The 55,678-nt window shown below is 65.5% G+C and carries 52 protein-coding genes and 1 pseudogene (1 of these 53 cut by a window edge); 31 read left to right on the top strand and 22 right to left on the bottom strand.

The features are described 5' to 3' along the window. The 9 genes from sbcB to asnS all read right to left on the bottom strand — a co-directional run. Window positions 1-666, bottom strand: partial view of an exodeoxyribonuclease I gene (sbcB, locus tag ACZK2G_RS14335; RefSeq protein ID WP_337302662.1) — the 5' portion only. The gene continues 774 nt to the left of window position 1, outside the view; only the first 666 of its 1,440 coding nucleotides appear in the window; the start codon lies at window positions 664-666; its stop codon lies off the left edge, out of view. Beyond that, on the bottom strand, window positions 666-2,033 hold the full coding sequence (locus ACZK2G_RS14330) for an FAD-dependent oxidoreductase (RefSeq protein WP_046982633.1): 1,368 nt from the start codon (window positions 2,031-2,033) through the stop codon (window positions 666-668). The genes sbcB and ACZK2G_RS14330 overlap by 1 nt, the downstream gene beginning before the upstream one ends. A gap of 31 nt (window positions 2,034-2,064) precedes the next feature. Beyond that, window positions 2,065-3,339 (bottom strand): kynureninase, encoded by a 1,275-nt coding sequence (gene kynU, locus ACZK2G_RS14325; protein WP_478473669.1) that lies wholly within the window; start codon window positions 3,337-3,339, stop codon window positions 2,065-2,067. Between the two features lie 162 nt (window positions 3,340-3,501). Next, on the bottom strand, window positions 3,502-4,023 hold the full coding sequence (locus ACZK2G_RS14320; protein WP_253079002.1) for a 3-hydroxyanthranilate 3,4-dioxygenase: 522 nt from the start codon (window positions 4,021-4,023) through the stop codon (window positions 3,502-3,504). Between the two features lie 19 nt (window positions 4,024-4,042). Next, window positions 4,043-4,705 (bottom strand): carbonate dehydratase, encoded by a 663-nt coding sequence (gene can / locus ACZK2G_RS14315; RefSeq protein ID WP_014037740.1) that lies wholly within the window; start codon window positions 4,703-4,705, stop codon window positions 4,043-4,045. A 72-nt stretch (window positions 4,706-4,777) separates the two neighbouring features. Further along, window positions 4,778-5,416, bottom strand: coding sequence for an FMN-binding negative transcriptional regulator (locus ACZK2G_RS14310; protein ID WP_428709344.1), 639 nt, complete (start codon window positions 5,414-5,416; stop codon window positions 4,778-4,780). 7 nt (window positions 5,417-5,423) lie between these two features. After that, a complete protein-coding gene (locus ACZK2G_RS14305) occupies window positions 5,424-5,738 on the bottom strand; it encodes a hypothetical protein (RefSeq protein ID WP_426355589.1) in 315 nt (104 codons plus the stop codon). Window positions 5,739-5,745: 7 nt separating this feature from the next. Further along, window positions 5,746-6,045, bottom strand: coding sequence for a hypothetical protein (locus tag ACZK2G_RS14300; protein ID WP_005417403.1), 300 nt, complete (start codon window positions 6,043-6,045; stop codon window positions 5,746-5,748). A gap of 32 nt (window positions 6,046-6,077) precedes the next feature. Continuing rightward, the gene (gene asnS, locus ACZK2G_RS14295) at window positions 6,078-7,472 is read right to left on the bottom strand and encodes an asparagine--tRNA ligase (protein ID WP_046982630.1); all 1,395 of its coding nucleotides are present in this window, start codon (window positions 7,470-7,472) and stop codon (window positions 6,078-6,080) included. Window positions 7,473-7,600: 128 nt separating this feature from the next. On the opposite strand from asnS, the gene ACZK2G_RS14290 reads away from it, so the two are divergent. From ACZK2G_RS14290 to rplI, 5 genes are all read left to right on the top strand, one after another. Then, window positions 7,601-7,939: a HesB/IscA family protein gene (locus ACZK2G_RS14290; RefSeq protein WP_006376495.1), complete on the top strand. Its 339-nt coding sequence runs from the start codon at window positions 7,601-7,603 to the stop codon at window positions 7,937-7,939. Window positions 7,940-8,018: 79 nt separating this feature from the next. Next, window positions 8,019-8,561, top strand: coding sequence for a CbrC family protein (locus tag ACZK2G_RS14285; protein WP_478473668.1), 543 nt, complete (start codon window positions 8,019-8,021; stop codon window positions 8,559-8,561). Between the two features lie 229 nt (window positions 8,562-8,790). Beyond that, window positions 8,791-9,228, top strand: a complete 438-nt coding sequence (gene rpsF / locus ACZK2G_RS14280) for a 30S ribosomal protein S6 (RefSeq protein WP_006376493.1) — start codon at window positions 8,791-8,793, stop codon at window positions 9,226-9,228. Between the two features lie 11 nt (window positions 9,229-9,239). Then, complete coding sequence (gene rpsR, locus ACZK2G_RS14275) at window positions 9,240-9,470, top strand: 30S ribosomal protein S18 (protein ID WP_002804494.1); 231 nt, start codon at window positions 9,240-9,242, stop codon at window positions 9,468-9,470. 104 nt (window positions 9,471-9,574) lie between these two features. Beyond that, on the top strand, window positions 9,575-10,027 hold the full coding sequence (gene rplI / locus ACZK2G_RS14270) for a 50S ribosomal protein L9 (protein WP_046982628.1): 453 nt from the start codon (window positions 9,575-9,577) through the stop codon (window positions 10,025-10,027). A 130-nt stretch (window positions 10,028-10,157) separates the two neighbouring features. Here the strand turns inward: rplI and ACZK2G_RS14265 are convergent, their stop codons facing one another. Both ACZK2G_RS14265 and ACZK2G_RS14260 read right to left on the bottom strand, forming a co-directional pair. Further along, window positions 10,158-10,592 (bottom strand): hypothetical protein, encoded by a 435-nt coding sequence (locus tag ACZK2G_RS14265; protein WP_478473666.1) that lies wholly within the window; start codon window positions 10,590-10,592, stop codon window positions 10,158-10,160. A gap of 9 nt (window positions 10,593-10,601) precedes the next feature. Next, the gene (locus ACZK2G_RS14260) at window positions 10,602-11,189 is read right to left on the bottom strand and encodes a DUF1963 domain-containing protein (protein WP_154231510.1); all 588 of its coding nucleotides are present in this window, start codon (window positions 11,187-11,189) and stop codon (window positions 10,602-10,604) included. A 313-nt stretch (window positions 11,190-11,502) separates the two neighbouring features. Here ACZK2G_RS14260 and smc point away from each other — a divergent pair, with 313 nt between their 5' ends. Continuing rightward, window positions 11,503-15,006, top strand: a complete 3,504-nt coding sequence (gene smc / locus ACZK2G_RS14255; protein ID WP_426355591.1) for a chromosome segregation protein SMC — start codon at window positions 11,503-11,505, stop codon at window positions 15,004-15,006. Between the two features lie 46 nt (window positions 15,007-15,052). Beyond that, on the top strand, window positions 15,053-15,793 hold the full coding sequence (zipA, locus tag ACZK2G_RS14250) for a cell division protein ZipA (RefSeq protein ID WP_046982626.1): 741 nt from the start codon (window positions 15,053-15,055) through the stop codon (window positions 15,791-15,793). 74 nt (window positions 15,794-15,867) lie between these two features. On the opposite strand, the gene ACZK2G_RS14245 is transcribed toward zipA, so the two are convergent. Next, entirely contained in the window at window positions 15,868-16,992 is a 1,125-nt protein-coding gene (locus tag ACZK2G_RS14245) for a pyridoxal phosphate-dependent aminotransferase (protein ID WP_046982625.1), read from the bottom strand. 284 nt (window positions 16,993-17,276) lie between these two features. On the opposite strand from ACZK2G_RS14245, the gene ligA reads away from it, so the two are divergent. From ligA to ACZK2G_RS14210, 7 genes are all read left to right on the top strand, one after another. After that, the gene (gene ligA / locus ACZK2G_RS14240; protein WP_478473663.1) at window positions 17,277-19,742 is read left to right on the top strand and encodes an NAD-dependent DNA ligase LigA; all 2,466 of its coding nucleotides are present in this window, start codon (window positions 17,277-17,279) and stop codon (window positions 19,740-19,742) included. Window positions 19,743-19,792: 50 nt separating this feature from the next. After that, entirely contained in the window at window positions 19,793-20,278 is a 486-nt protein-coding gene (locus ACZK2G_RS14235; RefSeq protein ID WP_006376440.1) for a GNAT family N-acetyltransferase, read from the top strand. Further along, the gene (gene epmA, locus ACZK2G_RS14230) at window positions 20,275-21,231 is read left to right on the top strand and encodes an EF-P lysine aminoacylase EpmA (RefSeq protein ID WP_136638257.1); all 957 of its coding nucleotides are present in this window, start codon (window positions 20,275-20,277) and stop codon (window positions 21,229-21,231) included. The genes ACZK2G_RS14235 and epmA overlap by 4 nt, the downstream gene beginning before the upstream one ends. A gap of 139 nt (window positions 21,232-21,370) precedes the next feature. Continuing rightward, window positions 21,371-22,102, top strand: coding sequence for a DUF3011 domain-containing protein (locus ACZK2G_RS14225; RefSeq protein ID WP_046986789.1), 732 nt, complete (start codon window positions 21,371-21,373; stop codon window positions 22,100-22,102). Between the two features lie 47 nt (window positions 22,103-22,149). Next, on the top strand, window positions 22,150-23,214 hold the full coding sequence (gene mtnA / locus ACZK2G_RS14220) for an S-methyl-5-thioribose-1-phosphate isomerase (protein WP_478473662.1): 1,065 nt from the start codon (window positions 22,150-22,152) through the stop codon (window positions 23,212-23,214). A gap of 243 nt (window positions 23,215-23,457) precedes the next feature. Further along, window positions 23,458-26,172 (top strand): DNA gyrase subunit A, encoded by a 2,715-nt coding sequence (gene gyrA / locus ACZK2G_RS14215; protein ID WP_478473661.1) that lies wholly within the window; start codon window positions 23,458-23,460, stop codon window positions 26,170-26,172. A 132-nt stretch (window positions 26,173-26,304) separates the two neighbouring features. Next, window positions 26,305-28,827 carry a membrane-bound PQQ-dependent dehydrogenase, glucose/quinate/shikimate family gene (locus tag ACZK2G_RS14210; protein ID WP_478473660.1) on the top strand — a complete coding sequence of 841 codons (2,523 nt, stop codon included), beginning with the start codon at window positions 26,305-26,307 and terminating at the stop codon, window positions 28,825-28,827. 41 nt (window positions 28,828-28,868) lie between these two features. Here the strand turns inward: ACZK2G_RS14210 and ACZK2G_RS14205 are convergent, their stop codons facing one another. Beyond that, the gene (locus tag ACZK2G_RS14205; RefSeq protein ID WP_478473658.1) at window positions 28,869-29,858 is read right to left on the bottom strand and encodes a zinc-dependent alcohol dehydrogenase family protein; all 990 of its coding nucleotides are present in this window, start codon (window positions 29,856-29,858) and stop codon (window positions 28,869-28,871) included. A gap of 122 nt (window positions 29,859-29,980) precedes the next feature. Between ACZK2G_RS14205 and ACZK2G_RS14200 the strand changes: the two genes are divergently transcribed. The 3 genes from ACZK2G_RS14200 (at window position 29,981) to ACZK2G_RS14190 (ending at window position 32,942) form a co-directional block, all read left to right on the top strand. After that, window positions 29,981-30,886, top strand: a complete 906-nt coding sequence (locus ACZK2G_RS14200; RefSeq protein ID WP_337302667.1) for a LysR substrate-binding domain-containing protein — start codon at window positions 29,981-29,983, stop codon at window positions 30,884-30,886. A gap of 51 nt (window positions 30,887-30,937) precedes the next feature. After that, window positions 30,938-31,447 (top strand): DUF4952 domain-containing protein, encoded by a 510-nt coding sequence (locus tag ACZK2G_RS14195; protein ID WP_295380632.1) that lies wholly within the window; start codon window positions 30,938-30,940, stop codon window positions 31,445-31,447. Between the two features lie 64 nt (window positions 31,448-31,511). Then, window positions 31,512-32,942 carry a serine hydrolase domain-containing protein gene (locus ACZK2G_RS14190; protein ID WP_478473657.1) on the top strand — a complete coding sequence of 477 codons (1,431 nt, stop codon included), beginning with the start codon at window positions 31,512-31,514 and terminating at the stop codon, window positions 32,940-32,942. Window positions 32,943-32,958: 16 nt separating this feature from the next. Here ACZK2G_RS14190 and ACZK2G_RS14185 read toward each other — a convergent pair whose 3' ends face one another. From ACZK2G_RS14185 to ACZK2G_RS14170, 4 genes are all read right to left on the bottom strand, one after another. Continuing rightward, window positions 32,959-33,351, bottom strand: a complete 393-nt coding sequence (locus ACZK2G_RS14185) for a DUF3037 domain-containing protein (protein WP_478473656.1) — start codon at window positions 33,349-33,351, stop codon at window positions 32,959-32,961. After that, window positions 33,329-34,105: a HipA family kinase gene (locus ACZK2G_RS14180; RefSeq protein ID WP_478473654.1), complete on the bottom strand. Its 777-nt coding sequence runs from the start codon at window positions 34,103-34,105 to the stop codon at window positions 33,329-33,331. Before ACZK2G_RS14180 ends, ACZK2G_RS14185 begins: the two co-directional genes overlap by 23 nt. A 69-nt stretch (window positions 34,106-34,174) precedes the next feature. Further along, complete coding sequence (locus tag ACZK2G_RS14175) at window positions 34,175-35,599, bottom strand: XVIPCD domain-containing protein (RefSeq protein WP_478473653.1); 1,425 nt, start codon at window positions 35,597-35,599, stop codon at window positions 34,175-34,177. Window positions 35,600-35,611: 12 nt separating this feature from the next. Next, the gene (locus ACZK2G_RS14170; protein WP_478473652.1) at window positions 35,612-36,118 is read right to left on the bottom strand and encodes a hypothetical protein; all 507 of its coding nucleotides are present in this window, start codon (window positions 36,116-36,118) and stop codon (window positions 35,612-35,614) included. Window positions 36,119-36,689: 571 nt separating this feature from the next. Here ACZK2G_RS14170 and ACZK2G_RS14165 point away from each other — a divergent pair. The 3 genes from ACZK2G_RS14165 (at window position 36,690) to ACZK2G_RS14155 (ending at window position 40,175) form a co-directional block, all read left to right on the top strand. Next, the gene (locus tag ACZK2G_RS14165) at window positions 36,690-37,019 is read left to right on the top strand and encodes a hypothetical protein (protein WP_006376346.1); all 330 of its coding nucleotides are present in this window, start codon (window positions 36,690-36,692) and stop codon (window positions 37,017-37,019) included. Between the two features lie 157 nt (window positions 37,020-37,176). Further along, window positions 37,177-39,639, top strand: coding sequence for a S9 family peptidase (locus tag ACZK2G_RS14160; RefSeq protein WP_478473651.1), 2,463 nt, complete (start codon window positions 37,177-37,179; stop codon window positions 39,637-39,639). Window positions 39,640-39,854: 215 nt separating this feature from the next. Beyond that, window positions 39,855-40,175: a hypothetical protein gene (locus ACZK2G_RS14155; RefSeq protein WP_478473650.1), complete on the top strand. Its 321-nt coding sequence runs from the start codon at window positions 39,855-39,857 to the stop codon at window positions 40,173-40,175. A gap of 13 nt (window positions 40,176-40,188) precedes the next feature. Here the strand turns inward: ACZK2G_RS14155 and ACZK2G_RS14150 are convergent, their stop codons facing one another. After that, window positions 40,189-41,172, bottom strand: coding sequence for a hypothetical protein (locus ACZK2G_RS14150; RefSeq protein WP_046986801.1), 984 nt, complete (start codon window positions 41,170-41,172; stop codon window positions 40,189-40,191). 138 nt (window positions 41,173-41,310) lie between these two features. Between ACZK2G_RS14150 and ACZK2G_RS14145 the strand changes: the two genes are divergently transcribed. The 3 genes from ACZK2G_RS14145 to ACZK2G_RS14135 all read left to right on the top strand — a co-directional run bounded on the left by ACZK2G_RS14145 (window position 41,311) and on the right by ACZK2G_RS14135 (window position 43,728). Further along, window positions 41,311-42,276 carry a DUF2268 domain-containing putative Zn-dependent protease gene (locus tag ACZK2G_RS14145; RefSeq protein ID WP_046986802.1) on the top strand — a complete coding sequence of 322 codons (966 nt, stop codon included), beginning with the start codon at window positions 41,311-41,313 and terminating at the stop codon, window positions 42,274-42,276. 49 nt (window positions 42,277-42,325) lie between these two features. Continuing rightward, window positions 42,326-43,129 carry an SGNH/GDSL hydrolase family protein gene (locus ACZK2G_RS14140; RefSeq protein ID WP_478473648.1) on the top strand — a complete coding sequence of 268 codons (804 nt, stop codon included), beginning with the start codon at window positions 42,326-42,328 and terminating at the stop codon, window positions 43,127-43,129. 80 nt (window positions 43,130-43,209) lie between these two features. Then, entirely contained in the window at window positions 43,210-43,728 is a 519-nt protein-coding gene (locus ACZK2G_RS14135) for a hypothetical protein (protein WP_478473646.1), read from the top strand. Between the two features lie 576 nt (window positions 43,729-44,304). On the opposite strand, the gene ACZK2G_RS14130 is transcribed toward ACZK2G_RS14135, so the two are convergent. Continuing rightward, complete coding sequence (locus tag ACZK2G_RS14130; RefSeq protein ID WP_478473645.1) at window positions 44,305-45,165, bottom strand: LysR family transcriptional regulator; 861 nt, start codon at window positions 45,163-45,165, stop codon at window positions 44,305-44,307. A gap of 105 nt (window positions 45,166-45,270) precedes the next feature. On the opposite strand from ACZK2G_RS14130, the gene ACZK2G_RS14125 reads away from it, so the two are divergent. Then, window positions 45,271-46,404, top strand: coding sequence for an agmatine deiminase family protein (locus ACZK2G_RS14125; RefSeq protein WP_478473644.1), 1,134 nt, complete (start codon window positions 45,271-45,273; stop codon window positions 46,402-46,404). Between the two features lie 6 nt (window positions 46,405-46,410). On the opposite strand, the gene ACZK2G_RS14120 is transcribed toward ACZK2G_RS14125, so the two are convergent. Further along, a complete protein-coding gene (locus ACZK2G_RS14120) occupies window positions 46,411-46,956 on the bottom strand; it encodes a thioesterase family protein (protein WP_046986807.1) in 546 nt (181 codons plus the stop codon). Between the two features lie 69 nt (window positions 46,957-47,025). Between ACZK2G_RS14120 and ACZK2G_RS14115 the strand changes: the two genes are divergently transcribed. The 6 genes and pseudogenes from ACZK2G_RS14115 to ACZK2G_RS14090 all read left to right on the top strand — a co-directional run bounded on the left by ACZK2G_RS14115 (window position 47,026) and on the right by ACZK2G_RS14090 (window position 50,733). Continuing rightward, complete coding sequence (locus tag ACZK2G_RS14115) at window positions 47,026-47,601, top strand: TetR/AcrR family transcriptional regulator (RefSeq protein ID WP_088026467.1); 576 nt, start codon at window positions 47,026-47,028, stop codon at window positions 47,599-47,601. A gap of 52 nt (window positions 47,602-47,653) precedes the next feature. Beyond that, the gene (locus ACZK2G_RS14110) at window positions 47,654-48,037 is read left to right on the top strand and encodes a nuclear transport factor 2 family protein (protein WP_478473643.1); all 384 of its coding nucleotides are present in this window, start codon (window positions 47,654-47,656) and stop codon (window positions 48,035-48,037) included. A gap of 131 nt (window positions 48,038-48,168) precedes the next feature. Then, window positions 48,169-48,434, top strand: a pseudogene (locus tag ACZK2G_RS14105) (hypothetical protein); the annotation flags it as partial. 52 nt (window positions 48,435-48,486) lie between these two features. Continuing rightward, window positions 48,487-49,332 (top strand): energy transducer TonB, encoded by an 846-nt coding sequence (locus ACZK2G_RS14100; protein ID WP_136638240.1) that lies wholly within the window; start codon window positions 48,487-48,489, stop codon window positions 49,330-49,332. Further along, window positions 49,332-50,201: a hypothetical protein gene (locus ACZK2G_RS14095; RefSeq protein WP_136638239.1), complete on the top strand. Its 870-nt coding sequence runs from the start codon at window positions 49,332-49,334 to the stop codon at window positions 50,199-50,201. The genes ACZK2G_RS14100 and ACZK2G_RS14095 overlap by 1 nt, the downstream gene beginning before the upstream one ends. Window positions 50,202-50,214: 13 nt before the next feature. Continuing rightward, window positions 50,215-50,733 carry a hypothetical protein gene (locus tag ACZK2G_RS14090; protein ID WP_136638238.1) on the top strand — a complete coding sequence of 173 codons (519 nt, stop codon included), beginning with the start codon at window positions 50,215-50,217 and terminating at the stop codon, window positions 50,731-50,733. A 46-nt stretch (window positions 50,734-50,779) separates the two neighbouring features. On the opposite strand, the gene ACZK2G_RS14085 is transcribed toward ACZK2G_RS14090, so the two are convergent. Next, the gene (locus ACZK2G_RS14085) at window positions 50,780-52,891 is read right to left on the bottom strand and encodes a TonB-dependent receptor family protein (protein ID WP_478473640.1); all 2,112 of its coding nucleotides are present in this window, start codon (window positions 52,889-52,891) and stop codon (window positions 50,780-50,782) included. Between the two features lie 392 nt (window positions 52,892-53,283). On the opposite strand from ACZK2G_RS14085, the gene ACZK2G_RS14080 reads away from it, so the two are divergent. Beyond that, the gene (locus tag ACZK2G_RS14080; RefSeq protein WP_478473386.1) at window positions 53,284-54,198 is read left to right on the top strand and encodes an IS110 family transposase; all 915 of its coding nucleotides are present in this window, start codon (window positions 53,284-53,286) and stop codon (window positions 54,196-54,198) included. Window positions 54,199-54,221: 23 nt separating this feature from the next. Here the strand turns inward: ACZK2G_RS14080 and ACZK2G_RS14075 are convergent, their stop codons facing one another. Next, window positions 54,222-55,658 carry a serine hydrolase gene (locus ACZK2G_RS14075; RefSeq protein WP_478473639.1) on the bottom strand — a complete coding sequence of 479 codons (1,437 nt, stop codon included), beginning with the start codon at window positions 55,656-55,658 and terminating at the stop codon, window positions 54,222-54,224. Window positions 55,659-55,678: the final 20 nt, after the last annotated feature.

Here is a 55,678-nt window from a genome sequence, read left to right as displayed (position 1 = left end):
CGGCTTCATCGCGGCCACGTCCAGCAGGCTGCCGACGAAGCGCTTGTCGCGCAGCTTCAGGGCGTAGTCCCACAGGCGCGGCTGCGACTGCTTGAACAGGCGGGCCATGCCGATGGTGGCGCGCACGTCTGAAAGTGCTTCGTGCGCATCGCCTTCGCGCACGTTGTTGGCCTCGGCCAGGTGCTCGAGCTTGAACGAGGTGGCGCCATCCTCGCGCAGCGGCCATTGGATGCCATCCGGGCGCATCGCGCGCATCAGCCGCAGCATGTCCAGCAGGTCCCAGCGCGAATTGCCGTTGCGCCACTCGCGTTCGTACGGGTCGTGGAAGTTGCGGAACAGCCCGTAGCGGACGAACTCATCATCGAAGCGCAGCGTGTTGTAGCCCAGTGCGCAGGTGCCCGGCCGCGACAGCTGTTCATTGATGCGGTCGAAGGCTTCGGCTTCGCTGATGCCTTCGGCCAGTGCCTGCTGCGGAGTAATGCCGGTCACCAGCGTGGCCATTGGCGAGGGCAGCAGGTCATCGGCCGGGCGCACGAAGAAGCTGACCGGGGTATCGATCTCGTTGAGGTCGGCGTCGGTGCGGATTGCAGCGTACTGCGAGATGCGCGTACGCCGCGGGTCCTGGCCGAAGGTTTCCAGGTCGTAGAACAGGAAGCTGTCGGCCATCAGTGTGCGCCCTCCAGGACCGGGAGCTGCGCATGGATCTGCGCTTCCAGTGTCGCCCAGTCGATGTTGTCCAGTGAATCGTGACCTGCGGTGGCCGCCACCAGCATCCCGCGCTGCAGTTCGGTGCGGTGCAGGGCCTCGGCGTAGGGCGTGTGCAGGAAGGTGACCATGGTGTAGTGCGGCACGAAGCGGGTCGGCCAGCGGCGCTGCAGCTCCTGTTCCAGTTCGCGCTGCAGCAGGAATGCAGGGTCGGCCACGCGGTCGCGCATCTCCAGGTAGTTCTCCAGCGCCATCTGCTGGATGGCACGTGCATTCGGCTTGCGTTCGGCTTCGAACGCGGCGAACGCAGCTTCCAGATCATCGGCCTCCATCAGGTGACGGGCCAGCGCAACACAGTCCTCGAACGCGCAGTTCATGCCCTGGCCGTGGAACGGCACCATCGCATGTGCGGCGTCGCCGATCAGTACGGCACGGCCCTGCTGATGCCAGCGCTCCAGCGTGAGCGTGCCAAGCAGGCCCGGCGGGTGCTGCTCCCAGTCCGCGCGCAGGTTCGTGATCAACGGCAGGGTGTCGGCGAACTCGCGCGCGAACAGCGCCTCGGCCTGTGCGCCGGTGTTGACCGTGGCAAAGCTGGGGTCGCCCTGGTTGGGCAGGAACAGGGTGACGGTGAAGGTGCCTTCGTGGTTGGGCAGGGCGATGCACATGTAGTGGCCGCGCGGCCAGATGTGTAGTGCGTTGCGCTCGATGCGGAAGCTGCCATCGGCGGCCGGCGGAATCTCCAGCTCCTTGTAGGAGTGGTCGAGGAAGGCAATGTCCTCGCCCAGCGGCGCACGGCGGTTCATCGCCGCGCGCAGCGCCGAGCCGGCACCGTCGGCGCCGATCAGGGTGTCGAAGCGGATGTCGTGCGGGCTGTCGTCGCGGTCATCGATGAAACGCGCGTAGCCGGCATCAAAATCGACGGTGTGCAGGCGGCGATGGAAGTGCACGGTGGCGCCGGCCTGTTCGGCCAGTTCCAGCAGCGTGGTGTTCAGGTCGCTGCGGTGGATCGACCAGATCACTTCGCTGTCGTCGCGGCCGTAGCGCTGCAGCTGCGGTTCGCCCTCGCGCGGGTGCACCATGCGTCCGCGCATCATCACCGCGCGCGCCATCACCTCGTCTTCCACGCCTGCCTGACGCAGTGCGTTGCGCCCACGCTCGGCCAACGCCAGGTTGATCGAGCGGCCACTCTCGTAGTCGGCCACGCGTGGATCGCCGCGGCGTTCGTACAGGGTGATGCGCCAGCCCTGGCGTGACAGCAGGATGGCCAGCAGGGACCCGGCGAGGCCGGCACCGATAATGCTCAACGAGCGGGAAGCGTGTGCGATCAACGAACTGTCCAGCAGTAGGGGAGGGGCCGGCTTAGAGGCCGGCCCAGGCTTCCACTTCCTCGACGAAGTGGTGCACGTCCAGGTAGCGGTTGTAGAGCGGGGTGGGCGAAATGCGGATCACGTCGGGCTCACGCCAGTCGCCGAGCACGCCGATGCCGCGCAGGTGTTCGAACAGTGCGCGGCCACGTTCGCGGCCACCGATCACACGCAGCGACAGCTGGCAGCCGCGGCGTTGCGGGTCGGCCGGGGTGATGATGTCCAGCACCTGAGGCAGGCGCGCGCGCACCAGCGCTTCGAGCATGCCGGTCAGCGCCAGCGACTTGCTGCGCAGCGAATCCATGCCGGCACGCTCGAACAGCTCCAACGAGGCACGAAGCGGCGCCAGGCCGAGGATCGGCGGATTGCTCAGCTGCCAGCCTTCGGCACCGATGGCCGGGGTGAACTGCGGTGCCATCTGGAAGCGGGTGGACTCTTCATGGCCCCACCAGCCGGCAAAGCGCGGCAGGCTGGTGTCGCGATGGTGTCGCTCGTGCACGAAGGCGCCGGCCACCGCGCCCGGGCCGCTGTTGAGGTACTTGTAGTGGCACCACACGGCAAAGTCCGGCGCCACGTCGTGCAGGCGCAGCGGCAGGTTGCCGACCGAGTGCGCCAGGTCGAAGCCGATGCGCGCGCCCTGCAGGCGCGCGGCACGGGTGATCGCATCGAGGTCGAAGGCCTGACCGGTGCGGTATTGCACGCCCGGCCACAGCACCAGCGCCAGGCGCGGGCCGTGTTCGGCGATGGCACGTTCGATCGCCGCCAGTGAGATCGTGCCGTTGGCCTCGTCCGGCTGTACTTCCACCAGGCACTCGGCGGGGTCGAAGCCATGGAAGCGGATCTGCGCCTCCACCGCATGGCGGTCGGTCGGGAATGCACCCGCCTCCATCAGGATCACCGGGCGCTCGGCCGTGGGTCGGTAGAAACTGACCATCATCAGGTGCAGGTTCACGCTCAGCGTGTTCATCGCCACCACTTCGCTGGGCAGCGCACCGACCACGCGGGCCAGCTGCGCGCTCACCAGGCGGTGGTAGGACAGCCACTGCGTCGGGCCGGTGAAGTGGCCTTCCACCGCCAGCTCGCCCCACTGCTTCATCACTTCCTGTACGGCCGCCTGTGCGCCGCGCGGCTGCAGGCCCAGCGAGTTGCCTACGAAGTAGGTCTGCTCACCGCCACCATGGCGCGGAATCAGGAATTCACTGCGCAGCGGGCGCAGCGGATCGGCGGCGTCCAGGGCGATGGCGTGGGTGCGGCTGAGCAGGTCGGACATGGTCGGGCAACAGGCTGCAACGGGACCGCCAGTGTAGCGCCTGGGGCATGGCCCGGTAGCGGCCAGCCCAACACCAGCACCGCATGATCCGGTAGCCGCCAACCCTGGTTGGCGCACGTACAAGCAAGCGCCCACCAAGGTGGGCAACTACCGTTCGATGGCTCAGCCTGCCGCCGGCGCCGGCAGCGGGTCCACGTGCCCGCACGCACTGCAGGTGCGCAGCTCCAGGCTGGCGTGATAACGCGCGAACACCTTGGGCAGGTCGGTTTCGATGTTCTGCAGCGGAAAGTACTCTTCGTGCAGCTTGTGGTTGCAGCGTTCGCAATGCCAGATCACGCCGTCCATCTCATGCGGAAGGCGTTTGCGCTCGACCACCAGGCCGATACCACCGGGCGGGCGCCGCGGCGAGTGCGGAACCTTCGCCGGCAGCAGGAAGATCTCGCCGGCACGGATCGGAATGTCGCGCACCGCGCCGGCTTCCTGCACCTTCAGCACCATCTCGCCTTCGAGCTGGTAGAACCACTCCGGGCCTTCGTCGTAGTGGAAGTCGGTACGCGAGTTCGGCCCGCCGACCACCATCACGATGAAGTCGCCGTTGTCGATCATCTTGTTGCCCACTGGCGGCTTCAGCAGGTGGCGGTGTTCTTCGATCCAGGCGTGCAGGTTGATCGGCGAAGCGAGCATGGTGGTCATCCGTAAGGGATCAGTCGCGCTTGCCCTTGCGCGGGACGTAGGACAGGGCCTTTTCGTAGGCCGGCTGCAGTTCTTCCTGCGAACCGACGTCGATGCCCATCTCGCGCACGCGCCCGTCCTTCAGGCTGTAGACCCAGCCGTGCACCATCAGCTTCTGGCCGCGGGCCCAGGCGTCCTGCACGATGGTCGAGCGGCACAGGTTGGCCACCTGCTCGATCACGTTCAGTTCGCACAGGCGGGCGTGCTTGAGCTCATCAGTCTCGATCGCATCGAGGATGCCGGTGTGCTTCTGCATCACGTCACCGACGTGGCGCAGCCAGTTGTCGGCCAGGCCGACACGGGTATTGTGCAGGCAGGCGTGCACGCCGCCGCAGCCGTAGTGGCCGACGATCAGGATGTGCTTCACCTTCAGCTGGTCCACTGCGTACTGCACCACGCTCAGGCAGTTCAGGTCGGTGTGCGCGACCACGTTGGCGACATTGCGGTGCACGAACACCTCGCCCGGTGCCATGCCGATGATCTGGTTGGCCGGCACGCGCGAGTCGGAACAGCCGATCCACAGGTATTCCGGATGCTGCTGCTTGGCCAGCTGGTGGAAGAACTCCGGATCTTCCTTCTCGATCCGGTCCGCCCAGTCGCGGTTGTTCTGCAGCAGCTTGTGGATGTCTTTCATGTTCGGGTCCCTGGCGTCGGGTGGGGGCGCGCCGCAGCCATCCGGCTGCGTCGTCGCGGAAATCTGCGGCGTTCAGTCGTTGCGGGCGGCCTGTTCGCGGTGCCAGCGCATCCACTGCGCCAACTCGGTGGAAGAGGGGGTGCCCAGCTGTTCCAGTTCGGCGATCACTGCGCGCTGGTTGGCATCGGGATGGTTCTGGCTCAGCTTGAGCTTCAGCTGCACGTGTTCGACCTGGAAGCAGAAGCCGACGATGGCGCGCAGTTCCGGGCCGTGTTCGGCGCGCGTGGCATCGAACTGCCAGGCCTGGCCGACGCTGGCTTCGAAGCGGTCACTGATCGCACCGACCAGGTCGGCCAGCGCATCGGTGTCGTCGAAGGTGTGCAGCTGGCCGCGCAGCTCGGCAGCAGCGTAGTTCCAGGTAGGTACCCGAGCGGCGGGCTCCTTGTCCGGATACCAGCTGGCCGAGACATAGCCATGCGGGCCGTCGATCAGGACCTTGGCCGCGCCGGCATGGCGCGACTGCGGATTGGCGCGGGCCCAGTGACCGCGCAGCTCGATGCGCTCGCCGTCACGCCGGTACAGCACCGGTATCCGGGTCAGCTCCGGCAGGCCATCGCTGCCGGGGGTGAGCACGGTGACGAATGGATCTCGCGCCAGCAGGCGGTCCAGCCAGAGCAGTTCAGTCTCGGCGAATGCGCGTGGGGTGAACATGCAAGGGTCAGGCGCGCCCGCCCAGCGACTGGATCATGCGGCCGCGCAGGCCTTCATCGCTGTCGGCCTGCGGTGGCTGCACTTCGTGCAGGCTGAAACCGCGCAGCAGCGCGTCCTCCTCATCCAGGCCGTCAAATTCGACGAACTCCGCGTCGAACAGCTGCGAACGGGCGGTGTCTTCGCTGTCATAGCTCAGCGTGTTGCCGTCGCTGTCGAGAACCTCGGCAGTGCCGGCCGGGCGAACGCGCAGGCGCGCCCAGATCAGGGTGTTGCCGAGGCTGGCCAGCCACCAGCTGTCGCGCGAAGCGGAGAGGTCATTCATGGATGTGTTACCAGAGCGAGGCCAGCCAGAGCAGGGCAGCCATGCCCAGTCCGGCCAGCAGAGTCAGCAGCGATACCCAGGCCGGCGTCGCCAGCCCGGACAGCGAGCGGTCAGGCTGCTGGCGATAGTCACGGCGCAGCAGCCAGGCCAGGGCATCGGGCTTGAGGAAGGCGCCGCTGCCGAAGCGCTCGGCCAGCGCCGGATGGCGGTCACGCACGTGCACCAGGGTCAGCGGCCAGAAGATCACGAAGGCACTGAACCCGGCCACTGCAACGCCGACGAAACAGAGGGCGAAGAACAGGGTCATGGGAGAGCAGTACCTCCGTGGTCGAGTAGGGCTTAGAAGTCCGCGCTGCCCGGGGCGCGCGGGTAAGGGATCGCATCGCGGATGTTGGACAGACCGCAGACATACACCACCAGGCGCTCGAAGCCGAGGCCAAAGCCGGCGTGCGGCACCGAACCATAGCGGCGGAAGTCGCGGTACCAGCTGTAGTGCTCACGGTCCAGGCCGAACTGGGCCATGCGCGCGTCCAGTACGTCCAGGCGCTCCTCGCGCTGGCTGCCGCCGATGATCTCGCCGATGCCCGGGGCCAGCACGTCCATCGCGGCAACGGTCTTGCCGTCGTCGTTCAGGCGCATGTAGAAGGCCTTGATGTGCTCCGGATAGTTGGTCACCACCACTGGGCGGCCGACATGTTCCTCGGTCAGCCAGCGCTCGTGCTCGGTCTGCAGGTCCAGGCCCCATTCAACCGGGAAGTCGAACTTCTTGCCGGACTTCTGCAGCAGGCTGACCGCATCGGTGTAGTCGATGCGCTCGAACGGCGCATTGATGAAGTCTTCCAGCTTGGTGATCGCGTTCTTGTCCACGCGCTCGGCGATGAAGGCCAGGTCGTCGCTGCGCTCGTTAAGCACCGCGCGGAACAGGTACTTCAGGAATTCTTCGGCCAGGCGCGCGTCTTCGGCCAGGTCGGCGAAGGCGATTTCCGGCTCGATCATCCAGAACTCCGCCAGATGGCGGGTGGTGTGGCTGTTCTCGGCACGGAAGGTCGGGCCGAAGGTGTAGACCTTGCTCAGCGCCAGGCAGTAGGCCTCGACGTTCAGCTGGCCGGACACGGTCAGGAAGGTTTCCTTGCCGAAGAAGTCGCGGCTGAAATCGATGGCGCCCTTCTCGTCACGCGGCAGGTTCACCATGTCCAGGGTGGACACGCGGAACATCTGGCCGGCGCCTTCGGCGTCGGAGGTGGTGATGATCGGGGTGCTGATCCAGTTGAAGCCGTTCTCGTGGAAGAAACGGTGCACGGCCTGGGCCAGGCAGTTGCGGATGCGGGTGACCGCGCCGAACAGGTTGGTGCGCGGGCGCAGGTGTGCCACTTCGCGCAGGAACTCCGGCGACATCGGCTTGGGCTGGATCGGGTAGGTGAGCGGGTCTTCGACCCAGCCGACCACTTCCAGTGCGTTGGCCTGGATCTCGAACGACTGGCCCTTGCCCTGCGACTTCACCAGGGTGCCGGTGGCGATGACCGAGCAGCCGCTGGTCAGGCGCTTGATCTCATCGAAGTTGGCCAGGCTGTCGCCGGCCACGACCTGGATCGGGGCGAAGCAGGAGCCGTCGCTCACATTCACGAAAGCCAGATTCGCTGAACCGCGCACCGTGCGCACCCATCCGCGTACCGTGACTTCGCCGCCTTCCGGGATCTTCCCGGCAAGCGCATGTTCAACGCTGACCACCGTCATGACTTGAATCCTCTGCTGATCGACTCGATCTGTGAACACGGGAGTTTACCGGTTGCAGCGTTCTGCTTGCGAGGCATTTTTCGTGGCAACGGCTCCTTATAATGTCCCCGTACCTCTGGAGTAGCCCCATGGCCGTCAGCCTGACCCCCATTGCCTTCGAGCGCGTGCAGCGCTTTGTCGCCCAGACCCCCGGCGCGCTGGGCCTGCGTTTCGGCGTGACCAAGACCGGCTGCTCGGGCTGGGGTCACATCACCGACCTGGCCCGCGACGAGCGCGAGGGCGATACCGTGTTCGACCAGGACGGCGTGAAGATCTACGTCGATGCCAAGAGCCTGGCGCTGGTGGACGGCACCGTGATCGACTTCGGCAAGCACGGCCTGAGCGAAACGTTCACGTTCAGCAACCCCAACGCCACCGCCGAGTGTGGCTGCGGCGAAAGCTTCACCACCGACGCCGACAAGGCCTGACGGCCGGTTCTGGCGTCCGCCGCTAGCGGAACCTGCTCTGGTAGATGCCGACCTTGGTCGGCAGGGAAGGGATCCGCGGATGGAACGACCGCTTTTCATTTATCACCCCAACGCCTACGCCCTCTCCTTCGAAGAGGTCGACGGGGTCTGTGACTGCTGCGGTCAGGCGCGGACACTTCGGTACCGGGGGCCTTTCTACACGTGCCTGCGACCGGAGTATCTGTGCCCATGGTGTATTGCCGATGGCAGGGCGGCGGCCAGTTACGAGGGTGAATTCACCGGCTGGAGCGATATTGAAGGGGGATCCCCTGATCCAGCCGACCCGCCGCCAGCCATCGCCCGTGAGCTGCTGCTGGAGATCTGCGAGCGCACCCCGGGCTACTCGTCCTGGCAGCAATCGGTCTGGCTGAGCCATTGTGAACGGCCTTGCGCCTTCCTCGGCTTTGCCGGCAGCGAGGACCTCCTGCCCATCCTCGACCAGGTCCGGCCGGACGTGGCCGAAGTCAACCCGCGCGACGCCGACTGGGTGCTGGCGCACCTGAGCCGGGACGGGATGATGGTCGGCTGCCTGTTCCAGTGCCTGGAATGCGGCCAGCATCGCCTTCACGTCGACCTGGGGTGAATCCAGGCGGATTCGTGGACTGTGCTGGGCTCCGGTGGCGGCCAACCTTGGTTGGCATGAAGGCTGCCCCCCGGTTCAGGTTGCCCTGTGACCCGCCGGTTGCCCGGCCACCCCATCTGCGCCATAATGCGCGGCTTCCTGCCTCCCTGGCGGGAATCCTTGCCCCACCGCGGTATCAACGGCGGGGGGCTGTCCGGCCGCAAGGCCACATCCGAAAGGTAGAAAAAACATGAGTCGTCATTACGAAATCGTGTTCATGGTCCATCCGGACCAGAGCGAGCAGGTCCCGGCCATGATCGAGCGCTACAAGTCGCTGGTCGAGAACGGCAACGGCACCATCCACCGTCTGGAAGACTGGGGCCGCCGCCAGCTGGCTTACCCGATCCAGAACCTGGTGAAGGCGCACTACGTGCTGCTGAACATCGAAGCCGACCAGGCCGTGCTGAACGAGCTGACCGAAAGCTTCCGCTTCAACGACGCCGTGCTGCGCAACCTGGTCATCAAGCGTGACGAGGCTGACACCGAGCAGTCGCTGATCATGAAGAGCAAGGACGAGAAGGGCGACAAGCCCGAGCGTGGTGAGCGTCGTCGTCGTGATGACGAAGAAGGCGAAACCACCCCCGCCGCTGACAACGATGCCGGCGACGACGCCGCTTCGGCCGCCTAAGGAGCACTGACATGTCCAAGTTCTTCCGTCGCCGCAAGTTCTGCAAGTTCACCGCTGAAGGTGTCAAGGAGATCGATTACAAGGATCTCAACACCCTGCGCCAGTACCTGACCGAGAACGGCAAGATCGTGCCGAGCCGCGTCACCGGTACCAAGTCGAAGTACCAGCGTCAGCTGGCGACCGCCGTCAAGCGCGCTCGCTTCCTGGCCCTGATCCCGTACACCGACAACCACGACGTCTGATGCCGGCGGGGCGGCCCGGTGCCGCCCCCGCTGTGCCAGCTATTCGGACAGCCCTAGTTGCGGGGCCCAGCCTCGCTAACGAATAACTTATCTGGAGCAATACCATGCAGCTGATCCTTCTGCAGAAAGTCACCAACCTCGGCAACCTGGGCGACCTGGTCGACGTGAAGCCGGGCTACGGCCGTAACTTCCTCGTGCCGCAGGGCAAGGCCGTGCCGGCCACCGAGAGCAACAAGGCCGAGTTCGAAGCCAAGCGTGCCGAGTACGAAGCCAAGGCCCAGTCGATCCACGCCGACGCTGAAGCCCGCAAGGCCAAGCTGGAAGGCGCGAGCGTCACCATCGCCGCCAACGCATCGACCGAAGGCAAGCTGTACGGCTCGGTCGGCGCCCGCGAAATCGCCGATGCCTTCACCGCTGCCGGCCTGCCGGTCAGCAAGAGCGAAGTCATCCTGGGCGAAGGCGCCTTCCGCAACATCGGTGAGTACGACGTCCTGGTGCACCTGCACGCTGACGTTGAAACCACCGTCAAGGTTGTGGTCGAAGCCGAAAAGGCCTGATCCCACGCCGCAAGGCCTGGTATCACCGCAGAACGGGCGCCCGCGAGGGTGCCCGTTTTGTTTTGGGCGAATGTGGGACATGTAGAGTCGAGCCATGCTCGACTTGCCATCCGTCCTGCCCCACTTCCTGCTAGACAGCCTCACCCAGGAAGTGGCGCTCAAATTCCGCGAGTGCACTGGCAGCATCTGTCCGCAGCTGCTCGTGTTGGAGTACTTCTCCTGCGCGACGCGCCCGTTCGATCATCATGCCGATACAGGTCGCCATGTCTGCTGATACAACGGGCACGAGGGCGTTCCTGTCGACGGTTTTCCAAGGCTGGCAGGCGTAGACCATATCCATGATCAGCAGCTGCCTTTTGAGAAACAGCTTCAAGCGGTCTGGTCCTTTCGGCTCGAATGCCCAGATCGTCCCGGAGACCCGAAGAACGACTCCGAATTTGGTGATGGATCGAAGATGGTTCCCGGTCACATGACGCTCGAAGCAAATATTCAGCTGTCTCTGGAGTGGGGCAAAAAGGGCGCCTGACGGCGGATCGCCATACTGGCCGCTGATCTGTATCTGCATGGGCAGCTCTCAAGTGGTCTGGATGACGAATCGACCGCAGTCCATCGAAGGTGATCGGATGTTGCGATCAAGCAACAAGTAGCCCATCCCGCCGATCAGAATGCCTCGATGCGTTGGCGCTGCCCTATCAAGATCGAATGCATCGAACTGAAGGACGAACGCCAGATCCTCCGATTCTTCATCCTGCAGCCAGTACGGCCGCCCACCCAGCTTTGAGCTTTCATGAGGTGCTTGGCCCTCAGCCATCGGCGCCCCTGCGCAAATGCGGAGCGGCCCAATTGGCGGGCAGGGAGAGGCCGTTCGTTCGTGCCCAGGCCAGTGAGCAATCACGCGACCACCGTGGTTCATGGCTTCTTCAAATCTCTGCTCACCCGAGGCGAGGTACGGCGTGAAGACCGAAATGATCAGTCCGGGGGCTAGGTCCAGTCCGGGGACGTGGTTTCGAATGAATGTGGTCGGAAAACTAGCCAGGTGAAGCAACGCGTGTCCATGGATGCTGGTTGGCCAAGGGGCGCGGGCATCCAGCCAGGCGGTTCCTCCGAGCACGGGAACAGTCGCCGCGTCGTAGATGGGGGTAAATGAAAGCGGTCGGTACATCCGACCATTCTCCACAGCTTCTGTTGTGCGGGGCTGCGACTCGGTTCAGTAACCAATAAATATCAATGACTTGCGCTTTAATGGTTGCCAGGGTAGTCCGTCGCGCCGGGCGCAAAGCGATATCGGGATCAACTCGACGGGATCTCCACGCCCGGTCATTCCGCCCGTGGAACATTGGCCCCGCTATACTCATTCCATTGCGTCACCCTTGGCCTTGTTGAATTCTTTTGAAATCAAGGGCTTGAGGTGCTGGCTGACCTGACATCCACTATGGTGGCGGCCGTAAGGCCCTTGCCCGGAACCCAATCACGCCATGCGTCTTTCCACGATCAAGCTGTCCGGCTTCAAGTCGTTCGTCGATCCGACCACCCTGCACCTGCCGACCAACATGACCGGCGTGGTAGGGCCCAATGGCTGCGGCAAGTCGAACATCATCGACGCCGTGCGCTGGGTCATGGGCGAAAGTTCGGCCAGCCGCCTGCGTGGTGACTCGCTCACCGACGTGATCTTCTCCGGTTCCAATGCCCGCAAACCGGTATCGCAGGCCACCGTCGAGCTGATCTTCGACAACTCCGACCACACGATCTCCGGCGAGTACGCCTCGTTCAACGAGATCTCGGTCAAGCGTACGGTCAGCCGCGACGGCACCAGCAACTATTACCTCAACGGCACCAAGTGCCGCCGCCGCGACATCACCGATCTGTTCCTCGGCACCGGCCTGGGCCCGCGCAGCTACTCGATCATCGAGCAGGGCATGATCAGCCAGATCATCGAGGCGCGCCCGGAAGACCTGCGCGTGTACCTGGAAGAGGCCGCCGGCATCTCCAAGTACAAGGAGCGCCGCAAGGAGACCGAGACCCGCATCCGTCACACCCGCGAGAACCTGGACCGGCTGGGTGACCTGCGCGACGAGATCGGCAAGCAGCTGGAGCACCTCAAGCGCCAGGCCAGGCAGGCTGAGCAGTACCAGGCTCTGCAGGAAGAGCGCCGGGTCAAGGATGCCGAGTGGAAGGCATTGGAGTTCCGTGGCCTGGATGGACGCTTGTCCAAACTGCGCGAAGGCCTGTCGCAGGAAGAGACCAAACTGCAGCAGCTGATTGCCGACCAGCGCGACGCCGAGGCGCGGATCGAGACTTCCCGCGTGCGCCGCGAGGAGGCTGCCGACGCGCTCAATGCCGCGCAGGCCGAGGTCTACCAGGTGGGCAGCACGCTGGCCCGCCTCGAACAGCAGATCCAGCACCAGCGCGAACTGTCGCAGCGCCTGCACAAGGCGCGCGATGAAACCCGCCAGGCACTGGCCGAGCTTGGCCAGCACATCAGTGGTGACGAAGCCAAGCTGATGGTGCTGCGCGAAGCGGTCGATGCGGCCACCCCGCAGCTGGAAGAACTGCAGGAAGAGAACGAGATCAAGCAGGAAGGCCTGCGTGAGGCCGAAGCGCGGTTGTCCGATTGGCAGCAGCGTTGGGAGCAGCACACCTCGCAGAGCTCGGAAGCCTCGCGCGCTGGCGAGGTCGAGCGCACCCGCGTGGACTACCTGGACAAGCAGGTCCTCGATGCCGACCGTCGTCGCGAGGCGCTGGCGGCCGAACGCGCGGGGCTGGACGTGGACGCGCTGGAAGAAGCATTCGAGCAGCTGCACGTGCAGCACGACACGCAGAAGACCGCGCTGGACGAGTTGAGTGAAGACGTCGAGCTGCGCAAGCAGGGCGTGGCGGCGGTGCAGGAGCAGCAGCGGAATGGCCAGAACGAACTGGCCGAACTGCGCAAGCAGGCCAACGGCCTGCGTGGCCGGCTGGCCTCGCTGGAGACCCTGCAGCAGGCCGCGCTGGGCCAGGAGCAGGGCGCTGCCGTGGCGTGGCTGAAGGCGCGTGGGCTGGATTCGGCGGCGCGTGTCGGCGAACGCCTGGACGTTGATGCCGGCTGGGAAAATGCGGTGGAAAGCGCGCTTGGCCAGTTGATCGAAGGCGTGCTGGTCGACGATCCGTCCAGCCTGGTCGATGCACTGGGTGAGCTAGGCGATGGCCGTATCGCGCTGGTTGCCAGCGGCGACGCAGATCTGAAGGTTGCCCCTACCTCGCTGGCCGCTCGTGTGCGTGGCCCGGCGGCGATCCGTCGCCTGCTGGCCCATCTGCACGCTGCAAGCGATCTGGCCGAAGCGAAAACGTTGCAGGCCCGCCTGCCCGAAGGCGATTCGATCATCACCCAGGGCGGCGAGCGCCTGGGCCAGGGCTGGCTGCGCGTCGCGCGCTCTGGCGCGGCCCAGCAGGGCGCGCTGCTGCGCGAACGCGAAATCAACGAACTGCGCGAGCAGATCGAGCAGCTGCAATCGCGCGAAGCCGAACTGGAAGAACAGCTGGCCGGTTTCCGCGAACACCTGTTGGCCGCCGAACAGCAGCGCGAGGATGCACAGCGCGCGCTGTATCTGGCGCACCGCGCTGTGTCCGAACTGGCTGGCCAGCTGCAGGGCCAGCAGGGCAAGGTCGAGGCGGCACGCACACGCATCGACCGCATCGAAGGCGAGCTCAGCCAGTTGCTGGAGACCCTGGACATCAATCGCGAGCAGGCGCGTGAAGCGCGTGCGCGGTTGGAGAATGCGGTCAACAGCATGGGCGACCTGGAGTCGAACCGGCAGGGCCTGGAGGGCGAACGCCGTCAGTTGACCGAGGCGCGCGATCTGGCCCGCGACGCCGCCCGTGCGGTACGCGAGCGGTCGCACGCGTTGGCCCTGACCCTGGAATCGCAGCGCGCCCAGGTGGCCTCGTTGAGCCAGGCGCTGGAGCGCATGAGCACCCAGCGTGGCCAGCTGGATTCACGCCTGGGCGAACTGCACTCGCAGCTCGATGAGGGCGATTCGCCGGTCGAATCGCTGCAGGCCGAGCACCAGAACGCGCTGGAAGAGCGCGTGCGTGCCGACCGTGTGCTGACCGAGGCGCGTACGCTGCTGGACGGCATTGATGCCGAACTGCGCAATTACGAGCAGACCCGCCACCAGCGCGACGAACAGGCACTGGCCCAGCGCGAGCGTATTTCCCAGCGCAAGCTGGACCAGCAGGCGCTGGTGCTCAGTGCCGACACGCTGCAGGCTGCGGTGGAGAAGGCCGGTTTCGTGATGCAGGATGTGCTCAACGCGTTGCCCGAAGAAGCCCGCCTGGGCGACTGGGAGCAGGCCGTGCACCAGATCGACGGCCGCATGCGCCGGCTGGAGCCGGTCAACCTGGCTGCCATCCACGAGTACGGAGAGGCCTCGCAGCGATCGGAGTACCTGGACGCGCAGCATGTTGACCTGACCACCGCTCTGGAGACCTTGGAAGATGCCATCCGCAAGATCGATCGCGAGACCCGCGGCCGCTTCAAGGACACCTTCGACCGCGTCAATGCCGGCGTGCAGGCCCTGTACCCGCGCCTGTTCGGTGGCGGCCATGCCTACCTGGAACTGACCGGAGAAGACCTGCTCGACACCGGCGTGACCATCATGGCGCGCCCGCCGGGCAAGCGCGTGTCCAGCATCTCGCTGTTGTCCGGTGGCGAGAAGGCGATGACCGCGGTAGCGCTGGTGTTTGCCATCTTCCAGCTGAACCCCGCGCCGTTCTGCCTGCTGGACGAGGTGGACGCGCCGCTGGACGAGGCCAACGTCGGCCGCCTGGCCAACATGGTCAAGGAAATGAGCGAGAAGGTGCAGTTCCTGTTCGTCAGCCACAACAAGGCGACGATGGAGGCTGCGCACCAGCTGTCGGGCGTGACCATGCGCGAGCCGGGCGTCAGCCGCCTGGTCAGCGTGGACCTGGAAGAAGCCGCACGATTGGCGGGCGCGGCCTGACGTGCCATCCTAGTTACCTGAATGAACTAGCCGGAGAACCTATCGAATGTCCGACACGGCACTGTTGCGCATCGGCATCCTGGCCGCCGGCCTGCTGTTGATCGCCGCGATCTTCCTGTTTGGCCGTCCGAAAAAGAAGCCCCAGGGGCGCCGCGTGGAAGGCGCGGAACCGACCAGCGGTCAACGCCGCGAGCCGGTGCTGGGCGATGACGGCGTCCCCGTGGCCGATGGCCGCATTGAACCGGGAATGGGCGGGGAAGGCGAGCAGGCCGAACTCGGTCTCCCCGACACCGATCTGGGCGCAGCCAGCGACCTCGGCAAGCGCGCCACCCAGGATTTCGACAAGATCGTTTCGCTGCTGGTGGCGGCCCGCGCCGGCGAGCAGCTGCGCGGGGAGGACATCGTAGTGGCCGCCGAGAAGACCGGCCTGGTCTTCGGCCATATGAACGTGTTCCACCGCCTGGTGGAGGGCTATCCCGAGCGCGGACCGATCTTCTCGATGGCCAGCGTCATCAATCCGGGCAGCTTCGACATGGCCAACATCCGCGCCATGGAAACTCCGGCCATCGCCTTCTTCCTGACCCTGCCGGCACCGCTGACCGCGCTGGATGCCTGGGAGAAGATGCTGCCGACCGTGCAGCGCATGGCCGAACTGCTCGACGGCGTGGTGCTGGATGACGGCCGCAATGCCCTGGGTCGTCAGCGCATCGCACACATCCGTGACGAGCTGCGTGCCTATGATCGCCAGCACCAGGCACCGCCGCTGACCAAGACCCCGCGCTGGTAAAAGCGTTTTTTCCGGTGTGCCGACCAGCGGTCGGCACCCACCCCGACCAGCGGCCGGCATCCACCCGGATGGGGTTACGCCGGTACGCCGGCCACCTTCGCGAACGCCTGGCGGAACGCCGCCATTTCCTCTTCGGTACCGACGGTCACCCGCACGCGCTGCGGCCAGATCGGCCAGCTGCGACCGATCACCACGCCGTTCTCCGCCATTGCCTTGGCGAACGCGCCGCCGTCACGCTGGACGTCGACCACGAAGCAGTTCGCCTCCGAAGGCACGCAGTTGAAACCGCGCTTGCCGAGCCACGCGACGGTGGCCTGGCGTGCCTTGGCATTCTGCAGGCGTCGCTGCGGGATCAGCTGCGGATCCCGCAGACTGGACAGCGCCGCCGCCAGTGCCGGTACCGGTAGCGGGTTGTCGCCGAGGCTGGCCAGTTCACGCAGCCGGTCCGGATGTGCAGCGGCCACGCCAAGGCGCAGACCGGCCATGCCGTACAGCTTGGAAAACGTGCGCAGCACGATCAGGTCATCGCGCTGGGCCACCTGGCCGATCAGGCTGGGCTGCTCGCTGTACTGCAGATAGGCCTCGTCGACCAGTACACGGGTGGCCACAGGCTTGTTGGCCAGCAGCCAGGCGAGCTCGACCGGTGGGCTGATCGAGCCGGTGGGGTTGTTCGGATTGCACACGTACAGCAGCCCGGTCGGGTGCGCATGTGCGGCAGCAACCATCGCACGCAGGTCGTGCGCGCCGTCATCGCGCAGCGGCACCTTCTGCACGTGCGCGCCGTGTGCGGCGGCCACTTCGCCCAGCGTTTCGAAGGTCGGGTCGGCAACTACCAGTCCTGCCTGCGGGCCGGTCCACAGCGTGGCCGCACGATTCAGCGGTTCGCTGGAGCCGGGGTAGAGGCGCACATGATCGGCCGGGATGCCTGCCTGCCCGATGAAAGCGTCGCGCACCTGGCCCGCCAGCTCGAAGCGGTAGCGGCCGCAGCTTGCGATGCTCTCGCGTGCCGCCTGCTGGGCAGCGGGTGAGGGGCCGTACGGGCACTCATTGAAGTTCAGCAGTACCGCGCCCTCGCTGGGAGTCGGCGTTGTGGCCGCAGCAGGCTGGGCCTGGGCCAGGCGGGGCAGGCTGCTGCCGGCCACGGCAAGGCCGGCACCGGCCAGTTGCAGGAAGCGGCGACGGGAGGCGGGCAGGGTCACGGGCGGGGTTCCGAAGGTTGGCTGCTGCACGCTAGCGCTGGTGGGGGCGGGCGGCAAGCTGCTTTTTGTAGAGTCGAGCCGTGCTCGACTACAGATGTGCCAACCAAGGTTGGCACCTACCAGAGCGGGGAATGGTTGGCACCTACCGGAGCGGGGGAGTGGTTGGTATCCGCCAGAGCGGGGGAGCAGTCGAGCAAGCTCGACGCAACAAAGGCGGTGGTGTTACAGGGCCTGACGCCCGGGCGCGGTAGAATTCCCGGCCATCCCAGAACCACCGGATCCCGATGAGCCCCAGCCCCGCCGAACGCGCCGAAGACCTTCGCCGGCAGATCGCCCAGGCCAACCGCGCCTACCACGAGCTGGATGCGCCGGAGATCCCCGACGTCGACTATGACCGGATGGTGCGCGAGCTGGAAGCGCTGGAGCGCGAGCATCCGGAACTGGCCCGTGCCGACAGCCCTACCCAGCAGGTAGGAGCGCGTCCCTCGGGCCGTTTCGCCGAGGTGCGCCATGCGGTGCCGATGTTGTCGTTGTCCAATGCTTTCAGCGATGAGGAAGTGGCCGATTTCGTGCGTCGCATCGATGAGCGCCTGGGCCGCCGCAGCCTGCAGTTCTCGGCAGAGCCGAAGATGGACGGCCTGGCAATCAGCCTGCGCTACGAAGAGGGGCATTTCGTACTGGGCGCGACCCGCGGTGATGGCAGCACTGGCGAAGACGTGACGGCAAACCTGCGCGAGATCGGCGATGTCCCCAAGCGCCTGCACGGCAAGGACTGGCCGGATGTGCTGGAAGTACGCGGCGAGGTCTACATGGCCCGCGCCGACTTCGAGGCCTACAACGAGCGTGCGCGCCTGCAGGGTGGCAAGGTGCTGGCCAATCCGCGCAATGCTGCAGCCGGCTCGCTGCGCCAGCTCGACCCGAAGATCAGCGCGCAGCGCAAGCTGAGTTTCTTCGCCTACGGCACCGGCGAGGTGCTGGGGGGCGAGCTTCCCGATACCCATTCGGGCACGCTGGCACAGCTCGGCAGCTGGGGCTTCCCGGTCAGTGCGCTGTGCAAGGTGGTGGATGGCACCGATGGCCTGCTTGGCTACTACCGTGACATCGGCGAGCGCCGTGATGGCCTGCCGTTCGATATCGACGGCGTGGTCTACAAGCTGGACGACCGCGCCGGGCAGCAGGCGATGGGCTTCGTCTCGCGCGCACCGCGCTGGGCCATCGCACACAAGTTCCCGGCGCAGGAACAGAGCACCACCGTGGAAGCGATCGAGATCCAGATCGGCCGCACCGGTGCCGCCACGCCGGTCGCGCGCCTGGCGCCAGTGGCCGTGGCCGGTGTGATCGTCTCCAACGCCACCCTGCACAACGCCGACCAGATCGCGCGCCTCGATGTGCGCGTCGGCGACAGCGTGATCGTGCGACGTGCGGGTGACGTGATTCCGGAAGTGGTCAGCGTCATCCTCGACCGTCGTCCGCAGGGCACCACGCCGTGGCAGATGCCGACGCAGTGCCCGGTGTGTGGCTCGGAGATCGTGCGCGAGGAGGGAGCGGCGGCGTGGCGTTGTTCGGGCGAGCTGTCCTGCCCGGCGCAGCGCAAGGAAGCCATCGCGCACTTCGCCTCGCGCCGCGCGATGGATATCGACGGCCTGGGCGACAAATACATCGAGACCCTGGTTGACGCCGGCATCGTCAAGAGCGTGGCCGACCTGTACCGGCTCAGCCGTGACCAGCTGCTGCACCTGAAACTGGTGCTGGATGCCGAAGATCCTTCGGCACTGGCTGCCGCATTGAAGCTGCATCTGCCTGCCGAAGGCAGCGGCGCGGTGCTCAATGCCGTGCTCAAGCTGGACGGCAACGATCCAGGCTGGCGCGCGCAGGCACTGGTGCAGCCGGCCAGCTTTGAATGGAACACGAAGAAGATCGCCACCAAGTGGGCTGACAACCTGATCGCGGCGATCGACGCCAGCCGTGCTGCCACGCTGGAGCGGCTGCTGTTCGCACTGGGCATCGAACACGTCGGCGAAAGCACGGCCAAGGCGCTGGCGCAGTGGTTTGGCGATCTGGAGTTGATCCGCCACCTGCCGTGGCCGCTGTTCAAGCGGGTGCCGGACATCGGTGGCGAAGTAGCCCGCTCGCTCGGTCATTTCTTCGAGCAGCAGGGAAACCAGCAGGCCATCGATGATCTGTTGCAGGTCGGCCAGGTACGCATCAGCGATGCACACGCCCCCAGTGCCAAGCTGCGTGAGGGCCTGGACCTGGCGCAGTTGATGGTGGAATCGGAGATTCCCGGCATCACCCGCCTTCGTGCGGAAAAACTGGTCGCTGCGCTGCCCGGCGCGCAGGCAGTGCTCGACGCCGAGCATGGTCAGTTCGTCAATGCAGGCCTGCCCGACGATACTGCGCGTGGCCTGGCCGAGTGGCTCGATACCGAGGGCCACGGCGCGATGCTGCTGGCCGCTGAGAAAGCGATGCGGCAGATCCTGGCCAAGGCCCCTGCGCTTGCGGAGATCGTCGCCGGCCCGCTGGATGGACAGACCGTGGTGCTGACCGGCACCCTGGCCCAGCTCACCCGCGATGCCGCCAAGGAGCGCCTGGAGGCACTGGGTGCGAAGGTCTCCGGCAGTGTGTCGAAGAAGACCAGCTTCGTGGTGGCCGGTACCGAGGCCGGCTCCAAGCTGGACAAGGCGCAGTCGCTGGGCGTGCCGGTGTGGGACGAAGACCGCCTGCTGGCCTATCTCGCCGAGCACGAATGAAGCCTCCGCCGGGCGCTCCTGCGGCCGGCATGAAATACAAAGGAACACCGATGCAGACCGCCCCGCTGGACTTCCGCCTGGCCACCCGTGCCGATGAGGAACTGTTGATCGCGTTGATGCGCGAGTTCTACGCCGAAGACAAGATCGACTTCGACGACGCCCGCGTGCGTCGCGGTGTGGATGCACTGCTGGCCGACCCGCGCAACGGTGAAGTACTGCTGTGGCTGGACGAAGCCGGCGAGGTGGTCGGCTATGCGGTGATCGCGATGGGTTTCAGCCTGGAGCAGGGCGGTCACTTCATGCTGCTGGACGAGCTGTACCTGAGCCATCGCGCGCGCGGTCGTGGTCGCGGCAAACAGGCCCTGGCGATCTGCGAACAGCGCGCACGCGGTCGTGGCGTCAGCCGCCTGCGCCTGGAAGTGAACCACCACAACGAACTGGCCCGACGCCTGTACCTGGCCAGCGGCTACATCGACGACACCCGTGACCTGCTGACCCTGCCGCTGGACCATCCGCGCCCGGAGGGCATCCTGTGAGCGAGGCCCTGCTGCGGGCGCTGCAGCAGCGCGCCGCGCTGAACGCGCTGCTGCGCCGCTTCTTCGCCGAGCGCGATGTGCTGGAAGTGGAAACCCCGATCCTGTCGGTGGCCGGCAACACCGAGCCGAACATCGACAGCTTCCACACCGATTTCACCGGGCATGTTGATGCCGGTGGCCGCCGCCGCTGGTTGCGGACCTCGCCGGAGTATCCGCTCAAGCGCCTGCTCGCTGCAGGCGTCGGCGACTGCTATGAACTGGGCCGCGTATTCCGCAATGGCGAAGCGGGTGGTCGCCACAATCCTGAATTCACCATGCTGGAGTGGTACCGGGTCGGCTGGGACCACCATCGGCTGGTGCAGGAAACCGCCGAGCTGGTCGGGCAGGCGTTGGCGCTGGTCGGGCGCAGTGCCCGCTTGCGCGTGATGAGCTATCGCGAGCTGTTCCAGCAGCATGTAGGCGTGGATCCGTTCGATGCCGACGAAGCCGCGCTGCGTGCCGCACTGGGCGACGTGCATATCGATCCGGTCGGGTTGACCCGCGACGACTGGCTGGACCTGCTGATGACCCACCACATCCAACCGCACTTCGATGACGCGGTCATGACCGCGGTCCATGACTGGCCGGCCAGCCAGGCCGCGCTCGCGCGCATCCGCCCCGGCACACCGCCGTTGGCCGAGCGTTTCGAGCTGTACCTGGGGGCGGTGGAGCTGGCCAACGGCTATCACGAACTGAATGACGCGCAGGAGCAACGTGCGCGCTTCCAGCATGATCTGCAGCGTCGGCACGAGCGTGGGCAGGTACAGCCGGCGCTGGATGAGGCGCTGTTGGCAGCGCTGCCGTCGATGCCGGCCTGTGCCGGCGTGGCGGTGGGCATCGACCGCCTGCTGATGGCGATGAACCGCACGCCGCGCATCGCCGATGTGCTGGCCTACGATTTTGCCCACGCCTGAGTTTTCGGGTCTTTCTGAAATCTGCAGGCTGAACGGAATCGACGGATTTCGCGCTTGATTCAGCAAGCATGATGATGCTCTCATCATCCCACGTGCCTCACACTGGCATGGCAGTTCATCCAGTCTCGTGGGGAAGCCTTTGGTCAAGTGGTTCGCGGTCGTCGCTGCACCGGTGTACTCCCTCGCGATATGGGGGGTGTTCGCACCGTCGTCGGCGTTGGCCCAGCAGGCCGGCTATGACGGCGAAGTGGTGACCTGCGAATCGCGTGACATGGCCTGGGTGCACTGCGATATCGATGTCAGCAACGGCATCGACCTGGTTCGCCAGCTCTCCAGCAACAGCTGCATCCGCGGCAGTGAGTGGGGGACCGACCGCAGTGGTGTGTGGGTCACTCTTGGCTGCCGTGCCGAGTTCCGTGCACGCCGTGCGCAAGGAGCGGCAGCGCCGGCCAGCACCCAGGGCAAGCGCCTGGTGCGCCGCGTGGTGCGCTGTGAGTCCAATGGTCGCCCGCAGAGTTGCCCGGTGCGGCTCGATGGCGCCCCGGTGCGCCTGCTGCGCCAGTTGTCGGTGCTTCCGTGCCGGGAGGGGCAGGGCTGGGGCTACAAGCGCAATGAAGTCTGGACCACGCGTGGCTGCCAGGGTGATTTCGAAGTGGCCGACGAGGAGGGTCGTTTCGTCGACGTGCCACGGCGCCTGACCTGCGAGTCGAAATCGAAGAAGCGCCGCTTCTGCGGTGCCAGCATTTCCGTTGGAGCGGTCGTCACCCAGCAGCTGTCCAGCACGCCGTGCGAAGAGGGCAGCACCTGGGGCTGGAGCCGCAACGGGATCTGGGTGGACGGCGGCTGCCGGGCCGAATTCTCGGTGAATTGAGCCCGGGCAGGCTCCAACCACGTGGGGCCTGGCCCTACAATGGGCCCATGAACACTGCCTCCGACATCGACTACGCCCGTTACGACCATATCCGCCCGATCCTTTGGACCGGCGAAGCCCTGCAACTGCTCGACCAGCGCAAGCTGCCGTTCGTGGTTGAACACGTGGTCTGCCATGACAGCGACGAGGTTGCTGCGGCGATCCATGCGCTGACCGTGCGCGGCGCGCCGGCGATCGGCATTGCCGCTGCCTGGGGCGTGGTGCTGGCTGCGCGGGACGTGCAGGCTGCCGATGGCGTGCATGCCCTGCAGCAGCTGGAACCAGCACTGCAGCGGCTCAATGCATCGCGCCCGACGGCGGTGAACCTGGCCTGGGCGCTGGCGCGCATGCGTCGTTGCCTGAGTGCCGCCGGTGCCGATTGGAAGGCGTTGCTGGAGGCGGAGGCGCAGGCCATCGCCGAGGAAGACCTGGCCGCCAACCGCCATATGGGTGCGCTCGGTGCGGGCCTGATCGAAGCGGGCAGCGGCGTGCTGACCCACTGCAACACCGGCTCGCTGGCCACCGCTGGCTTCGGCACCGCCCTGGGGGTGATCCGCGCCGGCATGGCCCAGCATCGCATCGCGCGCGTGTTCGCTGGCGAGACCCGGCCGTGGCTGCAGGGCGCGCGCCTGACCGTGTGGGAGCTGCAGCAGGATGGCATCGACGCGACGCTGATCGCCGACTCGGCGGCTTCGCACCTGATGAAGACCGGCGCGGTGCAATGGGTGATCGTCGGCGCTGACCGCATCTGCGCCAATGGCGATACGGCCAACAAGATCGGTACCTATCAGCTGGCCATCGCCGCCCGCCACCATGGGGTGAAGTTCATGGTCGTGGCCCCGTCCTCCACGGTGGACATGGAGACCGTGGATGGCAGCCAGATCGAGATCGAGCAGCGTGACCCGGGCGAGCTGTACGGCGTGGGCGGCACCCGCACCGTGGCCGAGGGCATCGCCGCCTGGAACCCGGTGTTCGACGTAACCCCGGGGGAGCTGATCGACGCCATCGTGACCGAACGTGGCGTGATCCTGAACCCGACCGTCGAGAACATGCGCGCCGCCTTCGGCGGTTGAGGCAGGCAGGGTCGTGGTCGGATCCCTTTCCGCAGGGAAGGGCTCCGACCCCCAGCCCCCGGTAGCGCCGGCCGCTGGCCGGCAACCCCCTAAGTTCCTGATTTGTGCCGGTAAAATCACCGTAAAGGCAGGCGGGAAACGCCCCTTTGTGGTAGAATCCAGCGGTTGAATCGAGGTTCCGGCACGACTCCCTCCCGCAGGGGGCTGCGCCGGACTGGACCGCTACCAGACAACGGAACCCGAATGGCAGAAACCGCCAAGGAAATCATCCAGGTCAACCTGGAAGACGAGATGCGCAAGAGCTACCTCGATTACGCCATGAGCGTGATCGTGGGCCGCGCGCTGCCAGATGCGCGCGATGGCCTCAAGCCGGTGCATCGTCGTGTGCTGTTCGCGATGAACGAGTTGAACGCGCACAGCAACAAGCCCTACTTCAAGTCGGCGCGTATCGTCGGTGACGTCATCGGTAAGTACCACCCGCATGGCGATCAGTCGGTGTACGACACGCTGGTGCGCCTGGCGCAGCCGTTCTCGCTGCGTTACATGCTGGTCGATGGCCAGGGTAACTTCGGTTCGGTCGACGGCGATTCCGCTGCGGCGATGCGATACACCGAGGCGCGCATGTCGCGCCTTGCGCATGAGCTGATGGCGGACATCGACAAGGAAACCGTCGATTTCCAGCCCAACTACGACGAGAAGGAACTGGAGCCGACGGTCATGCCGACCCGGTTCCCGAACCTGCTGGTCAACGGTTCGGCCGGCATCGCGGTGGGCATGGCCACCAACATCCCGCCGCACAACCTGACCGAGTCGATCAACGCCTGCATCGCGCTGATCGACAACCCGGAAATCGATGTCGACGGCCTGATGGAGTACATCCCGGGCCCGGACTTCCCCACTGCCGGCATCATCAATGGCACCGCCGGCATCATCGCCGGCTACCGCACCGGCCGTGGCCGCGTGCGCATCCGTGCCAAGGCGGACATCGAAGTGGCCGACAACGGCCGCGAATCGATCATCGTCACTGAAATTCCTTACCAGGTGAACAAGGCGCGTCTGATCGAGAAGATCGCCGAGCTGGTCAAGGAAAAGAAGATCGAAGGCATCAGCGAGCTGCGCGATGAGTCCGACAAGGACGGCATGCGCATCTACATCGAGATCAAGCGCGGTGAATCTGCCGAGGTTGTGCTGAACAACCTGTACCAGCAGACCCAGATGGAATCGGTGTTCGGCATCAACATGGTGGCGCTGGTCGATGGCCGCCCGCAGTTGATGAACCTCAAGCAGATGCTGGAGGCGTTCGTCCGCCACCGTCGCGAAGTGGTCACCCGCCGCACCGTGTTCGAGCTGCGCAAGGCGCGCGCCCGTGCCCACGTGCTGGAAGGCCTGACCGTCGCGCTGGCCAACATCGACGAGATGATCGAACTGATCAAGACCTCGCCGAACCCCGCCGAAGCCCGTGAGCGCATGCTCGCGCGCCTGTGGGAGCCGGGCCTGGTCGGTTCGATGCTGGGCGCTGCCGGTGCCGAAGCCTCGCGTCCGGATGACCTGCCCAAGGGTGTGGGCCTGATCGAAGGCGGCTACCAGCTGACCGAGATCCAGGCGACCCAGATCCTGGAAATGCGCCTGCACCGCCTGACCGGGCTTGAGCAAGACCGCCTGACCGAGGAATACAAGCAGCTGCTGGAAGTGATCGCCGGGCTGATCCACATCCTGGAAGATCCCGATCGCCTGCTGCAGGTGATCCGCGAAGAGCTGATCAGCGTCAAGGCCGAGTTCGGCGACGAGCGTCGTACCGAAATCCGCCACAGCGAAGAAGACCTGGACATCCTCGACCTGATCGCGCCGGAAGACGTGGTGGTCACCGTCTCCCATGCTGGCTACGTCAAGCGCCAGCCGGTGAGCGTGTACCGCGCGCAGCGCCGGGGTGGCCGTGGCCGCAGTGCAGCGTCCACCAAGGAAGAGGATTTCATCGAGCAGCTGTGGCTGGTCAACACGCACGACACGCTGCTGACCTTCACCAGTTCGGGCAAGGTGTTCTGGCTGCCGGTCTACCAGCTGCCGGAAGCCGGTTCCAACGCCCGTGGCCGCCCGATCATCAACTGGATTCCGCTGGAACCGGGTGAGCGCGTGCAGGCTGTACTGCCGGTGCGTGAGTACGCTGATGGCCAGTTCGTGTTCTTCGCCACGAAGAACGGTACGGTCAAGAAGACCCCGCTGGGCGAGTTCGCCTTCCGTCTGGCCCGCGGCAAGATCGCGATCAACCTCGACGAGGGCGATGCCCTGGTCGGCGTCGGCCTGACCGATGGCGAGCGCGACATCCTGCTGTTCGCCTCCAACGGCAAGACCGTCCGCTTCGGTGAGGACAAGGTCCGTTCGATGGGCCGTACCGCTACCGGCGTGCGCGGCATCAAGATGCCGGCCGGCGAAGAAGTGGTCAGCCTGATCGTGGCCGAAAGTGCAGGTGGCAGCGAGGACGAGAACGAGGACGACAACGGTGTCGAGGAAACTGCAGCCAATGGCGATGCGGTGATCGACGGCGCCGATGACGCCAGCGTGCAGTACATCCTTACCGCCACCGAAAACGGCTATGGCAAGCGTACCCCGCTGCCGGACTACCCGCGCAAGGGTCGCGGCACGCAGGGCGTGATCGGTATCCAGACCACCGAGCGCAACGGCAAGCTGGTCGCGGCGGTACTGATGGGCTCGGGCGACGAGGTCCTGTTGATTTCCGATGGTGGCACCCTGGTGCGTACGCGTGGCTCGGAAATCAGCCGCGTCGGCCGCAACACCCAGGGCGTGACCCTGATCCGCCTGTCCAAGGACGAGAAGCTGCAGGCGGTGGAGCGCATGGATGCCTCGATCGACGAGGACGAGGACGAGGTGGCCGTCGCCGCCCCGGCCGCGACCGATGGCGCCCCGGCTGCTGCCAGCAGCGAGGACGCCGTGCAGGAGTGATCCTGCCGCGAGGTTGAGGTACCCGACGACGCCGGCCCTGTGCCGGCGTCGTCGTATCCGGTGCCCGCACTTACGCGCGCGCTTCACATCGGCGGTGGGATAACGGCGCATGCTGCCCCCCGGAGATCGACGATGTCCGCCACGCCGCAGTCTGCTTCCGCGCCTCCGCCCCGCCATCCTCTGGTCACCGTGCTGTCGCTGCTGCTGGTCGTGCTCGGCCTGGTCATCGGCGGGCTCGGTGCGTGGCTGCTCAGCCTCGGTGGCTCGGCGTACTACGCCATCGCCGGCCTGGGGCTGCTGGTCAGTGGCATCCTGCTGTTCGGCAACCGCCGCAGTGGCGCGCTGCTGTACGCGCTGGTGTTCGTGGGCACGTTGCTGTGGACCTGGTGGGAATCGGGCAGCGACTACTGGCGCTGGGTGCCACGGCTGGGCCTGGTGACCGCGCTGGGCATCGTGCTGGCGCTGCTGGCGCCGACGCTGCGCGAGCCGGTTTCAAAGCGTCTGTCGCGCAGCGTGGCGGGCTTGCTGATGCTGGTGTTCGTGGCCGCCTTCGGCCTGGCTTTCGCCCCGCATGGTGAAGTGGACGGGCACCTGCCGTTCCCGGAAGGCGCCGTCAGCGCCGGACTGGAACCAACGCGCGATACCACTGGCCTGCAGCCGGCTGACCAGCCCGCCGAAGGCGACTGGCCGGCGTGGGGCCGCAGCAATGCGGGCACCCGCTATTCGCCCCTGCAGCAGATCACCCCGGCCAATGTGGCCACGCTGCAGCCGGCCTGGCAGTTCCGCACCGGTGACCTGCCGAAGAAGCGCTGGGGCGCGGAAACCACGCCCCTGAAGGTCGGCGACCGCCTGTACCTTTGCACCGCGCGCAACCGCCTGATCGCGCTCGACGCCAGCAGTGGCAAGGAGCTGTGGCGGTTCGATCCGAAGGTGAAGGACGCCTCGATCCCGTACACCGCCGCCTGCCGTGGCGTGAGCTACTACGAGCAGCCGAGCGCGCCTACGATGGCCGATGCGGCGCTGGCCGATGTCGCGGCCGATCTGGCGCTGCCCGAACCACCGCCCAGCGTCACCCGCAGCGCTACGCCGGGCAGTCATCCCGCGTGCTGGGCCCGCATCATCGAAGGCACCCTGGACGGCCGCATCATCGCGGTGGACGCAGACAGCGGCCGTCCCTGCGCCAACTTCGGCAACAACGGCCAGGTCGACATCACCCTTGGAATGGGCGACGTGCCCCCTGGCTACGTGTCGATCAACTCGCCACCGGCGATCGTGCGAGGCGTGATCGTGACCGGTCACCAGGTGTTGGATGGGCAGCGCCGCGACGCGCCCTCGGGCGTGATCCAGGCCTACGACGCGATCACCGGCAAGCTGCGCTGGGCGTGGGACATGGACCAGCCCGAGCGCAACGGCCTGCCGCCGCACGAGCAGACCTACACGCGCGGCACGCCGAACATGTGGACCACCGCGACCGGCGATGAGGCGCTGGGCCTGGTCTACCTGCCACTGGGCAACTCGGCGGGCGACTACTGGAGTGGCTCACGCAGCGAAAACCAGAACCGCTATTCGACCTCGCTGGTGGCGATCGACGTGGCCACCGGCAAGCCGGTCTGGCATTTCCAGGCGGTGCGCAAGGACGTGTGGGACTACGACCTCGGTTCGCAGGCCAGCCTGATCGACTACCCGACGGCGGCCGGCAAGGTGCCGGCGATCCTGCTGCCGACCAAGCAGGGCGACATGTACATCCTCGACCGCCGCAACGGCCAGCTGCTGACCGCCGCCGAGGAGCGCAAGGTACCCGTCGGTGGCGTCGAGCCCGAGCAGCGTTCGCCCACGCAGTTGTTCTCGCTGTACCACACACTGCGCCGCGAGCATGACCTGACCGAGCGCGACATGTGGGGCATCACTCCGATCGACCAGCTGGTCTGCCGCATCCAGTTCCGCAAGGCGTACTACGAAGGCTTCTACACGCCGCCGAGCAGCGATCGGCACTCCATCGAGTACCCCGGCTACAACGGTGGTTCGGACTGGGGAAGCGTGGCGGTGGATACCCGCCGTGGCGTGATCGTGGCCAACTACAACGACATGCCCAACTACAACCGGCTGGTACCGCGCGCGGAGGCCGATCGCATGGGCTGGCTGCCGCGCGAGAAGATCCGCGTCGACAAGGGCGGCGCTGAAGGGGCTGGTGACCCGCAGGTGGGAACGCCCTATGGCATCCAGGTGAACGCAGGTTGGCGGCTGCCGTTCACCGGGCTGCTGTGCAAGCAGCCACCCTATGGCGGCATCCGTGCCATCGATCTGCGCACCGGCAAACTGCTGTGGGACCGCCCATTCGGCAGTGCGCGCGGCAATGGGCCGTTCGGAATCCGCTCCGGCCTGCCGATCGAGATCGGTACGCCAAACAATGGCGGCTCGGTGGTCACCGCCAGCGGCCTGATCTTCATCGCCGCTGCGACCGACGATCTACTGCGCGCCATCGACCTGAAGACCGGCAAGGAACTGTGGCATGCCAAGCTGCCGGCGGGTGGGCAGGCCAACCCGATGGTGTACGAGCAGGGCGGGCGACAGTACGTGGTGATCATGGCCGGCGGCCACCATTTCATGGAAACCCCGAACGGCGATTACGTGATGGCGTTTGCGTTGCCGAGGTAACCGGACTGGGGGCGGCGGGCCGACCCCAGTGCGTGGCGCTGTCACACCGTCACCACCACCTTGCCGATCTGCTCGTTCGATTCCAGGTAACGATGCGCGTCCTGGATCTGCGCGAACGGGAACACCTTTGCGATCATCGGCACCAGCACGCCCTTGTCCAGGCCGTCGACGATGAATGCCTTGGCGCGGGCCAACGCGGCATCGTCGGAGACGATTTCCGAGTACAGATAGCCTTTCAGCGTGAGCGACTTGCCCAGCACGTTGAACAGCGGGAACGGGGTCGGTTCGCTGCTCAGCGCACCGTACTCCAGCAGGATGCCGCCACGCGCCATGGCTTCGGTCAGCGGCACGAACTGCGGGCCACCAATCGGGTCGAACACTACGCGGGCACCGGCACCACCGGTGATGCGCGCCACTTCGGCCGCCAGATCCTGTTCCTGGGTGGCGATGACATGGGCGGCACCGGCATCGAGCAGGGCCTGGCGCTTGCCCGGGCCGCGCGTTACCGCGATCGGCGTGGCACCTACCGCGTTGGCGATCTGGATCGCAGCCAGGCCGACACTGCTGCTGGCAGCGGTGATGATGACGAAATCCCCGGCAGCCAGCTGCGCCTGCTCCAGCAACGCACCCCAAGCGGTGACGTACTGCATCCACACCGCGGCCGCCGTTTCAAAGCCCAGTGCCTGCGGATGCTTGACCACCAGCCGCGCCGGCACGTTGGCCAGTTCGCCGTACGTGCCCCAGCGTGCGATATCCAGCGGCGGGACCACGCTGACGGCATCGCCGACTGCGAACCCGCTCACCGCACTGCCGACGGCTTCGATCACGCCGGCCGCTTCGTAGCCCAGGCGGCTGGGGAACTGCGCTTCCTGCAGGTAGGCGCCGTTGCGGAACATCACCTCGGCGCGGTTCAGGCCGATGGCCTTTACCCGGATCTGGATCTCGTCGGCGGCAGGGGCCGGAACGTCGATGTCGTCGATGCTCAGGACATCGGCGTTGCCGTACTCGTGGATGCGGACAACCTGGGTCATGGGGAGGGCTCCAATGAGAAGCCGGCGAAGGGGGCCGGCAGGAAGGTGAGGTCTACTGTGCGCGTGGTCTGCATCCAGAATAAGGGGTAATCTCGGGTTTCATTGAAAAATAATCTTTTGCAATGGACCTGATCGCTCCCCTGCGGACCTTCGCCAAGGTGGCCGAGGCCGGCTCCTTCGCCGCTGCGGCCGATGCACTGGACCTGTCGCCACAACTGGTCGGCAAGCATATCCAGGCATTGGAACAGCACCTGGGCGTGCGCCTGCTCAACCGCACCACGCGCAAGCAGAGCCTGACCGACTTCGGCCAGGCCTATCTGGCGCGGGCGCGGGTGATCCTGGAAGAAGTGGAGGGCGCCGAGCAGTTGGCCGAAGTGGCCCGCGGGCGGCCGATGGGACGCCTGCGCATCAGCGCGCCGGTCACCTTCGGCGTGCACGCACTGGGTCCGGCGGTGGTGGCTTACATGCAGCAGTACCCGGACGTGCAGGTCGATCTGAACCTGTCCAACAGCCTGGTGGACATCGTCGAAGACGGTTACGACCTGGTGTTCCGTACCGGTGACCTGGCCGACAGCGGGCTGGTGGCGCGACGGCTGGGGCCGTATCCCCTGGTCCTGTGTGCATCGCCGACCTACCTGTCATCGCGCCCGGCCATTGTTCGCCCGACCGATCTGAGCCGCCATGAGTGCCTGGGTTTCGCGCATTCGATCATCCGCACCCGCTGGAGCTTCCGCGACGCCGACGGCAGCGTGCTGACCGTGCCGGTGTCCAGCCGTTTCATGGTCAACCAGGCCGAGCCGCTGCTGACCGCCGCCATCGGGGGGCTGGGGCTGATCCTGCAGCCGCACGAAATGCTGGCCGGAGCATTGGCGCGCGGTGAACTGGTGGAAGTGCTGCCGGCGTACGTGCCGGTGTCGACCTGGATCAACCTGGTGTATCCACGCGATCGCCAGCTGACCCCCAAGTTGCGCAGCTTCCTCGACTTCTGCGTGGCGTGGTTCAACGAACAGACCATGGCGCGGCGATAGCGCGACCATCGGTTAGCATGGTTTCCATCAACCGCGAAGGATCGCATCCTCATGTCGCTTCCATGGCTGCAGCGTGTCGCGCGCTTCCTGCTGCTGGTGCTGCCTGCGTTGCTGTTCAGCTCCGGATTGCAGGCTGCCGAACTTCCAGCGCAGGCGCTGGCGGAGTGGGAAGCGCACGGTCGTGCCGATGGTCTGGCCCGAGCTGACACGGTCTGCCAGGACTTCCTGAAGGCAATGGGCCGGAAACCAGAAGGCCTAGAGTACGTGGATTGCAGCCAGAACGATGCCTCCTACATCAAGCCGATCGAAGCCCACTACCGCGTTGCGGGTGCCCAGGCAGCGAAGGTCGAAGCCTTCCTGCACGCAACGTTCGGCTTGCCTGCATTGCGTTACGTCTGCTGCGGCTGGAGCAACGGTGAACCTTACTACTGGCGCGAAGGTCCGGACGCGGTGAGATACCAGATCGGCATGGGGGTGGAATCGCTGCCGTACGAACGGGACGAATGGCAGCGCATCGAGGCATTCAACGTCACCGTAGAGGTGTTGCGGCAGACTCCCTAGCGTAGATGCGGCGGGTGGTTCCTTCGTCTAGGATGCGCCCAGGGATCCCCGCAAAGGAACTGCCATGAGGGCTGTTGGACGTCTGCTTCTCTGCAATGCGCTGGCATGTTCGGTCTTGATGGCCACGTCGGTTTTTCCAGCAGTTGGCGCAACATCTTCCGAACGTGCACATCCGCGCGCGCAGGATGCCATCGATGACTGGCTTGCGGCGTTCAATGCAGGCAGCCTCGATGCGTTGCAGGCATTCGCCGACAGATATGCGAAGAAGCAAGGCAGTAGTCCCAAGGACTATCTCGAGTTCCGCGAGAGCACCGGCCCACTGCGCGTGCTGGAAACACTCGAGAGCGCGCCCAGCCAGGCGAAGCTGCTGGTGATGGGCCAGCTGAGCGAGCGCGCGATGTGGGTGACGGCCGTCATGGATCCGGCCAGCCCGGCGCATCTGAAGCAGTTCCAGATCGAAGGCACTGAAACTCCGGACAAGTTCAAGCCGGAGAGGGTTGCTTTGCCTGCGCTGATGGCCGATGCCACAGCAAAACTGGAGGCGCTGCGGGCGCAGGATGCGCTGTCGGGTGCGTTGCAGGTGGCACAGAACGGCAATGTGCTGCTGGACTGGCGCGGTGGCGATGCCGATCGCACCGCTGGTATTCAAGTGGGCGTGGGTACGCAGTTCCGCCTTGCGTCTTCCAACAAGATGTTCACCGCAGTGGCCATCCTGCAGCTGGTACAGGAGGGCAAGCTCAGCCTTGATGACACGATCGGCAAGCATCTGCCGGACTATCCGAACAAGGCCGTTGCCGGCACCGTGAACGTGCGCCAACTGCTGACCCACACCAGCGGCCTGGGCGATTTCTTCGGCGACGATTTCGAGCAGTATTCCGCGTCGTTGAAGACGCTGGATGACTATGTGCAGCGCTTTGCCAGGGATGCACCGCACTTCACGCCGGGCAGCCAGGACAGCTACTCGAACTATGGCTTTATCGTGCTTGGGCGGATCATCGAGGCCGTCTCCGGGCAGTCGTACTACGCGTATTTGGAAGAGCACATCCTGCGCCCGGCTGGAATGACCGGCACCGGCTTCGAGCCGGAAACAGTGAGCGTCCCGCAGCGTGCCGTCGCCTATACGAAGAAGGATGGGCAATGGGTCCGTGAAACGAAGTCGCTGCCCTGGCGCGGCATTTCAGCCGGTGGTGGCTACAGCACGGTGGCCGACATGGTGAAATTCGCCGAGGCATTGCGCAGTGGAAGGCTGGTCTCACCTGCATTGCTGCAGCAGGCCACCACGGCGCAGAACCACAAGGGCTGGTACGGATTCGGCTTCGTGGTGCAGGGCGAGGGCAGGGAGCACCAGTACGGCCACGAAGGCGGTGCGCCCGGCTCCAACAGCGCCATCGTGGTGCTGCCCGCACAGGGCTATGTGATCGTTGGGCTGGCCAATGTCGATCCGGATGCGATCGGCAATGTGGTCAATTACATCGCGCGACGTGTGCCGCTTTGATCGCGACGTGTGCCGGTCATTCCGGCACCCGCACCATCTTCGTCATCAGATGTTCCACCACACCTGTCGGGTCCGCAGTGCGGCCGACGTGCGTGCTCGACATCTGCACCACCGAACTGCGCTTGGCAGTGAGGAAATGGAAGCGCGAACGCGCGGGCAGCTGCGCGATTGGTCCGGCGGTCGCGTCGCCGCGGCAGATGGCCACGATCGCATCCAGCCACGGCTGCAGCGCCTCCTGGTCCAGCGCTGGGGCGAAGGCTTGCAGGCGTGCCGGATCGATCTCGATGGCCGCTTCCAGATGACGCGCGCCGGGACAGGAGACGATCACCCCGACGTTGATGAATTCCTCGCGCTCCACCCGCGGCACCACGCGGATGACGGCGTAGTCATACGTGTGCAGCGTGGGCACGGATGGCCTCCTGCACGAACACCGCACGCACTTTCAGGCGGTGCTTTAGATAACTGATGTAGCCTTGGCGGTAGGCCTGCGGGCTGTCGAACGCGGGCTCATTCACCAGCCAGCTGTCCGGCACCAGGCCGACGATACGCTCGATCTCGGCATCGGTCAGGCGCGCGGCCAGCTCGGCATCCACCCCGGCGATGCGGCTGGCGAACGACAGCAGCACATGGTCGCGGATCAGAACGAACGGCTTCTCGCAGGCATCGCCAGCATTGGCCCAATCGTGGTGGAAGTACATCGCCGCGCCGTGATCGATCAGGTACAGCCTGCGGTGCCACACCATCAGGTTGGGGTTCCGCGTGGTGCGGTCGACATTGCTGGTGAACGCATCGAACCAGACGATGCGCGAGGCCAGATCGGCATCCACCGGCATTGCCGCCGGGTCGTAGTTGATCGCACCGGGCAGGTAGTCCAGGCCCAGGTTCAAACCTTCGCTGGCGCGGATCAGTTCCTGGATCTCCGGATCCGGCTCGGTGCGGGCAAACTCGCGGTCCAGCTCCACGAACAGGATCTCCGGAATCGGCAGGCCCAGCGTGCGCGCCATCTCACCGGCGATCAGTTCGGCGATCAGTGCCTTCGGTCCCTGGCCGGCGCCACGGAACTTCAGCACGGCCATGCCGTCGTCGTCGGTCTCGACCACGGCCGGCAGGGAGCCACCTTCCCGCAAGGGAGTGATGTAGCGGAGGGCATGTACGGTGCGCATGCGCGCATTCTAGCGTGGGTGCCGCCAAGGGAGCGCCGGGGCGCCCCGGCGGCTCCACGTCATTCACTGTCAGTGAGCCAGCGCACCGCGCTGTTGTTCCTGCACCTGTGCGCGGGTCTGCTCCTGCGAGGCCTGATCGGCCTGCCGGTTGACCACGGCAAGTGTGTCCAGGCTTTCCTGCACGGGGCGTTGTGCGGCCTCGGCAGTGGGCGAGGAGGCGCGCAGCGAGGCTGGATCATCCAGCGGCCCCTTCACCACGAAGATGTTCTGCGCCGCGCCCGTACCATCGGTCTGGCGGCTGAGCACCACATGGTCGACCCGGTCCAGCCCGTTTTCGCGGGCCAGCACCAGAAGGCTGGCGCTCAGGCGCTCGCTGGACGCATCGAAGCTGCGTCCATTGGCGGCATCCAGCTCAGCCACCTTGCCGCGGATCTGTTCGTGCAGGGAGCGGTCACGCCCTTCCGCAAGCGGCGTCGGTATGCCATCGCCCTCCGTCGCATGCCGTGCGGTGATCGGCACATGCGTATGCGTGCCCTCAGTGTGGTCGAAGTAACGCAGCGTCGACGGCGAGGTACTGGTATCGAAGTAGGGCTGGCGCGGGGGCGAGCCCTCGCCGAGGTTGAGCCCGTTCTGCTCCAGCAGGCGCTCGTCCAGGCCCAGCTTCTTCATGTTCACTTCCATCCGGCTGACGCCGTCGGGCGCTGGATTCGCGGCCTCGTATCCGCTGGCCAGTTTGATCGCCTGGACGCCGTAGAAATTCTGGTAGTCCGAATTCCCATGATGGCCCAGGCCGGTGCTGACGCCCTGATCGTAATAGTGCTTGGCCATTCCCTCGATGTTGGCTGCGGTGGGGGAGATGGTCAGGTCCGCATTGAGGGTCAGCTCCGGGTGCGGTGCATAGGTGATCGGCGGGCCGGGTCGCGACTGGATGACGTCTGTCGAGCGGGTGCTGGCTTCATACAGGTCGCGCAGGGTAGCGTCCGGGTTGCTGGCACGTACCTGGCTGACCAGCGCATTCCAGCCTGCGATGTTCGAAGAGGCCTCATCGCGGCGGTTGGCGGCGAGCAGGGTGCCGATCGCCTCGGTGTAATCATGGCTGGTGGTACGGCCTGCGATCTGCTCCACGTCGGCATCGAACTGCACGTAGGCACGCTCGACATCAGCATCGTTGAAGCCATGCTGGATCTCGTGACCGAGTACAAAGGTGACCTCGGCCGCGTCGAACCTGTCCGGCGCCGCCGGGGTCGACAAGCTGCTGGCGGGCAGGTTGATGGATTTCGTGCCGGTCTCGTAGGTGCCACCCGCATTGCTTGCGGCGGGCAACAGTTCGAAGCGTTCCAGATAGCCTGCCGCGATGGCTGCGTCCACCTGCTTTGCCAGCACGGGCGAACCCGCGATGACGCTGCGCAGGTTGCCGACCTGGTCGCTGGTGACGTCGGTCTTGCCGGCGAACTCGCCCAGCAGGCGTTCCGTTTCTGCGGAAAGGATCGTCATTGATGGCTCCCCTTACTGCACGGTGACAAGACGCACGCAGGCATGCGTGGCGTCGCCGAGGGCGTGGGGGTTCTCGGGCATGGTATTGACCTTGATGCTCAGCTGCGGTCGATCAAAGCGGTCGTAGATCACTCGGCCGTGTTCGCCGCGCACCGTCTCGCGCTTGAAGCCAGCGGCATCCAGTGCCGAAGCGAAGTGGTTGAAGTCGACCTGGCAGATCGCCGCGGCCGAGGCCTTGCGATCGCTGCTGGTGTCCATGAAGTTCAGGTCCAGCCGCGCGTCGGCAGTGCCGGCCCGCTGCACTTCCAGTCCGTAGCCCCATTCCGGTGTCAGCGTGCCGCCATAGCCGAAGTGGCCGGGGCCGAAGACCTGCGCCGGCGCCTGCATCGCCGCGGACAGGCGCTCGGCGGTGAGCTCGCGGGTGGAGGTCGTCGTCTTGATAAGGTCCAGCAGGCGCAACAGCAACTGCTCCGCGTTGAGCGGAGAGGGCGGGGAAGTCTCGGCTACAGATGGGGCCATGGTGTCGGTTCCTTGAGAAGTCGGCGTGCGGTCGGCGGCATGTGCGCAGGCGCAGAGCGTGGCCGCTGAAAGTGCGAGCGTCCACGGTCGTATGAATGCGTACCGGGGCATGTGCGTTCCTTGCAGATTGAAGGCTGACCCTAGGTGCAGCCGGGTGAAGCAGAGGTTAAGCGTAATCGAGGCACCCGAATGCGATACAAAAGGTGAACGGGTGCGCATTCTTCACTTGACCATTCCGCGCGCGATGTCAGCATCGGGTCCATGGAGCATCAACTTCGCGTGTGACCTTCAACAGGAGGCCGTCATGCAACAACAGCGCAGCTGTCACGCTTTACCCTGCATGCAATGCAACGCGTGGTGTTGACCCTGGTCTGATACGGCCACTTTGCCGGCACGGATGGCCGCCACCCACAGCATCCGCCACTGTTCACCCGACGCGGTCCCGGCCTTGACGTGCCGGCCCTGCAATACAGACATACGCCCGTCAGATTGTCCCTGCGTTGCCCGATGGCCTTCGCAGCGCGGAGGCTGGCTTGTCCATGATGATCCTGCAGGCTTTGGAGGTGCACCGATGAGCGACCAATACGAACGAATGCTGCCGGCCCTGGACGATGCCAAGGTCGAAGAAATGATCGGAAAACTGGTGCTGGTCGGGGTGACCCGCTACGGCGGCGACGGCCAGGTGCAGGGACTGGAGCAGTATGCGGGAACGGTGCTGCGCATCAGTGCCGATGAAGGCGTTGTGCTGGCCGACGAGAATGATGGCCACGAGCGTTACCTGCCGCCGATGCTCGACCAGTACCTGCCGGCCCAGCCGGGTGAGTACCGGATGAGCAACAGCGGCATGATCGTGGTCGACCCGGACTATCTCACCGCCTGGGACCTGCACGCCCAGCAGTAGTGCCAGGCCATGCCTGGCAATGGCCGTCCGGCCACCTGCACTCCACTTTGCCCCATCCGGCCACTAGCCCTTCCGGCCCATTCACGACAACCCCTGCGGTGCTAGATTCGGGGCCATGCCCGATTCCGGGTACCCATTCACACCCCAGGGGATAAGGATGCTGATCCGTCGAACCTCTCTGGCGGCGGCTGTTGCCGTTGCCACTGTCGGCCTGCTGGCCGCTGGCCCGGCGCTTGCCGATTACGCGAAGCCGCCGGAACACCTGCTCAAGGTGCTGAAGGCACTGCCGCCGCCGGCACCGAACGTGGCCCCGGGCGGCCAGCGCCTGCTGCTGACCACCGCACAGACCTATCCGTCGATCAGCCGCGTCGCCCAGCCGTACCTGAAGCTGGCCGGTGTGCGTCTGGAGCCGAAGAACCGCAGTCGCCATGACACTCCCGGCGGCTACGGTATTCCGGCCTGCGTGGCCGACTTCACCCTGGTCGATATCGGCAGCGGCAAGGAAACCAAGGTCAACCTGCCGCAGGGCTGCGCCACCGGCGCGCTGTGGTCGGCCGACGGCAGCCATTTCGCCTTCCAGAATGCGGTTGATACCAGCGTGCAGCTGTGGGTCGGCGATGCTGCGACCGGCCAGGTGAAGCAGGTGCCGAACGTGCAGCTGAACCCGATCTTCGGCTACACCGTGCAGTGGCTGGGCGGCAGCCAGAACCTGCTGGTGAAGCTGGTACCGGCCAATCAGGGTCCGGCGCCGTCCAACGGTGGCGTGCCGACTGGTCCGGATGCGCAGGAGTCGCTGGGCAGCAGTGGCGAGAGCAGCACCTACGAAGCCCGCGACACGCTGACCAGCGTGCATGACGAGAAGCTGTTCGCCTACTACGGTGCGTCGCAGCTGGCCGTGGTCGATACCGCCGCCAACAGCGTGCGCCCGGTCGGGCAGCCGGCGCTGTTCAACGAGGTCAGCGCCGCGCCCGATGGCGTGCATGTGCTGACCGAATCGATCAAGGCCCCGTACTCGCATGCCGTGACCTACCAGCGCTTCGCCAACGATGTGGCAGTGCTGGATGTCAGCAACGGGCGCAGCACGCCGATCGCCAGCCTGCCGCTGGCGGATCGCGTGCCGGTGCACGGCGTGCCAGAGGGCCCGCGCGGTTTCGACTGGCGAGCCACCGATCCGGCCACTCTGGTCTATGCCGAAGCGCTGGACAAGGGCGACTGGAAAATCAGCGTGCCGCACCGTGACCGAGTGCTGATGCTGAAGGCCCCGTTCAACGGCAAGCCGACCGAGATCACGCGCACCGCACAGCGCTTCGAAGGTTTTGCATGGACCGCTGATCCGGCCGTGGCTTTCCAGTATGAGAACGACGAGAACCGCCACTGGGTGCAGACCCGCATCGTCGATGTGGACCAGCCGAAGAAGGAAGGCCGCCTGCTGTGGGACATGTCCAGCGATGAGCTGTACGGCAATCCCGGCAACCTGGTCTTCACCCGCCTGCCGAATGGCGCGCAGGTCGTACGCCAGGATGGCAACCACGTGTTCCTCAGCGGCCGTGGCGCCTCGCCGCAGGGCGACCGTCCGTTCCTGGACCGCCTGGACCTGGGCACGCTGAAGAGCGAGCGCCTGTTCCGCAGCAGTGCCGACGCCTACGAACAGTTCCTCGGCTTCAGCAACACGCCGGGGCGCTACCTGACCTGGCACCAGTCGGTGATCGATCCGCCGAATGCCTTCATCCGCCAGCAGGGTGAAGCGGTAGCCGGCGCGAAGACCGGCGAAGCGCAGTTCGCCTCTACCGCGACCGCGCTGACCAGGCTGGTCGACCCGACCCCGGAAGTGCGCCAGATCAAGAAGCAGCTGGTGACCTACAAGCGCGCCGACGGCGTGGACCTGTCGTTCACTCTTTACACGCCGCCGGGCTACAAGGAAGGCCAGCGCGTGCCGGCGATCCTGTACGCGTATCCCGCCGATTTCGCCAATGCGGCGCAGGCCGGTCAGGTGTCCGGTTCGCAGCAGACCTTCACCCGTCTGCAGCCGTACCGCCTGATGCTGCTGGCCGGCTACGCGATCATCGACAACGCCTCGTTCCCGATCGTGGGTGACCCGAAGAACGCCTACGACACCTACCTGGAGCAGCTGGAAGCCGATGCCAAGGCCGCGGTGGACAAGGCCGTGGACATGGGCGTGGTCGATCGCAACCGCATCGGCGTGACCGGTCACAGCCACGGTGGCCTGATGACCGCCAACCTGATCGCCCACACCAACCTGTTCAAGGCCGGGGTGGCGACCAGCGGTTCGTACAACAAGACCTTCACCCCGTTCGGCTTCCAGAATGAGCGTCGTTCGGTATGGCAGGCGCAGCAGGTGTACCTGAAGGCCTCGCCGTTCTTCTACGCCGACAAGATCAAGCTGCCGCTGCTGCTGGTGCACGGCGAGGACGACGCCAACCCGGGCACCGAACCGTTCCAGTCGCGCAAGCTGTACCAGGCGATCCGCGGCAACGGTGGCACCACCCGCCTGGTGATGCTGCCGAACGAACCGCACTGGTACACCGCGCTGGAATCGAACGAACAGCTGGTGGCGGAAATGCTTAACTGGTTCGACACTTACGTGAAGAACGCAAAGTAGAGTCGAGCTTGCTCGACTGCCGTGGAAAGGCCGCCTCCGGGCGGCCTTTCTGCATCCTGTAGAGCCGAGCCCATGCTCGGCTGCTGTCCACATGTAAATGATGCCGACGGCTTTGCAATCAACTGTGGAGACTCGGTAACGACGTGTTACCGGCACATTCGCATGCCATGCAGATGGGCTAGGCTGACCCTGTGAGTTCGCCCCGGGTCGGTGCAATGAAAGCCATTCTTCTTGCTGGAACGTTGTACTTGGTCCTGGTCTCAACTGCAGGTGCGCAGCCACTGCCCACCGAACTGGCGCAGCTGGGCATCGTCGCCGGCATGCCCTACGCCAAGGCCAAGCGCCTGCTGGATGCCGCAGGCTGGCAGATAAAGCCTGCGCAGGGCGCGCCGGAGTCGCTGGAGGGCTTTCCGGAAGTCGGATGCCAGAAGGACGGAAAGCAGTGTGCGACGACCTTCGAAAAGGACGGTCAACAGATCGCGGTGCGGCTGGGCACTACCCTGGCAGGGCAGCCGTTCGTGCAGAGCGCTGACTGAGCGTCCGCCACGCTCACGCCAGCGGTAGACGATCCTGCGCGTGCGACAGCCGGTCATGCAGATCGCGCACGTGCTCGGCCTTGGCATGCACCCGGGTCGTATCGCCGAAACTGCGTAGATAAGCGCAGGCCGCGAAGCCGGCGCTCTTCTTTTCGTACTCGGCAATCCAGGCCAGTCGATCCGGATTGTTGGCCTGTTCGGCTGACCATGCGGCCACCGGTGGCCGGATGCGGTACTTCAGGCCGACGCGCCACGGCTTCGGTGTCAGTCGCGCACGGAAACAATGCTGCAGCCGGCACATGCGCGCGTACAGGGTGTCGGTGCCCAGTGCCTTGAATAACGACTGCAGCTGCTCGTCCTCGGGCGAGAACGAGGCATGCATCGCCAGCACACGCAGCCCGGCCGGCGTGCGGTAGGCGCGCAGATGCCAATCCGGATGCTGTTCGATGAAGGCTGCGACGCGCTGCAGGGCTACACCTTCGGCGCCACCGGCGGCGGCCAGGCGCCGCTTGCGCTGCATCAGCATCGCGGCGTTCACCAGCACCACGGCCGCCACACCCAGTACCAGTCCCACCAGCCAGTGCCAGAGCAGGGTGCCGATGATGGCACCGGCGAACAGCAGCGCTGCGGCGATGAGGGCGGGCATCACGCAACCTGCCGGTGGTTGCGCATGGTCGATGTCGGCGAACAGCACGTCCGGGGTGTTCAGGCACAGCGCGCCATAGCTGTTGCGGGTGATGATGACATCGCTGTCGCGCTGCACGATCTGCTCGCGGATCGGTACCCCTTCCACGCCGTAATTGCTGCGCACTTCGCGGCGCGGGAGCGCCTGCCCGGCAAGAATGGCGTTGAGTGCTTCGTTGGCACGGCGGTCGGCGTGTCCCTGGGCCTCGGCAGGGCTTTCGTCGGACCAGCCGAAGCGACGCACGACCACCGGCCGGCCGCGGAAACGGGCCTGCAGGCGGGCTTCGGCCCAGTACGCGGGAACGATCATCATCGTGCGGTGCTCCATCTTCCGTGGCAGGTGCCGAAGCGAGTCTGGCACAGCGCCGGGGTGCCCGCATCCGCCTGCTGCGGTTGGCCGTGCGGAGTGATAGATTGCGCGCTTCGCATGCACTCCACCAAGGACGGAGCGATGTCCATGATCCTGCGCGGCCTGTTGGCCCTGGCCTGTGCCGGGGCGACGGGCGTGGCCACGGCGGCAGCTCCGGCGGGGCCGCAGATCCTCACCGAGGATGTCAGTCGTTTCTATGCGCTTTACGATGGTGCTGGCGGTAAACCCAGTGTTGCGCAGCTGCGTGGATACATGGCCGAAGGTTCGACGGGCCTGGCGGAGCTGGCCAAGGCGCGCCGGGTAACTCCCGAACGGATGGCCGAGTCCATCGCCAGCCAGCCCGAGCTGTATGCGCAGGGGCGAAACTGCCTGGCCGAGCTGCCGGCGGTCAAGCAGCGCCTCGTACAGGTGTTCGCCAACCTGCAGGCGATCTATCCGCAGACCCGGTTCCCGCCGGTGACCATCGCAGTGGGCCGTGGCCGGCCTGTGGGGCTGACCTCGAAGAGTGGGGTGATCATCGGCCTGGAAGCGCTGTGCGCGGCCGACTTCATGAATCCCAGTGTGCAGGACCGCTTCGTGCACGTGATCGCACACGAGTACGTGCACATCCAGCAGACCGGCCTGAGCGACTTCGAGCCGGGAGATCCGCGCGCGACCGTGCTGCGCGTGTCGCTGGGCGAAGGCATCGCCGAGTTCATCACCGAACTGATTTCCGGCAACGTCGGCAATGGGCGCCACGCGGCGTGGACGCGCGGCCGGGAAGTGCATATCGAAAGTGCATTCGCACTGGATCTGGACAGCACCGACCTGTCGCCGTGGCTGTACAACTACAAGCCGGGCTCGCAGGAGCCCTATGACCTGGGTTACTGGGTGGGGTACCGCATCGCCAAGGCCTATTACCTCCAGGCCAAGGACAAGCGTGATGCGGTGCGTGCGCTGATCCAGCAGGACAACCCGAAGGCGATCCTGGCCGCCAGCGGCTGGACGCCGGGCATGTGGATGCCGGCGAAGGTGACCGGTGTCGCGGCGCGCACGGCTGCACGCTGAGCGCGGGGCAGGGCGTTAGACTGCTGGAGACCGTTTCAGGAGAAACCGCATGCGTGGACCTGTTGGGATTGCCACTGCCACCGTCGTGATGCTGGGCCTCGCGTTGGCTTCTCCGCTGGGTGCCGCTGAAGCCGTCGCAGTCAATCCGCTGCTGCGGACGCCCATTGACCAGCTTCGTCCCGACGAAGTGCGCTTCATGCAGCAGCGCCTGGCCGATTGGCCGGAGCTGCAACGCTATCGTGATGCCAACGCGCAACTGCCTGCGGCAGTGCCGTGCCAGCCGCGCGTGGTGTTCTTCGGCGACTCCATCACCGAAGGCTGGGGAAGGGAAGGCAGTGCCGGTTTCTTCCCCGGCAAGGGCTGGCTCAATCGTGGCATCAGCGGCCAGACCACGGCGCAGATGCTGGTGCGCTTCCCGCAGGACGTGCTGGCGCTGAAGCCACAGGTGGTGGTGATCCTGGCCGGCACCAACGACATCGCCGGCAACACCGGCCCGTCCACGCAGGCGATGATCGAAGACAACCTGTACGCGATGGTGGACCTCGCCCGTGCACACGGCATCGCCGTGGTGCTGGCATCAGTGCTGCCGGTCAGCGACTACCCGTGGCTGCCGGGCACGGCACCTGCGCCCAAGGTGCGTGAATTGAACACGGCATTGAAGCGTTATGCCGATGCACAACAGCTGGTCTATCTGGACTACTACACGCCGATGGCCAATAGGGCTGGTGGACTGGATCCGCAGTTGGCCGACGACGGCGTGCATCCCACGGCGAAGGGCTATGCGGTGATGGCGCCGCTGGCCGAGGCGGCGATTAGCGTTGCACTGAATGATGAGAAGTTCAGAGATCCATAGATCTGGCTTTATGCGTCAGGCGTTGACGAGATTGCCTCGCGACTGGGGGGCTTGTCTGCGGAAGAATGACTGACTTGTGCTTGAAACTGGAAAAAGCGATGCGCGGGATTTCTCTCTCGGTGGTGGAAGCGGTCGCAAGGGCAGTTTTTGAGCGAAGTCCTTCGCTTGTCACTGAATTTTACTCGGCTCCTGGAGAGGATTTTCAACGATTCAGTAGCGCTGAAGAGCTCTGCAGCTATGCGAAGTTGCTCCGCGAAGCAAAAGGTGGAGCCGTTTTCGTTGCAGTTCAATATCCTGATATGTGTGGAGAAGTCAGTGTCCGGAAGGTTGAACTGATCAAGGGGCCGGATAGCGGAAAACACCGGTTCACCATAGGCGGATGGGGGCTGATCAACGTTCATTTGCCTCTATCTCCAGATGCCAGCATGTCGGCAAGAATCTGCGTTTTGTCGGAGCGCGCAGCACTTGGTAGAGAGCGAGCCGGCGTAGGTCTTCCTGCCGTAGATGGCTGGAACTGGAGAGCAGTCGAGTCGCACTCGCGTAGATTGAAACGGGTGCTGAATTCTGCAGTTGCGAGATCGGTGGTGACATCGCAATAACCTTCAACGCTGATGGGATCGGGAGGGCGACCTGCTCCAGCTGTCAGGTGCGCGATATCTTGGCCTTCGATAATCAGCGTGTTTGGGTGTCCGCACGGCACGGCACGGCACGGCACGGCATGCCAGCGCCAGTGGCACGGTCAATGGGGAGAAATGTTAGTAGAAGTCAGTGCGACTCAATACGCTCAGTTGGATGAGTTTGTCAGCGCTCTGTCAAATCGAGACACAGATACACTGATGATGAAGTTCAATCTGTCCGCCCCAGTGATCAGTGAGATATTCGAGGCGTTGCTGGTGTACTTTTCGCCGAGCGCAAAATTGTCAGCGCCACCGCTAGCGAGCCAGTACGAAGAGTTTCCTCTAATCGTTGCATACGAAAGCGCAGCGGGTGACATTTCAGGGGAGTTCTGTGTGCTTGAAAGCGACGAGCCCAGCGAGGCCATCTTATGTGTTGTTTTTTTGACGCAGCGCCAAACGAGCTGTGCTACGGATTCATAAACTCATAGCAATGGCAATGAGGCAAGGATCGCCGAAGATTGGCCCAGGGAAATGACGTGGCGCAACCGGTCGATGCTGCTAGTCATTCGGCAGGTTCGCCAGCAGCCACTCACAGAAGCTGATCACCAGCGAATCGGCCGCGCTGTCCTCATGCACCAGCCAACTCCAGCGTGGGCCGCGCACGCGTGCATCATCCAGGGCTTGCAGTAGGCCTTGTTCGCACGCATGCGCGCTCAGCAGTTCGCTGACCAGTGCGATGCCCAGCCCTTGGCAGGCAGCATCCAGCAGTTGCCCGGGCTCGGAGAAGTTCATGCCTTCGCGGCGCTGGCCCACGTCGGCGCCACCCTGCACCTGCCATTGGCTCCAGTCCATCTCACGTTCGCCATGCAGGGTGAGGCGTTCGTGCACGGGCGTGGCCAGCAGGTTGGGATGGCAGGCCGGATAGAGGCGGTCCTGCAGCAGCACGCGATGCTGGCACTGCGCCTGTGAGTCGAGGTCATCGCGTACCGCCACGTCCAACGTCTGCGTGGTCATGTCCGGTGCTTCTTCGCTGGTCAGCAACCACAGGTCGGCGTCGGGGTGCAGGCGGTGGAAGCTGGCCAGGCGCGGCACCAGCCAATGCCGGGCAAAGGCCGGGCTGGTGTTGACGATCAGTTGATTGGGCTTGCGGTACTGATCGAGCCGGCGGATGCCGCTGGCCAGCTGCCGCAGCAGGGATTGAGTGGTTTCCAGCAGGTCGATGCCGGCGTCGGTGAGGGTGACGCTGCGGCCCTGCCGGAAGAACAACGGCTGCTGCAGCGACGCTTCCAGGCCCCGGATCTGCTGGCTGATGGCCGACTGGGTCAGGTGCAGTTCCTCGGCCGCACGGTGGAAGCTGCCGAGCCGGGCGGCAGCCTCGAAACCCCGCAGGGCGTTCAGCGGTGGCCAGTGTTTGAGCATTTCAGGTAAGTAAAACTGTTCAATTGATGGCTGAATCTATCGTTTGTTCTTATGTGACGGCAAGCGCAGCATAGCGCCCATCCCACACCGGCCCTGGAGCCTGTCATGAGCAACCGTCGTCACTTCCTCACCCAGCTGGCGGGCGCCGCCGGTCTTGGTGGCCTGGCCGCGCTGGGCCTGGCCGGGCTGCCGGGTCGCGTATCCGCGGCGGGGCCAGGTGCGGGGGCTTGGCGCATGCCGGACGAACACGGGCCGCAGGAACGCGTCTTTCTGGCCTTCGCCGCACAACCGCGGGTGTGGGGCGCGCAGGCCGATGCGGTGAACGCCGCCGTGGCGCGGCTGGCCCGCACCATCGCACGCCACCAGCCGGTCAGCGTGCTGTGCCGCCCGGCGCAGTTGAAGCAGGCGCAGGACCGCTGTGGCCGCGACAACATCGAGTTCCTCGAGGTGCCGCTGGATGACATCTGGGTGCGCGACTACGGCGGGTGCTTCGTCACCGATGGCCAGGGCGGGCTGGGCCTGGTCGACTTCAACTTCAACGGTTGGGGTGGCAAGCAGAGCGCGCGCAACGATGGCGCGGTGGCGCCGTGGCTGACGCAGGTGACCGGCGCGACGTTGCTGGAAAGCGATCTGGTGGGCGAGGGCGGTGGTATCGAAGTGGACGGCCATGGCACGGCGATCCTCACCGAGAGCTGCTGGGTCAACCGCAACCGCAATCCGGACTGGTCGCGCGCGGATATCGAGGCCGAGCTGAAACATCGCCTGGGCGTGCGCAAGGTGATCTGGCTGCCCGGTATCGCCGGCAAGGACATCACCGATGCGCACGTGGATTTCTATGCGCGCTTCGTACGCCCGGGCGTGGTGATCGCCAATCTGGACAACGATCCGGAGTCCTACGATTACGACTTGACGCGCGAACACCTGCAGATCCTGCGTAGGGCCACCGATGCCGATGGCCGTCGCCTGCAGGTGCATACCTTGCCGCCGCCGCTTGACGGACGCGACAACGTGCATACCCGCGACAACGCCGATCTGGCGATGGGCTATATCAACTACCTGCCGATCAACGGCGCGGTGGTCGCGCCGCAGTTCGGTGACGACGCAGCCGATGGATTCTGCCGTGAACTACTGGAAGGCATGTATCCCGGCCGCGCGATCGAGCAGGTGGACATCGACGCGATTGCTGGCGGCGGTGGTGGCATTCACTGTGTGACCAAGAACATGCCGAAGGTGGGCTGACGCGCCTCAGGCATCGTCCTGCTTCAACGCGGCATCAGCCGCCAGCAGCGCTTCGGCGGCTGCACTGAGCGGCGGCGACGGTGGGGCGACCACGCCGATTGCTTCCATCATCTTCGGCATGCCCAGGAACTGCCGCGCGCGACGGTCGTAGATGCCGGTGACCAGCAGCGCACGGGTGGCGATCTTCTGCTCGGTCCCGATCATTACGCGCTGCTCCATGATGCCGCGCGAACCGACCCAGCCCACCAGCCGCGTTTCCAGGGTGAAGCGCTGGAACGGCTTCAGCTCGCGGCGGAACTGGATGGTGCCCGCGCCGACGATCGGTGCCCACTTCTCGCGCAGCGCCACCCGGCCCAGGCCCATGCGCAGGATAAGATCCAGCCGGCCAAGGTCGAAGATGTTCCAGTAGCGGCCGTTGGTCATGTGCAGGTTGCTGTCCAGGTCATTGGGCAGTACCCGGAACTGCAGCCGCGAGACCCCGAACGGGGCCTCCAGCTTGGGCCGGAACAGGCTGCACAGCAGCAGGTGGAGCAGGCGGAACCAGAGATTCATGGTTATGACGACTGTTATAGAATCGCCGGTACGCTAATCTATGACGACTGTCCTGGCAAGGAGCCTGCCGTGAGCCCGCGCCCCTCTGATGCGCCTCAACGCGTGATTGATGCTGCGGCACAGATGCTGGCGCGCGTGGGCCTCAATGCCACCAGCATCCGTGAGGTGACCAAGCTGGCCGAAGCGCCGCTGGGTTCCACCTACCACCACTTTCCCGGCGGCAAGCAGGAGCTTCTGGCGCGTGCCACCCATATGGCCGGCGACAAGGTGGAAGCGCTGCTGGTGGAGCTGCTGAAGGGCGGCGCAGTGCAGGGCCTGCAGCAGTTCCTGGCGATGTGGCGCGAGCGCCTGCTGCGCACCGATTTCCGCGCTGGCTGCCCGGTGCTGGCCGCTGCGGTTGAGGAGCCGGTGGAGGCCATGCCCAGCCAGCCGCGTGCCGCTGCGGCCGAAGTGTTCGCGCGCTGGCAGGGCCATCTGGCGGCGGCGTTCGTCGCCGAAGGTCACAACCCGGCAGCGGCGGCCGGCCTAGCCAGCCTGGTGATTGCCAGCGTGGAAGGTGCGGTGGCGATGTGCCGCGCACTGCAGGACATCGGCCCGTTCGACCAAGTGGCCGCGCAGTTGCTGAAGGCCGCCGCGCCGCCTTGATCCGGCGGCACGGTCGCGGGAGACTCGGCGCAGGCCCTGACTGGACGCCGCCATGGACGAATCGCACTGCCGCCACCTGATCGAGCACTACCTGCAGGCCTACAACCGCTTCGACATCGACGCCATGCTGGCGGTGCTGGCGCACAACGTGCGCTTCGAAAACCATAGCGGTGGCCAGCTGACGATGGTCACCGAAGGCATCGATGCCTTCGGCGAACTGGCACGGCAATCGGCGCCGTTGTTCCGTGAGCGCGAACAGCGGTTGCTCGAGTTGACCTTCGAGGATGGCATGGCGCTGGCCAGCATCGGCTGGCGTGGCGTGTTCGCGCAGGACATTCCCGGTGGTCCCAGCGCGGGCTCGGAACTGTCTCTGAAGGGACGCAGCGAGTTTGCTTTTGAGGACAGCCGCATCGTGCGGATCATCGACCGCAGCTGATGATCGATGGCCTCGGCCCGTCGTCTGGACAGCGGCTCCGGCCGCGGTAGAATCCGCGCAACACCGCCCACGCGTGCCCGGCAAGGATGTCCGCATGCTGCATCAGGTTCTTGAGCTTCCATGTTCCATGATCCACCGTCCTGCTGGCGAGCATGTGGGTGGTGTGGTCGGCGCCGGTGCTGATGGCCGAGCTGCTGGTGGACGCCGCCATCGCCGGTGGCCTGTACCGGCGCATGCGGGGCATGCAGGAGCAGGGATGGTGGCGGGTATGCGTGACGCACACGATCTGGCCGCTGCTCGGCCTGGTGCTGTTCTTTGCTGTGCTGTGCTGGGTTGGCTTGCGCAGGCGCAGGCGCCAGAAGCGACCCACCTGCTGCAGGTCATTCAAGCGCTGTAGCGCCACGGTCCCGGCCGATATTCCAACCTGCTTCATTTCTTCGAGGAGCTTGATGCGACAACGCATTGCACGGAAGCGCATCCTGACGACAGCGGTCGTCCTGTTCGTGGCTGCTGGCGCAGCGCTGATGGCCAGCGTGCGCCCGCAGTGGCGGCAGGATGTCAGCCCGCCTCCGATCAACCTGGGAACGGCACGGATGCAGGCCGAGGTGATGGCAGAGCTCATCGACCTGCGACCGACACCGCCAGGAAAGCCGCCGGGACTACCGATTCCAATGAAGGCAGTCTCCTCCCCGATGCTGACCGGCAACAGTGGGTTCGCGACCGCGGAGGTGCCGCTGGCAGATGTCGCGCCAGCACACTTCGAGCCGCCCGGCTGGGAACCCGACGTGCCATTTGCAGTGATGGAATGGACTGCGCCTTCCTGCGGTGAAGGAGACCCCGTCCCGGTCTGCCAGGTTCGTCACAACGTCGTCGAGTGGCGCGATGATGACAGTGCGGCGTCCATTCAACTTCAGCAGCATCTGGAGGCGATGCTGCAGGTTGCGAACCGCCGGGCTGTACGCGTACCCGACCTCGCGTTTGAGCTTGCGCATGTGCGAGCGCAACGGATGACGTGGGACGAGCTTCAGCAACGGCGCGCACGCGGCGTCGAGGGATGCACGGGTGGCCCGGGCAATCCGGATCTGGGCGTCGTCTATCTGCAGCGTCCTGTGTTCAGCATGGACGGGAACTGGGCAATGGCATCGGTCGCCTCGGATCTATGCAGTGGAGGAACGGGTATGCGCGACCTCTACCTTCTGCACCGCGGGAAGGACGGATGGGAGCGTGTTCGAGTGGAGCCTGTCCGCCATATGAGCTTTGGACACGGCCTGTGGCCCGCGTTGCCGGAGTCGTGATGACGGACACCTCGTGCATGCCAGACCGTGATTGCCAACAGCGGATCGCCTGGCGACGCATTGCATCGTTGGCGGCGGCGCTGTCGGCTTTGGCTCTCATGGCCGGAATCTGCAGCCTGCGCCCGAGGTGGCAGCAGGAAATCGGTCCGCCGCCGGTCAACCTGGGAACCGCGCAGATGCAGGCTGAGGCGATGGCGCTGGCGATCCGGCAGAGGCCGCCCTTCCTCCCTCCACCCCCGCCGGTGCCGCAGCCGACGGTTCTGCCATCGTCGCTGAGCGAGGTGCCCACCACACCGCAGACGCCGTCCACGCGCGTCGATCGATGGGGACCGCAGGAGCAGCCGCAGTTGACCGACCCGGTGGGGGAGGACATCTACGTGATGGAGCAGACCTTGCCCTATTGCTGGCCGGGCAGCAGTGCCTCCGCCTGCCAGGAGGTGGACGATCTGGTCCTGCCGCTGGACGACCGGTGGCCGCCGGACATCCATGCGCTGCGGTTGCAGCTGCAGGCAGACCTGGTTCCTGCCAATCGCCGGTCCACGCCAGTGCCTGCAGCCGCATTGGCCGGTGCGCAGTGGACGGACAGCGCGGAGCTTCGAGCGCTGCGGGAGCAGGGGTGCAGGGCAACGGTGCATGGGCCGACTCGGAAATACGACCACTTCGCCTATCTGACCCGGCCCGTTTTCAGCGTCGATGGGCAGTGGGCTATGATCGCGGTCGCCTGGGATTCGTGTTCCGGCGATTTCGTCTACCGGGAGCTTGTTGTACTGCATCGCGAACAAGAACGCTGGATGGCCGCCCCCCCGGAACGAGGTCTGGGCGGCGTATGGGACGGCCGCATACTGCGGCCCTGGACGTACAACCACTGACGAGGAAGAGCGCATGGATGTCGCTGCACGCAGGAACAGGACGTTGTTTCGTTGGATCATGGCGACGCTGCTGGCGGTACTGATGCCGTTTGCAGCACTGGCGCAGCCCGCAGCCGGGCAGGCCGATACCGCCGAAGCCGCTACTGCCGCGGAAGAGGCGCAATGCCGCGCCTGCACTTATGAGCGTATTGGGCCCAAGGTCGATATCGGCCTGGTGGCCCTGATTTCGCTGCTGGTGGTGGGCCTGCTGGTGGCGGTATCCCGCGAATGGGGCACCACCTCGCAACGATGGACCTGCCGCACGCTGGCCCTGTTGCTGGTGGGTGTCGGTGTGGCGTTGCTGTGGTGGGCTGGCAGCGTCGTCTACCTGGGCTACAACCCGTGGCAGGAAATGGCCGCCCCCGTCGATGGCTCGCTCACATCGACACTGCTCACTACCTCACCGAAGTGGTTGGCGGCGATGGTGCTGATCGGCTTCGCGCCTTCCATCTGGAAACGCAGCGAGCGCCTGCCGGCGTGGCGCATCAGCTGACATTGAAACGGCGGCGCTGGATCACACCCGGCGCCGCCTGCGGTCATCAATCAAAGCGCAAACGCACACCAGCGTAGATGCCACGGCCTTCGCCCGGCGTCGAGCGGGCAATATCCTTGCCGGCATCGTTGTAGCCTGGCGTGACCGTGGCGGCGTAGTGGCGGTTGCCGATGTTGCGCATCTCCGCCCAGGCCTGCCAGCGACCGCCGGGTGCGTCGTAGCCGATGCGGCTGCCGAAGATCACATGGCTGTCAGCCCAGTAGCTGTTGGCGTAGTCCACCGCGATGCGCGACGCGTATTCGGTATTGAGTGCAGCGTACAGGCCGGATGCGTGATCGAAGCGCAACTCGGCCTGATAGGCGTGGCGCGGCAGGCCTGGCAGGCGGTTGCTGCCGAAACGCGCATCGTGGCGATAGCGGAAGTCGCTGAAGGTGTACGCCTGGCGCAGCGACACGCGGCCCGGTGCAGCCTGCCACAGCGTGCTGTCCAGCCCCGCTTCGATGCCGCGGTGCACGGTGGGGCTGGCGTTGTTCTCGGCGATGAACAGGTTCGGCACCGGTTGCAGTTCGACGCTCAGCAGTTCGTGGTTTACGTGCGCGTAGTAGCCGGTCAGTTCCCAGCGACCCAGCGCCGCGTCACCGCGCGCGCCCAGTTCCAGCGTGGTGGCGGTCTGGTTCTGCATCGGCACCGGCGTGCGCTGGCGTCCGGTGGACGGGCCATTGCCCGGCCCGAAGTACTGGTTCGAGCCCCAGATCATCGACCACGGGTGCGGTGCTTCCACCGAGCGGCTTAGGTTGCCGAACCACTGGGTCTGGGCGCTGTGCTGCCAGGTGAAGCCCAGTCGTGGCGCATAGTCCCAGTCGTGGTCGCGCAGGCGGCCGCCGCTGCTCGGCCAGGTCACCTGCACATCGCGACGGGTGTTGATCAGTGCCAGCCCGGTCTGCATGCGCAGGCGGTCATTGAAGGTGAGGATATTGCCGACGTGCAGCGTGCTGTCGGTGCCGTGGTGGCGGAAGTCACGCGTGCGCGTGCCGGCGGCATAGCCGTTGCTGGCAAAACGCAGCGACTCGCGCACATCGGCATCTAGGTCATGGGTGACGCGCAGGCCGACCGTGGTTTCGCTGTCCAGGCCGAACAGCCGGTGCCGGTGGCGGTAGTCCAGCGTGGCGTTGAGGTTGGCGTAGTCCAGCTGCTGGCGGTACAGGCTCTCGTTCAAGTCCATCGGGTACTTGTGATAGACCAGTCCCGCCTGCAGCGAAGAATCCTCATCGATCTGCAGCGTGGTGACGTTGCCCACCCACGTGCTGCCGGGCTGCGGGCGACGGGCATCGATGGCCAGGTTGGCCGCATTCGCGGCACGTGGGTCGTTGCGGATCTGATCGCGGGTCAGGCGACCGGGCGTTTCGTGATTGGTCTCGCGGTAGCGCACGAAGAAGCGCGTCTGCAGATCGGGCGTGATCTGCCAGCCGATGTTGGCCATCGCGCCCTTGCCGTCGCCGCGCGCCTGGCGCTGATAACCGTCGAATTCGGTATCGGTGTAGGCCAGGAAGTAATCGACACCGCCACTGACGCCGCCCCAGCTGAGGCCACGCTTCTGGTAGCCACGGCTGCCGGCTTCGTAGTGCAGTTGCACGCCCGCCGAATCACGCCCGCTGCGGCTGACGTAGTCGATGGCACCGCCCAGCGCCAGCGCGCCGCGCTCGAAGCCGTTGGCGCCGCGCAGGACTTCGACGCGCGACAGCCACAGCGGTTCCAGCAGCTCATAGGGCGTACCACCCGGGCCGGTCAGCGGCAGACCGTCGATCGACACCGCAATTCCTGAGGCGTGCGCGCCCGGGCTCCGGTTGATGCCCGAGCCACGGATCGAGATCTTGGTGCCTTCGTTGCCCGGCGATTGCGCGCTGATGCCCGGTTGGTAGGCCAGCACATCGGCGCTGCTGGACAGGCGGCTGTCGGCCTTTGCCACGTCGATGACGTTGCCGGCGCCGGGTACGCGCTTCAGCGCCTCGCTCGCCTGCGCGCTGGCATCGGCAGCAGCGGTGACCTGCACGGCATCCAGAGTGGTGGCCTGCGGAGCGGCTGCGGCAGTGGAGGTAAGGCCAAGGGAAACGGCCAGGAACAACAGCGACGGGGTGGGACGGTACGACGAGAGCGACATGCGGGAATGCTGTAAACCAGGAAAGTGGCGCGCAAGTTAACAGGTCGGGGGCGCCACGTCACCCATCGGCGGCGTATGGGCCATTCGCAGCATCCATGTAGAGCCGAGCCCATGCTCGGCTATCGCGCGCAGCGCGGGTCTTCTTTGATTGCAACGAAGAGCAGCCGAGCATGGGCTCGGCTCTTATCTCTTGCGACTCTGGCACCTTAGGTGCCGAGAGCCCGGCGCGGGCGACCGTTCGGCTCTAGGTCTTCTCGATCGCTCTGTAGCAAGGATCTCCGCGCCGGTTTCTCCCTGATCCGCCCGAACAGTTGATCGAGTTGGCGCTCGCACTGATAAGACTGGGCAAGCGGGGGGAGCTCTCGGCCCTGTCAGCCTAGCGGAGTTATCTCATGTTTGGGATCGGGATCGATGTCAGTGGTGAGAATCTGGATGTTGCCGTCCATGAACAGGCCTTTCGCCAGTTCAAGAACAGCAAACGTGGCTGGAATAGCCTGATCCGGTGGTTGCAGCAGTGGCCAGCCAAGCAGGTCGTGCTCGAGGCCAGTGGCGGCTACGAGCAAAAGGCACTGGATGCGCTGCATGAAGCAGGCCTGCCGATGGTACGAATCAATCCTGGCCGTGGCCGCAGCTTTGCCTCAGCCACGGGAAAGCAGGCCAAGACCGATCGTATTGATGCCATGGTGCTGGCCCACATGGCCGATGCCCTAAAACTGACCCGCTACGTACCGCCAGCGGCTTGGCAGCGCCGCCTGGGTGAGCTGTGCCAGCGACGTCGCCACCTGGTCCAGATGCGGGTGAGCGAGCATCAGCGCATGCGCGCGTTCAGCGAACCCAGCCTGATTTCCATGCTGAATCAGCACCTGGGCGAGATCCAGAAAAGCATCAAGCAGCTCGACGCCACCATCGCAGCGCTGCTGGCCGAACAGGAAGGATGGCGTGACTTTGCCAAGCTCAAAGGTGCCGGCCCGGTGTTGATGGCAACCCTGGCCTGCGAGCTCCCGGAGCTGGGCAAGCTCAGCGGGAAAGCCATCTCGGCCTTGGTAGGGGTTGCCCCCATGAACCGCGAAAGCGGAACCTGGAAAGGGCGACGATGCATCACCGGAGGCCGCGCCGTTGTACGCGAAGCGCTCTACATGGCGGCGCTGACGGCCAAACGCTATGAGCCTCGGCTCAAGGAATTTTTTGAATCCCTCGTCAAGCAGGGCAAGCCGGGCAAGGTGGCTTTGGTCGCGGTGATGCGCAAGATGCTGGTGATCCTCAACGCCCGCAAAAGGGATGCGGAGGCCCAGATGGCCTCCGCCTGACAAGACAGTTGCTACAGCAGGGTTCATGGCGAGGGCTTCGCCAGCACCTTGGCCTTTGCATACAGCCGATCAGCCGTTTCCTTCTCGCCCAGTGCCGCGTGGCATTCGGCCAGGCTGTCCCACGCGTTGGCCGAATCCGGATGCAGCTCGGTATTCAGAGCGAACACCTTCAACGCATTGCCTGCACCGAGACTTTCGCGGACGGCGTAGCCATCGGCATTGATCGCACGCTCCAGTTCGCTGGCAGGAACCTTATTGCTGTCGCGCAGCCAGCCACGCATCAGCAGTGTCGCATCGGCGGAGTCATCCAGTGCGTATGCAATCAGTCGTTCGGACAGCAGCGCATGCGGGAATTCCTCAGGCGCGGCGACCGCCATGGTGCTTTCCACCAGCGTGCTGGACCAGACATTGCGGGCGCTGCCGTTGGTCAGGTACACGAACACCCAGTAACCGCTGGCCAGCGAGCCCTTGTAGGCCAGCCGCGCACGCACGCGGGTGCCGCCATCGTGGCCGACCTGGGTGTAGCCGTCGTTGCGGATGGTGTCCCAGCCGGTGGAGAAGAAATTGCTGCCGCCGCCGCTCAGTTTCTGCGGTTGCCAGAGTTTTTCCAGCGTGGACGTGCGTACCAGCTTGCCGGTCGCCAACGCCTGCAGGAAACGGTTCATGTCGCCCACGGTGGTCTGCAGGTCGGCGTGGCCCCAACCGTAGTCCGGCCAAGGGACTTCGTTTGCTGGCTGCAATGCGCCGTCTTTGCCGATGTACGGCACCGCCGCGCGTTGCGCCGGCACGCTGGCTACGCCCCACGAGGTGCTGGCCATCTTCAATGGCTGCAGGATGCGTTCGCGTGCGATGGCCGGGTAGGGCTTGCGATAGTGCGCTTGCAGCAACGCCGTCAGCACCAGGTAGTTGGCCTGCGTGTACTGCACGCGGCTGCCGGTTGCGAACTGCATCGGCGCTGCAGCGGCGACTTTCAATGCAGCGGCAAGATCGGGCGCCACACCGGTGTAGCCCTTGCTCACCCAGCGGTTGTCCACCCGGTCGTAGTACTCGGCGATGCCGGAGCTATGGTTGAGGAAATCGCGCACGTGGATCGCCTGCCAGGCTGCGGGTAGGTCAGGCACGTAGCGGCTGGCCGGTGCGTCCAGATCCACCTTGCCCTGGTCGACCAGCTGCATCACCAGCGTGCTGGTCAGCAGCTTGGCCATCGACTGCGCGGCGAAGATGGTATCGACGGTGGCGGGTGCATGGGCAGCGGGATCGCGTTCGCCGCTGGCGCCTTGGTAAAGCACCTTGCCGTTGTGTGCGACCAGCACTGCCTGGCCGGCGATACCGTAGCGCCCGCGGTTGCTCTGAAGTTGGGCGTCGAGCTGAGTAGAGAGAGCGGTGGGGACGTCACGTGCCGAGGCGGGCAGGGCGATGGCCAGGGCACAGAGCAATGCAGCTGCAAGGGTGCGGTACATCGCGGTGATCCGTCAGCGGT

Source organism: Stenotrophomonas sp. 107298_Sma, assembly GCF_056480345.1.
The sequence above is the reverse complement of the archived record's forward strand: the minus strand, read 5'-3'. Positions and strand labels throughout refer to the sequence as shown.

Excerpts from the sequence above, each read along its gene's own strand:
- kynU (WP_478473669.1), bottom strand. The coding sequence starts at position 3,339 with ATGTCCGACCTGCTCAGCCGCACCCACGCCATCGCCCTGGACGCCGCC.
- ACZK2G_RS14320 (WP_253079002.1), bottom strand. The coding sequence starts at position 4,023 with ATGCTCGCTTCGCCGATCAACCTGCACGCCTGGATCGAAGAACACCGC.
- can (WP_014037740.1), bottom strand. The coding sequence starts at position 4,705 with ATGAAAGACATCCACAAGCTGCTGCAGAACAACCGCGACTGGGCGGAC.
- ACZK2G_RS14310 (WP_428709344.1), bottom strand. The coding sequence starts at position 5,416 with ATGTTCACCCCACGCGCATTCGCCGAGACTGAACTGCTCTGGCTGGAC.
- ACZK2G_RS14305 (WP_426355589.1), bottom strand. The coding sequence starts at position 5,738 with ATGAATGACCTCTCCGCTTCGCGCGACAGCTGGTGGCTGGCCAGCCTC.
- ACZK2G_RS14300 (WP_005417403.1), bottom strand. The coding sequence starts at position 6,045 with ATGACCCTGTTCTTCGCCCTCTGTTTCGTCGGCGTTGCAGTGGCCGGG.
- asnS (WP_046982630.1), bottom strand. The coding sequence starts at position 7,472 with ATGACGGTGGTCAGCGTTGAACATGCGCTTGCCGGGAAGATCCCGGAA.
- ACZK2G_RS14290 (WP_006376495.1), top strand. The coding sequence starts at position 7,601 with ATGGCCGTCAGCCTGACCCCCATTGCCTTCGAGCGCGTGCAGCGCTTT.
- ACZK2G_RS14285 (WP_478473668.1), top strand. The coding sequence starts at position 8,019 with ATGGAACGACCGCTTTTCATTTATCACCCCAACGCCTACGCCCTCTCC.
- rpsF (WP_006376493.1), top strand. The coding sequence starts at position 8,791 with ATGAGTCGTCATTACGAAATCGTGTTCATGGTCCATCCGGACCAGAGC.
- rpsR (WP_002804494.1), top strand. The coding sequence starts at position 9,240 with ATGTCCAAGTTCTTCCGTCGCCGCAAGTTCTGCAAGTTCACCGCTGAA.
- rplI (WP_046982628.1), top strand. The coding sequence starts at position 9,575 with ATGCAGCTGATCCTTCTGCAGAAAGTCACCAACCTCGGCAACCTGGGC.
- ACZK2G_RS14265 (WP_478473666.1), bottom strand. The coding sequence starts at position 10,592 with ATGCAGATACAGATCAGCGGCCAGTATGGCGATCCGCCGTCAGGCGCC.
- ACZK2G_RS14260 (WP_154231510.1), bottom strand. The coding sequence starts at position 11,189 with ATGTACCGACCGCTTTCATTTACCCCCATCTACGACGCGGCGACTGTT.
- smc (WP_426355591.1), top strand. The coding sequence starts at position 11,503 with ATGCGTCTTTCCACGATCAAGCTGTCCGGCTTCAAGTCGTTCGTCGAT.
- zipA (WP_046982626.1), top strand. The coding sequence starts at position 15,053 with ATGTCCGACACGGCACTGTTGCGCATCGGCATCCTGGCCGCCGGCCTG.
- ligA (WP_478473663.1), top strand. The coding sequence starts at position 17,277 with ATGAGCCCCAGCCCCGCCGAACGCGCCGAAGACCTTCGCCGGCAGATC.
- ACZK2G_RS14235 (WP_006376440.1), top strand. The coding sequence starts at position 19,793 with ATGCAGACCGCCCCGCTGGACTTCCGCCTGGCCACCCGTGCCGATGAG.
- mtnA (WP_478473662.1), top strand. The coding sequence starts at position 22,150 with ATGAACACTGCCTCCGACATCGACTACGCCCGTTACGACCATATCCGC.
- gyrA (WP_478473661.1), top strand. The coding sequence starts at position 23,458 with ATGGCAGAAACCGCCAAGGAAATCATCCAGGTCAACCTGGAAGACGAG.
- ACZK2G_RS14210 (WP_478473660.1), top strand. The coding sequence starts at position 26,305 with ATGTCCGCCACGCCGCAGTCTGCTTCCGCGCCTCCGCCCCGCCATCCT.
- ACZK2G_RS14205 (WP_478473658.1), bottom strand. The coding sequence starts at position 29,858 with ATGACCCAGGTTGTCCGCATCCACGAGTACGGCAACGCCGATGTCCTG.
- ACZK2G_RS14200 (WP_337302667.1), top strand. The coding sequence starts at position 29,981 with ATGGACCTGATCGCTCCCCTGCGGACCTTCGCCAAGGTGGCCGAGGCC.
- ACZK2G_RS14195 (WP_295380632.1), top strand. The coding sequence starts at position 30,938 with ATGTCGCTTCCATGGCTGCAGCGTGTCGCGCGCTTCCTGCTGCTGGTG.
- ACZK2G_RS14190 (WP_478473657.1), top strand. The coding sequence starts at position 31,512 with ATGAGGGCTGTTGGACGTCTGCTTCTCTGCAATGCGCTGGCATGTTCG.
- ACZK2G_RS14180 (WP_478473654.1), bottom strand. The coding sequence starts at position 34,105 with ATGCGCACCGTACATGCCCTCCGCTACATCACTCCCTTGCGGGAAGGT.
- ACZK2G_RS14175 (WP_478473653.1), bottom strand. The coding sequence starts at position 35,599 with ATGACGATCCTTTCCGCAGAAACGGAACGCCTGCTGGGCGAGTTCGCC.
- ACZK2G_RS14170 (WP_478473652.1), bottom strand. The coding sequence starts at position 36,118 with ATGGCCCCATCTGTAGCCGAGACTTCCCCGCCCTCTCCGCTCAACGCG.
- ACZK2G_RS14165 (WP_006376346.1), top strand. The coding sequence starts at position 36,690 with ATGAGCGACCAATACGAACGAATGCTGCCGGCCCTGGACGATGCCAAG.
- ACZK2G_RS14160 (WP_478473651.1), top strand. The coding sequence starts at position 37,177 with ATGCTGATCCGTCGAACCTCTCTGGCGGCGGCTGTTGCCGTTGCCACT.
- ACZK2G_RS14155 (WP_478473650.1), top strand. The coding sequence starts at position 39,855 with ATGAAAGCCATTCTTCTTGCTGGAACGTTGTACTTGGTCCTGGTCTCA.
- ACZK2G_RS14150 (WP_046986801.1), bottom strand. The coding sequence starts at position 41,172 with ATGATGATCGTTCCCGCGTACTGGGCCGAAGCCCGCCTGCAGGCCCGT.
- ACZK2G_RS14145 (WP_046986802.1), top strand. The coding sequence starts at position 41,311 with ATGTCCATGATCCTGCGCGGCCTGTTGGCCCTGGCCTGTGCCGGGGCG.
- ACZK2G_RS14140 (WP_478473648.1), top strand. The coding sequence starts at position 42,326 with ATGCGTGGACCTGTTGGGATTGCCACTGCCACCGTCGTGATGCTGGGC.
- ACZK2G_RS14130 (WP_478473645.1), bottom strand. The coding sequence starts at position 45,165 with ATGCTCAAACACTGGCCACCGCTGAACGCCCTGCGGGGTTTCGAGGCT.
- ACZK2G_RS14125 (WP_478473644.1), top strand. The coding sequence starts at position 45,271 with ATGAGCAACCGTCGTCACTTCCTCACCCAGCTGGCGGGCGCCGCCGGT.
- ACZK2G_RS14120 (WP_046986807.1), bottom strand. The coding sequence starts at position 46,956 with ATGAATCTCTGGTTCCGCCTGCTCCACCTGCTGCTGTGCAGCCTGTTC.
- ACZK2G_RS14110 (WP_478473643.1), top strand. The coding sequence starts at position 47,654 with ATGGACGAATCGCACTGCCGCCACCTGATCGAGCACTACCTGCAGGCC.
- ACZK2G_RS14100 (WP_136638240.1), top strand. The coding sequence starts at position 48,487 with ATGCGACAACGCATTGCACGGAAGCGCATCCTGACGACAGCGGTCGTC.
- ACZK2G_RS14095 (WP_136638239.1), top strand. The coding sequence starts at position 49,332 with ATGACGGACACCTCGTGCATGCCAGACCGTGATTGCCAACAGCGGATC.
- ACZK2G_RS14090 (WP_136638238.1), top strand. The coding sequence starts at position 50,215 with ATGGATGTCGCTGCACGCAGGAACAGGACGTTGTTTCGTTGGATCATG.
- ACZK2G_RS14085 (WP_478473640.1), bottom strand. The coding sequence starts at position 52,891 with ATGTCGCTCTCGTCGTACCGTCCCACCCCGTCGCTGTTGTTCCTGGCC.
- ACZK2G_RS14080 (WP_478473386.1), top strand. The coding sequence starts at position 53,284 with ATGTTTGGGATCGGGATCGATGTCAGTGGTGAGAATCTGGATGTTGCC.
- ACZK2G_RS14075 (WP_478473639.1), bottom strand. The coding sequence starts at position 55,658 with ATGTACCGCACCCTTGCAGCTGCATTGCTCTGTGCCCTGGCCATCGCC.